51 protein-coding genes and 1 pseudogene (2 of these 52 only partly in view) are annotated in these 57,671 nt (G+C 39.3%); 32 read left to right on the top strand and 20 right to left on the bottom strand.

From position 1 onward, the window contains the following. From HYX58_04080 to HYX58_04065, 4 genes are all read right to left on the bottom strand, one after another. Positions 1-59, bottom strand: the beginning of a protein-coding gene (locus HYX58_04080) for a hypothetical protein (GenBank protein ID MBI2775155.1). Its footprint begins 397 nt before the window's first position; the window shows 59 of its 456 coding nt (coding positions 1-59); the start codon lies at positions 57-59; its stop codon lies beyond the left edge, outside the window. Positions 60-622: 563 nt separating this feature from the next. Further along, positions 623-1,021, bottom strand: a complete 399-nt coding sequence (locus HYX58_04075; GenBank protein MBI2775154.1) for a hypothetical protein — start codon at positions 1,019-1,021, stop codon at positions 623-625. Beyond that, positions 1,012-3,978: an EndoU domain-containing protein gene (locus HYX58_04070; protein ID MBI2775153.1), complete on the bottom strand. Its 2,967-nt coding sequence runs from the start codon at positions 3,976-3,978 to the stop codon at positions 1,012-1,014. The genes HYX58_04075 and HYX58_04070 overlap by 10 nt, the downstream gene beginning before the upstream one ends. Further along, the gene (locus tag HYX58_04065) at positions 3,975-5,255 is read right to left on the bottom strand and encodes an ATP-binding protein (protein MBI2775152.1); all 1,281 of its coding nucleotides are present in this window, start codon (positions 5,253-5,255) and stop codon (positions 3,975-3,977) included. The genes HYX58_04070 and HYX58_04065 overlap by 4 nt, the downstream gene beginning before the upstream one ends. Positions 5,256-5,461: 206 nt before the next feature. Between HYX58_04065 and HYX58_04060 the strand changes: the two genes are divergently transcribed. From HYX58_04060 to HYX58_04040, 5 genes are all read left to right on the top strand, one after another. Continuing rightward, complete coding sequence (locus HYX58_04060; protein ID MBI2775151.1) at positions 5,462-5,812, top strand: hypothetical protein; 351 nt, start codon at positions 5,462-5,464, stop codon at positions 5,810-5,812. Between the two features lie 120 nt (positions 5,813-5,932). Further along, positions 5,933-8,305 (top strand): hypothetical protein, encoded by a 2,373-nt coding sequence (locus tag HYX58_04055; protein MBI2775150.1) that lies wholly within the window; start codon positions 5,933-5,935, stop codon positions 8,303-8,305. 106 nt (positions 8,306-8,411) lie between these two features. After that, positions 8,412-8,927 carry a hypothetical protein gene (locus HYX58_04050; protein ID MBI2775149.1) on the top strand — a complete coding sequence of 172 codons (516 nt, stop codon included), beginning with the start codon at positions 8,412-8,414 and terminating at the stop codon, positions 8,925-8,927. After that, positions 8,924-9,508, top strand: a complete 585-nt coding sequence (locus tag HYX58_04045; protein MBI2775148.1) for a hypothetical protein — start codon at positions 8,924-8,926, stop codon at positions 9,506-9,508. Before HYX58_04050 ends, HYX58_04045 begins: the two co-directional genes overlap by 4 nt. A 168-nt stretch (positions 9,509-9,676) precedes the next feature. Beyond that, positions 9,677-10,957: a hypothetical protein gene (locus HYX58_04040; protein MBI2775147.1), complete on the top strand. Its 1,281-nt coding sequence runs from the start codon at positions 9,677-9,679 to the stop codon at positions 10,955-10,957. A gap of 2 nt (positions 10,958-10,959) precedes the next feature. On the opposite strand, the gene HYX58_04035 is transcribed toward HYX58_04040, so the two are convergent. From HYX58_04035 to HYX58_04005, 7 genes are all read right to left on the bottom strand, one after another. Further along, positions 10,960-11,922 carry a cysteine synthase family protein gene (locus tag HYX58_04035; protein MBI2775146.1) on the bottom strand — a complete coding sequence of 321 codons (963 nt, stop codon included), beginning with the start codon at positions 11,920-11,922 and terminating at the stop codon, positions 10,960-10,962. A gap of 65 nt (positions 11,923-11,987) precedes the next feature. Then, positions 11,988-13,127 (bottom strand): glycosyltransferase, encoded by a 1,140-nt coding sequence (locus HYX58_04030; GenBank protein ID MBI2775145.1) that lies wholly within the window; start codon positions 13,125-13,127, stop codon positions 11,988-11,990. Between the two features lie 93 nt (positions 13,128-13,220). Beyond that, complete coding sequence (locus tag HYX58_04025; protein ID MBI2775144.1) at positions 13,221-14,171, bottom strand: hypothetical protein; 951 nt, start codon at positions 14,169-14,171, stop codon at positions 13,221-13,223. Then, a complete protein-coding gene (atpB, locus tag HYX58_04020) occupies positions 14,171-14,908 on the bottom strand; it encodes a F0F1 ATP synthase subunit A (GenBank protein MBI2775143.1) in 738 nt (245 codons plus the stop codon). Before atpB ends, HYX58_04025 begins: the two co-directional genes overlap by 1 nt. A 310-nt stretch (positions 14,909-15,218) precedes the next feature. Next, positions 15,219-16,643: a hypothetical protein gene (locus HYX58_04015; protein ID MBI2775142.1), complete on the bottom strand. Its 1,425-nt coding sequence runs from the start codon at positions 16,641-16,643 to the stop codon at positions 15,219-15,221. A gap of 234 nt (positions 16,644-16,877) precedes the next feature. After that, complete coding sequence (locus HYX58_04010; protein MBI2775141.1) at positions 16,878-17,288, bottom strand: hypothetical protein; 411 nt, start codon at positions 17,286-17,288, stop codon at positions 16,878-16,880. A 93-nt stretch (positions 17,289-17,381) separates the two neighbouring features. Continuing rightward, positions 17,382-17,786, bottom strand: a complete 405-nt coding sequence (locus tag HYX58_04005; GenBank protein MBI2775140.1) for a hypothetical protein — start codon at positions 17,784-17,786, stop codon at positions 17,382-17,384. A gap of 231 nt (positions 17,787-18,017) precedes the next feature. Here HYX58_04005 and HYX58_04000 point away from each other — a divergent pair, with 231 nt between their 5' ends. Both HYX58_04000 and HYX58_03995 read left to right on the top strand, forming a co-directional pair. After that, entirely contained in the window at positions 18,018-18,506 is a 489-nt protein-coding gene (locus HYX58_04000; protein MBI2775139.1) for a prepilin-type N-terminal cleavage/methylation domain-containing protein, read from the top strand. Next, positions 18,490-19,032, top strand: a complete 543-nt coding sequence (locus HYX58_03995; protein MBI2775138.1) for a hypothetical protein — start codon at positions 18,490-18,492, stop codon at positions 19,030-19,032. Before HYX58_04000 ends, HYX58_03995 begins: the two co-directional genes overlap by 17 nt. On the opposite strand, the gene HYX58_03990 is transcribed toward HYX58_03995, so the two are convergent. From HYX58_03990 to HYX58_03970, 5 genes and pseudogenes are all read right to left on the bottom strand, one after another. Continuing rightward, positions 19,021-19,524 (bottom strand): prepilin peptidase, encoded by a 504-nt coding sequence (locus HYX58_03990; GenBank protein ID MBI2775137.1) that lies wholly within the window; start codon positions 19,522-19,524, stop codon positions 19,021-19,023. The two genes, HYX58_03995 and HYX58_03990, sit on opposite strands and share 12 nt — an antisense overlap. Continuing rightward, positions 19,516-19,782: pseudogene (locus tag HYX58_03985) on the bottom strand (prepilin peptidase). The gene HYX58_03990 and the pseudogene HYX58_03985 overlap by 9 nt, the downstream one beginning before the upstream one ends. 3 nt (positions 19,783-19,785) lie before the next feature. Continuing rightward, positions 19,786-20,163 carry a 30S ribosome-binding factor RbfA gene (gene rbfA / locus HYX58_03980; GenBank protein MBI2775136.1) on the bottom strand — a complete coding sequence of 126 codons (378 nt, stop codon included), beginning with the start codon at positions 20,161-20,163 and terminating at the stop codon, positions 19,786-19,788. Between the two features lie 11 nt (positions 20,164-20,174). Beyond that, a complete protein-coding gene (gene rpsU / locus HYX58_03975; protein ID MBI2775135.1) occupies positions 20,175-20,387 on the bottom strand; it encodes a 30S ribosomal protein S21 in 213 nt (70 codons plus the stop codon). A gap of 147 nt (positions 20,388-20,534) precedes the next feature. Next, on the bottom strand, positions 20,535-21,935 hold the full coding sequence (locus HYX58_03970) for a hypothetical protein (protein ID MBI2775134.1): 1,401 nt from the start codon (positions 21,933-21,935) through the stop codon (positions 20,535-20,537). 160 nt (positions 21,936-22,095) lie between these two features. Between HYX58_03970 and HYX58_03965 the strand changes: the two genes are divergently transcribed. Continuing rightward, on the top strand, positions 22,096-22,350 hold the full coding sequence (locus tag HYX58_03965) for a hypothetical protein (protein ID MBI2775133.1): 255 nt from the start codon (positions 22,096-22,098) through the stop codon (positions 22,348-22,350). Positions 22,351-22,564: 214 nt separating this feature from the next. Here the strand turns inward: HYX58_03965 and HYX58_03960 are convergent, their stop codons facing one another. Continuing rightward, positions 22,565-23,995 carry a glutamate--tRNA ligase gene (locus HYX58_03960; protein ID MBI2775132.1) on the bottom strand — a complete coding sequence of 477 codons (1,431 nt, stop codon included), beginning with the start codon at positions 23,993-23,995 and terminating at the stop codon, positions 22,565-22,567. A 226-nt stretch (positions 23,996-24,221) separates the two neighbouring features. Between HYX58_03960 and HYX58_03955 the strand changes: the two genes are divergently transcribed. The 13 genes from HYX58_03955 to HYX58_03895 all read left to right on the top strand — a co-directional run bounded on the left by HYX58_03955 (position 24,222) and on the right by HYX58_03895 (position 44,956). After that, a complete protein-coding gene (locus HYX58_03955; protein MBI2775131.1) occupies positions 24,222-24,506 on the top strand; it encodes an acylphosphatase in 285 nt (94 codons plus the stop codon). A 230-nt stretch (positions 24,507-24,736) separates the two neighbouring features. After that, positions 24,737-27,610, top strand: a complete 2,874-nt coding sequence (locus HYX58_03950; GenBank protein MBI2775130.1) for a BamA/TamA family outer membrane protein — start codon at positions 24,737-24,739, stop codon at positions 27,608-27,610. A gap of 126 nt (positions 27,611-27,736) precedes the next feature. Next, a complete protein-coding gene (locus tag HYX58_03945; GenBank protein ID MBI2775129.1) occupies positions 27,737-28,795 on the top strand; it encodes a hypothetical protein in 1,059 nt (352 codons plus the stop codon). Between the two features lie 119 nt (positions 28,796-28,914). After that, a complete protein-coding gene (locus tag HYX58_03940; protein MBI2775128.1) occupies positions 28,915-29,664 on the top strand; it encodes a hypothetical protein in 750 nt (249 codons plus the stop codon). A gap of 153 nt (positions 29,665-29,817) precedes the next feature. Then, positions 29,818-30,495 carry a hypothetical protein gene (locus tag HYX58_03935; protein ID MBI2775127.1) on the top strand — a complete coding sequence of 226 codons (678 nt, stop codon included), beginning with the start codon at positions 29,818-29,820 and terminating at the stop codon, positions 30,493-30,495. Continuing rightward, positions 30,492-31,589 carry an ABC transporter ATP-binding protein gene (locus tag HYX58_03930; protein MBI2775126.1) on the top strand — a complete coding sequence of 366 codons (1,098 nt, stop codon included), beginning with the start codon at positions 30,492-30,494 and terminating at the stop codon, positions 31,587-31,589. Before HYX58_03935 ends, HYX58_03930 begins: the two co-directional genes overlap by 4 nt. Beyond that, complete coding sequence (locus HYX58_03925) at positions 31,586-32,455, top strand: ABC transporter permease (protein MBI2775125.1); 870 nt, start codon at positions 31,586-31,588, stop codon at positions 32,453-32,455. The genes HYX58_03930 and HYX58_03925 overlap by 4 nt, the downstream gene beginning before the upstream one ends. A 9-nt stretch (positions 32,456-32,464) precedes the next feature. Next, positions 32,465-33,247, top strand: a complete 783-nt coding sequence (locus tag HYX58_03920; protein MBI2775124.1) for an ABC transporter permease — start codon at positions 32,465-32,467, stop codon at positions 33,245-33,247. A 15-nt stretch (positions 33,248-33,262) separates the two neighbouring features. Further along, positions 33,263-34,342, top strand: coding sequence for a spermidine/putrescine ABC transporter substrate-binding protein (locus HYX58_03915; protein ID MBI2775123.1), 1,080 nt, complete (start codon positions 33,263-33,265; stop codon positions 34,340-34,342). Between the two features lie 147 nt (positions 34,343-34,489). Continuing rightward, entirely contained in the window at positions 34,490-38,971 is a 4,482-nt protein-coding gene (locus HYX58_03910) for a hypothetical protein (GenBank protein MBI2775122.1), read from the top strand. A 52-nt stretch (positions 38,972-39,023) separates the two neighbouring features. Next, complete coding sequence (locus HYX58_03905) at positions 39,024-40,754, top strand: hypothetical protein (GenBank protein ID MBI2775121.1); 1,731 nt, start codon at positions 39,024-39,026, stop codon at positions 40,752-40,754. Positions 40,755-41,111: 357 nt separating this feature from the next. After that, positions 41,112-43,088, top strand: a complete 1,977-nt coding sequence (gene metG, locus HYX58_03900) for a methionine--tRNA ligase (protein MBI2775120.1) — start codon at positions 41,112-41,114, stop codon at positions 43,086-43,088. Further along, positions 43,085-44,956 carry a heparinase II/III family protein gene (locus HYX58_03895; GenBank protein MBI2775119.1) on the top strand — a complete coding sequence of 624 codons (1,872 nt, stop codon included), beginning with the start codon at positions 43,085-43,087 and terminating at the stop codon, positions 44,954-44,956. The genes metG and HYX58_03895 overlap by 4 nt, the downstream gene beginning before the upstream one ends. Here HYX58_03895 and HYX58_03890 read toward each other — a convergent pair. After that, positions 44,953-46,518 carry a hypothetical protein gene (locus HYX58_03890; GenBank protein MBI2775118.1) on the bottom strand — a complete coding sequence of 522 codons (1,566 nt, stop codon included), beginning with the start codon at positions 46,516-46,518 and terminating at the stop codon, positions 44,953-44,955. The genes HYX58_03895 and HYX58_03890 overlap by 4 nt on opposite strands. Positions 46,519-46,837: 319 nt before the next feature. Between HYX58_03890 and HYX58_03885 the strand changes: the two genes are divergently transcribed. Next, positions 46,838-48,178, top strand: a complete 1,341-nt coding sequence (locus HYX58_03885; protein MBI2775117.1) for a WD40 repeat domain-containing protein — start codon at positions 46,838-46,840, stop codon at positions 48,176-48,178. Between the two features lie 15 nt (positions 48,179-48,193). Here HYX58_03885 and HYX58_03880 read toward each other — a convergent pair whose 3' ends face one another. Both HYX58_03880 and topA read right to left on the bottom strand, forming a co-directional pair. Next, entirely contained in the window at positions 48,194-48,841 is a 648-nt protein-coding gene (locus HYX58_03880; GenBank protein ID MBI2775116.1) for an FkbM family methyltransferase, read from the bottom strand. A gap of 60 nt (positions 48,842-48,901) precedes the next feature. Continuing rightward, positions 48,902-51,139 carry a type I DNA topoisomerase gene (topA, locus tag HYX58_03875; GenBank protein MBI2775115.1) on the bottom strand — a complete coding sequence of 746 codons (2,238 nt, stop codon included), beginning with the start codon at positions 51,137-51,139 and terminating at the stop codon, positions 48,902-48,904. A gap of 176 nt (positions 51,140-51,315) precedes the next feature. Here topA and HYX58_03870 point away from each other — a divergent pair, with 176 nt between their 5' ends. The 10 genes from HYX58_03870 to HYX58_03825 all read left to right on the top strand — a co-directional run. Continuing rightward, positions 51,316-52,032, top strand: a complete 717-nt coding sequence (locus HYX58_03870) for a hypothetical protein (protein MBI2775114.1) — start codon at positions 51,316-51,318, stop codon at positions 52,030-52,032. Positions 52,033-52,043: 11 nt separating this feature from the next. Next, positions 52,044-52,457 (top strand): hypothetical protein, encoded by a 414-nt coding sequence (locus HYX58_03865; protein MBI2775113.1) that lies wholly within the window; start codon positions 52,044-52,046, stop codon positions 52,455-52,457. Positions 52,458-52,476: 19 nt separating this feature from the next. Further along, a complete protein-coding gene (locus HYX58_03860) occupies positions 52,477-52,731 on the top strand; it encodes a hypothetical protein (protein MBI2775112.1) in 255 nt (84 codons plus the stop codon). After that, positions 52,731-53,096 (top strand): 30S ribosomal protein S2, encoded by a 366-nt coding sequence (locus HYX58_03855; GenBank protein ID MBI2775111.1) that lies wholly within the window; start codon positions 52,731-52,733, stop codon positions 53,094-53,096. The genes HYX58_03860 and HYX58_03855 overlap by 1 nt, the downstream gene beginning before the upstream one ends. Before the next feature lie 13 nt (positions 53,097-53,109). After that, a complete protein-coding gene (locus tag HYX58_03850; protein ID MBI2775110.1) occupies positions 53,110-53,463 on the top strand; it encodes a hypothetical protein in 354 nt (117 codons plus the stop codon). A gap of 77 nt (positions 53,464-53,540) precedes the next feature. Beyond that, complete coding sequence (locus HYX58_03845) at positions 53,541-54,275, top strand: 1-acyl-sn-glycerol-3-phosphate acyltransferase (GenBank protein MBI2775109.1); 735 nt, start codon at positions 53,541-53,543, stop codon at positions 54,273-54,275. A gap of 5 nt (positions 54,276-54,280) precedes the next feature. Beyond that, positions 54,281-55,273 carry a VWA domain-containing protein gene (locus HYX58_03840; GenBank protein MBI2775108.1) on the top strand — a complete coding sequence of 331 codons (993 nt, stop codon included), beginning with the start codon at positions 54,281-54,283 and terminating at the stop codon, positions 55,271-55,273. After that, positions 55,270-56,277 (top strand): VWA domain-containing protein, encoded by a 1,008-nt coding sequence (locus HYX58_03835; protein MBI2775107.1) that lies wholly within the window; start codon positions 55,270-55,272, stop codon positions 56,275-56,277. The genes HYX58_03840 and HYX58_03835 overlap by 4 nt, the downstream gene beginning before the upstream one ends. Then, the gene (locus tag HYX58_03830; GenBank protein MBI2775106.1) at positions 56,274-57,413 is read left to right on the top strand and encodes a tetratricopeptide repeat protein; all 1,140 of its coding nucleotides are present in this window, start codon (positions 56,274-56,276) and stop codon (positions 57,411-57,413) included. Before HYX58_03835 ends, HYX58_03830 begins: the two co-directional genes overlap by 4 nt. Then, positions 57,394-57,671: the 5' end (the start) of a BatD family protein gene (locus HYX58_03825; protein ID MBI2775105.1), read on the top strand. Its footprint extends 1,447 nt past the window's final position; 278 of the gene's 1,725 nt are visible here — the first part of the coding sequence; the start codon lies at positions 57,394-57,396; its stop codon lies beyond the right edge, outside the window. Before HYX58_03830 ends, HYX58_03825 begins: the two co-directional genes overlap by 20 nt.

The raw sequence follows: 57,671 nt of genomic DNA, 5'->3' as shown, positions 1-57,671 counted from the left end.
TTCATGCCTTTAAAAAAGATCAACATGATGAAAAATAGTCCTAGAGATTTTAATTTCATAATAATTTCCTTGAATTTATGATTACGGGTTAGAGCGATCAAAAAGTGTAAAAAAAAGAGCTGTTTGCTTTCTCAAAATTCCTTAAATAAAATAACTTCGAGATGAAATTCTTAGCGCCTCAGTAGAATGTCCAAATATATGGATATGAGTATGAATACTGATATGGGTATCTATATTGATATAGATGGGTTGGGGGAATATAGATTGGATTGTAATAAGGATTGTAACTAAAAATAATCGAGTTTAAAATCCACATTACGCAAAGCATTGGCAAAATTATTTTTAAGCGCTTCAGCTGTTGCTCCTCGATCTTTTTCTTGTATAAACGCGAATCTGCGGTTTCTTGAGCTAATTTTTTTTGTGGCTTTGGTGATAGTATTGATTTATAAAGGTAATAGCAGTATGCCAATGCCATCGATCCTAAAAGAGCAGCGCAGCAATTTTTGGAAGTTAGAAAAGAAACGGTATCGTTAGAATGTGCTTTATTTGAATCATTAGAACAGCGTGCCTCATCTGCGGAAAAAAATAACAGAATACTGAGCAGTGCGTAATATTTCATATTTTAGGCCTTATTAAGAGGACAATATAGTATAGTTTCTATCGTTGGATTTTCCATTGAATGATCCAATTTAATAATAATTTCGGCTGGTCGTTTTTTTTCTGCTTCCAAATATAATTTTGTAACCTGAAGCAACGTTTCAGGTGTTATTTCTAACCGTACAGGATCTTTCTTGTCTGGAAATAATATAGTAATACACAAATTTCCATTTTTTAATGTATATAGTGATGTTTTATTGCCCGACGTACAGTCTTGTAATTTATCAATGACAATTGAGCGTAAAATCTCAATTCCAATTTCAGATCCAAAGTCTTCTAAGAAAAAGCCCAGAAGCTTTAATGGCTCAGACGTCGCGTATGCAATATGATAATAAGGGGTAAGTTTTATTTTTACTAAATGCATAAATCCTTAAATGATGGATAGGCCGTTGAAATTAAACCTCCACTTTCAAGATGTAATTCAATATAGATTTGTTCTTGCGTAATTCCTTTTATTATTAATTTACTGCTTATTGTATTTACGTTAATAATATTCTTTAATGCTTCAAAAATTTTATCAACAATCATGAATTCATTCCAGCTATCGGGGAAAAAGGTTGAAGGTTTAGTGATGCAATTGAGCTGAACTTTCCCATGGCTTGTATTGAATTTGCAAGGGCGGACGCTTGCCGTAACTATTCGTTCAGGATTCCAGCGTTTTGAATGTAATCCGACTGGGTTTTTGCCTCTCGATTCTGTAAACATGATGTGTTTCATATTAATATCTTTAACGTGAATCGTTGGTTCATAATTTAAATTATTTTCTTTGAGCTTTTTCTTTATCGCCTCAACGATTTCAGCTTCATATTTCGCAATTTGTTCCCGGAAATAATCATTTGCTTTTCTTGCTAATTCTATTTGTTCTAAAAGTGATAATTTTGTCGGCGCTTCATTGCAATCGTCTTCTTTTGCCTTTTGAGCAGCATCAGCCTGTCCGCCAGAAATGGCAACAGGTTGGCCGCCTTGATTTAAATAGTCAAAATACTCATGAATTGCGTCTGCATCGTTTGCACATTGCGGGCACGCACTAGCGGCATCTGTTTGCGTCTGTGAATAATTAGCTGAAGGTGCTGGCGCGAAAGAATTTCCAGAAAAAGCCTGCTGCAATGCTCGAGCTCCCACGGCGGCCGCAAAACCGTTTGCAAAACTATTTTTAGAAGGGGCAGCTTCTTGAGTTTTGGGAGATTGAATATTGAAAAATGATGTTTTTAAATCAGCGGATATCGGTTTTATAAAGCTCGTTTTTTCTTGCTGCCAAAAACTGCTTGATTCAATATCGAGCGATCCTAAGGTTTTGTTGGTTAGGTGTTCTGAAAGATAATAATCTCCATTCAAGCGTGCGATTCCAGCATCGTTTAGTTGCGCCAATGCAGCATTCAGCTCTTGCATGTCAGCAAGCTGAACATTCGTATTATTCTTAGCGGTAATTATTTCGGATCCAAGTTTAAGAAGGCGCATATCATATTTACTAAAATCGCCGCAGGAAATAATTTTTTGGTCGTAATCAGGATTTGAGAGCGCATTGGCAATGTCTTGCGCGAACGTCATATGTTGCGTAGCTAGGGAAGGATTTTTGCATGATTGGTTTAGGTGATTTAGGGCGCTTGAAAAAGCCTCTAACTGTTGCTTGGTTGTACACGGAATCTGTATAAGATCATTTAAGAAGATTCGTGTGTGAGTATTGCGTTCATGGTGAATCGATTCATGAAAAGAAAGATGCGCAAAGTTAGATTTATCATAATTTAAGAGCTTAAAGATCCCGTTGCCATCAAAAAAATGATGATACGCTCCAGAAATTGTTTTGGCTGCGCTATCTTTGCACAGAACAGCTAAATCGCTCACCATCTGCTTTGGAGTTGCGTTATTTCCGCATTGATCAACTAGATGCCACATTAAAGAATTGCTGAACGCGTCAGCGTTGTTAGGGATAGCGCATGTTTGCTTAATGGCATTGAACATATCGTGGCGTGATTTAAAAACATCATTGAGGCCTGCGCTGGGTACGCTACTATATTTAAGTTGGGATGAAATTTGCGCAAAAAAAGGATCATTTTCATAACAGCGCTCGATACCAAGTTGATTATAGCTTTGTTTAAAATATTCCCCATAAACACCCAGCAAACTTTGCTTGCTTTCCCCTGACGATTGCTGAATATAAGCATGAGCTAAATGGAATTTTTGGTTTTCGCATAATGTTCGTACGTGCGTTATCTTTTGATTAAAGCTATTTTCAAGAATATGATGCGGATTAAATTCATTTGAACGGAATCCAGTTTTACATCCTGCAAACCATCGACGCGCTCGAGAAAAAATATTTCCATATTTTACTTGCCCGCTGAGTTCAAGGTACCCAGGAATTTTTTGTTCGCATCCCATTTTTACAAAATCGGCTGCTGCTTGAGCGCCGAAGCTTCGTTGTATAAATGATTGACAATGAGCTGCTATATAAAATGAATCAACTTTCGAAAGGTTTTGTTTTATGGTATCTGCTTTATCAAAAGCAAACATTTTTATGCATGTTTTAAAATCATTAAGATAATGCTGGGCGAGTGGCAAAGGTGCTTGCAATTCAGAAAATTTATTGCGCGCGATAACGCCTTGAGGATCTGATCGCGAGAGATCCAATAAGATTGATTGAAATTTTGCAACGTTCTGTTCTAGCACATGGAACATGCCATTTTGCTGGTATTGGTTGATGAGGGATTGCTGTTCGACGGTAGCTCGATGCAGATCGGAGACTGCGCCATATGTGCGATAATCAATATCATGTGGAACGACTGTTATTGTTAATTTATCGATAAAAGATTCCCAAGCGCTTTTAGGTTTTACATACTGCAAATCTGGCCTGACTTGAGGCAATTTTAGGAGCGATGATGCAGTTTTCGTTTTATAAATTTCGCTTTTGCCACGAGCTGAGGGCAGGTGACCCAATCGTAGTTTTGGCGTTGCGGTCGAAGCGGGGTTTTTGAGAAGCGCTGTAGGTAAATTCTGTTGCAATTTACAATGAAGCGCTCTGCTGTAGGTTTCGATTGGCGATTTTATGCATAATGATCTAATTGGGGCGATCGAGGATTGCCTAACGCTTAAAATTAGAGGCGCGCGAGTAATTGGTATTTGTTGAGCTGGAGATGGAATGCTATGGCGCTGTGTGTTTAAGAGTTTATTAACTAAAGCTCCGCATCCGTAGCTTAAATTTGCAAGAGTCGGTGCAATGGTTTGCCACGGTATTGCCATAGATTGCAATGTTGAAAAGCTGAATGAAACGAATGCAGCGAATAAGATTTTCTTAGAGAGTTTTTTTCGTGCTTTGGAAAAAATCACATCTTGCTCCAATTCTGATCAAATGCATCAGCAGCCATCAATGCTCCACTACCACCAATTACGTAAGCTACTGGCCAAAGGGGTGGGAATGATGCAGCTAATGTAAATGCTCCTGTAACTATACCCGCGCCGGCACCAGTTTTTTGTATGAACGCAGACTGGTTTGCTTTTTTTTCTTTGTTTCCCTGTTCGATAGTAAATTGCTCATTTTGCACTTTTACTTGATGATCGAGAAATTTTTTATTTTGGTCTATTTGCGCGTTTTGCGCAACTAACTGAAGGGAAATTTGTCGCTGCATCGACCAGTATTGCATTGCGAGCCCAACAAGGCTTACACCTATACCAATAATCGTGGCGATAGTTGTGGCGTTATCTTTTAAAAATTGCTTATGTTTTTCCCAGCCCAACAATGCCAATGAACTTTGATTTTCATTCATATCCTTCAAAGCGCGCTCAAAATCTTTTTTTCTAATCATCGGAATTTCTTCTCGATCTAAAGCGTACGTAATCGCATCAGAAACTAGTTGCTCAAGATTGCGACCCGAAAGTTGATTCGTTTGTTTTGCCAGAGTTGTAAAATATGATCTGTCGAATGTGTAAGAGATGTTGTGTAAATAATATTTAATAATATTAGTTCGCTGTTCAAGATTTGGCAGTGGTATTTCAATGATCCCGTTTGCAAATCTTGTTTTGAGCGGTTCTGGAAGTTTTACAGCATCATTGGTGGTACCAATAAAAAGAACTTGTGGATTTTTGGCGCATTCATCGAGAATCGACCATAATGCTTCTGCAGTTCCTGGATCTGCATTGTGGTCTTTTTTATAATTTTCAGTGAGCGCATGCAGTTCATCCACGATGATTACATAAGGTTGCCCGCTTTGTAAAATAGGTATTATTTCGCGCGCTAAATTTTGCGGCCCAGAATTTTTATATTCATTTGTGAGTAACGATGCTCGAAGAAATATATAGGGGCGATTAATGAGTGAAGCAATTCCTTTTGCAATAGTAGTTTTGCCAACTCCAGGAGGGCCAACGAGCAAAAGTTTAGTAGGGATTGTTCTGCCATAGCGGAGAGGATTTTGTAAACGGAAAACCAATTGCTTCAGTTTGGGGCACGTAGCAAGCAATTGCTCAAGAAGCTCTGGGCGAATCTCATCCTGCGCGAATTCTTGAGCATAGGAAACAATTTCTGGTGCAGGTTGCGGTTCCATTGCCGATATACAGTAAAATTTCGTCACTACTATTATTGAGAGGATATGTTTTTTGAGGCCGTGCATTAGTTGTCTCCCTAAAATAAAATTTCACTTTAGTGTATAGAAAATAGATGAGAATGCTAAAAATAATCTAAAATGAGAACGTTTTTTCTAATTTTTTGAACCAAAAATTATTTGGTGAATGTTTTTCTTGGTTTGCGCTCAGCCGTAAAACAGGTAGGATAGTTAACGAAGCTCATATTTTCTACTCTTGGAACAAAGGAAGAGTTATGAAATTGCAGTATGTCGCTGTATTAATATTTTTAAATAGTGAAGCAACGCAATATTTGCCGCTACCAAAGCCAATCGTTGTTAAAGTTGAGGTTAAAAAAGTTATAGAACAACCTCAAAATGAACAAGTTCTTCCATCCTGCCGTTCATATGATTCTGAGCAGCCGCAAGCTATGATTATGGAAAAAACAGAAGAGAATGAAGAAACCGGTTTGCGAAACCGCAGAAAGAAATCCCATTTTGAACCGAAACCGCAAGAAATAAGCAAAGTACGCTCGCAGCAAATAAATAGAACTCATTCTTTAGGCCTTTTCTCTTTGTTTTCTTGCTCTAATCAAATAGGCGAGTAATTAGCTTTTTTTATAGGGCGCTATAAAAAAATATCACTTTTCCGCACCTTAATTAATTACTGATTGAAAATTTTGCAAAATCAGTTATACTAATAGTTGAATTAAAAGAGGTTGGAAAAGATGAAAAAATTATTATTCCTTAGTTTATTATCACTTTTAAGCGTAGAAGCTTTTGCAGGAATATTTGGTACTGCTTCTAGCCGTATACAGTTTAAAAAGCCTGCACAGCCAATACGCAAAACGAAGCAATCCCCTACAATTAGGCCGGTGCAAACGAAAACTGTGACGCCTGCATTTTCAGGAGCAAGCATAACTCCAGCGATTGAGCCAGAAAAATCAGCTCAGCCTACCTATCTTCAAAGATTTACCCAAACAATTAAGTCATTCCAATTTACTAAACCCCTTTTTCCTGTCTATTCTGCACCTCTAGAAAAACCCGTAGAGCAAGAGATTGAGCCAGCGCCTTCTCAAAGAACAATATTAACTCCCGCTCAAATGGCACAAAAAATAAAAAGCCAAGCTGAAAAACAGGCAACGATTAAAAAAACTGAGTCGGTAAAAAAAGAATATCCGGCAATTGAATATCCGATGTACCAAGAGCTTTCTCTTATAGAACCGGAGCTGGAGCAAGAAGAATTTGTTCCTGCACTAAGCGAAATAGAAGGGCAAGAGATTGCTCAGCAACGTTTTGAGCAACGAGCACTTACCCGGCCGCAAATAGAACAAAGGAAAATTGAATTGATACTTGCGGGTTTTGATACGATTGCGCAGCACGTTTTAGAGCAATTGCCGCAAGAAGAATCAAAAGAAATGATTCCGTTTGAAGGATATGGATCTCAATCTGTCGCTCAAATTGCAATGCGCATTGGCTCATTGAAAGGGCTAGCAATTCCTCAGGTACAGCAATTGATTAAAAAATTAGTAGTTGATATGGCCCGTTTAAGCGGTTACAACTCAAGGCAAGATGTTATTCAACTTCCGGATGACGCAATACTAAGAAATTTATTTGGCACAACGGTTGAGCGACTTAATGCTCTTGCGATTAATGCAGAGCGTGAACAACAGCGCCCGCAAATTAGTGAGCAAAAATATCGTGCGCTTACCGAACCGGTGAACTTTGGCCAATCAAACTACATTATACCGGTAGTTTCTCCTGCACAAATCATTCCCCCTATTCCGTTCGTAGCTGAACCAATCGTTCAAATCGCGCCGGAACCGGAAACAATTATAGAAAAGAATATTCAAGAGCCAGTTAGCAAGGCAGTAGAAAAAGTGGAACCTCGAGTTCCTGCGCAATCGATTGAGCAAATAGGCAAAGAGTTAGAAATTAGCATGCCAAAATCGCAAGAAAACAAAGAAGAGCAAAATAGTATTGTTAAAGAATCCGCGGCTCTAAAAGAAGGGGCCACTCAAGAAATTGCGCGCGAGAAGGCTTTGATAGAATTAAAACCAGGAACTCTTGAGCTGCAACAAGCGATCGTCTCAGGCGAAAATTTACCGCCCGAAGAGCAAGAGAGTATCATTAAAGAATCTGCCGCTCTCAAAGAAGGGGTTTTTCAAGATGTTGCACGCCAACAAGCTTTGATAGAACTAAAACCAGGAACTCTTCAGTTGCAACAAGCGATTGTAGCAGGCGGGAATTTACCACCGACAATTAAGCGCCCAAGAATTGGTGATGTTGCAGGAGATGATGAAAATGCTTTCAAGAAAATTAAAAAAGCTGATAGTCAAAAAGATGCAAAGAAAGCAATAAGCGAAAAAGAGCAGATAATTCTTTCTCCAGAAATATCAGCAGTTCCGGAAAAAATAGTTGATAAGAAAGATGAAATGCTGCGTATTGAAAAAGATTCAAAATTGCCTAGTTCTGAAAAAAAACAGTTCGAGGGTAAATTACCAGAAATTAAAAAAGCGTACGACAAGATTGAATTTACTCCTTGGTCACGAATACAGCCGGGCAGATCAAGAATAATACCTTCATCAAGCAATCGCGCGAGATCAACTGACAATGCCCCATACGAGTCTACAGGAACTTTGCCAATAAGAGAGTTCAATCAATCGTTTGCGCCCGGAGATCGTTATAGAAATTCATCCGTAACTCGCAATTCCGCAGCTTATCCGTCCATACCCGGTTTCTTTGATACGGGCGAGCGAAATCAACTTCCTTACGGAGGTTATTCAATTCCCGCTACGCCATCAGAAAAAGCGAGCCAAACGCAAGAACAAAAACCTTTAGCTCAGCCATTTGGTTATGCAAAAGAAGGCATGCCAACTGCTCCGTTCTCTCCCTATCGAGAAATCGACCCCTATCAAGGGCCAATGGAAGAAGGAACGAAAGGGAATGTTTCTGGCAAACGAATGCAACCTGAAGAAAAAAAGAATTATGCAGCTTCGCATTCCTTAACGAGCGGAATCTTCATGCTAATATTCTTTATTGCTCTCATCGGCGCTACAATTATCTGGCGCGAATACCAAAAAAGAAAAAAACCTTTTTAAAAGAATAATTATTTTTAAAGGTTGTCGGTTTTGCGCAAGCCTTTATTATTTGCAAAAAATTGGTATCTTTAGTGCGAGAAAAATTTAATTTTTACTTGCAGGCTCTATGATCAAACGTTTTTTTATTTTGCAATTACTTATGGTTTTTTCCATCAATGCAGAAGAGCACCCCAACAAAATTAAGATTTTATTTAGTAAGAATTACAAAGACATAGTATATCAAGACCGGATTCGGAACATTTCGATGGGTGAAATCATTGATATCAGCGGACGATCTAACAGAAGAAGTGAGAAAATCGTTCAAACCATTTGTTTGGATAAGAATGGTAAAAAATTAGTATCCTTTTATGACTCGGTGCCTTTTTTTGATCAATGGTACAAAAAGAAACCATCGGAGCGTCTTGATGCAAATTATCAGTTGAATATCTCTTCTTATGCAGTGTTCAAGAGAAGTGGAACTCATTTAAAAAAAATTTATGAAAGAAAATTGGAGTCTAATAATTCACAAAATAGTTATCACCCATTGATAGATAGTAAGCCGTATCATTTTTTTGGAGCGCAAATAGTTGTAGCATGTGCTTTATGTTGTGTTGATTCTTATGTATTCGGAAGCTGTAAATGAATTTTATAACAACTATTTTTTCGGTGATACTTTTTAATCTAACACTTATTACACATGCTTGCTTACCGCGCTGGGTATTGAGTGTTGAGCAAAAGTATGCTCATCCTGCACGCATTGAAATGGATCCAAAAGACGAACCGGCTCAAACAGGCGAAGTGCGCATTTTTATTAAATCGGATGAATTTGATGATCAAGAAACATTTTCGCAGATTCCGATAAATCAATTTGAGGAAAGAAAAAAAGTTGTTCGCGTTGAGACGCGTAACCCCAGAAATTTATTAAAATATCATTCTTATTATGAAGCGAATTCTTTTGCTCACCATTTTGGAAAAAAAGAAGACGTTGAGCACATTGGAGAATCGTTCATTTTAGGCAAAAAAGACCTTATCAGGCAAGCGGATATTAGGTCATATGCCTTGTACGAAAAACAAGGGACACAGCTTCACCGTTTGAGCGAATGGCCGCGCGTATATGATCCTTTTTCGAGAGCTTATATTGCCCATCTTACTATTTTGGTTGTAACTGGTGCTGTTAGCGCGGGCATCGTGAGGAACTTTACGAAATGTCTCGGGTATTATTAATAAAAATCTTTTGTTAAATACGCTCTTCCCGAATCACCAAAAAACCATCACGTCAATTCAAACTGATGTATATCTGTTAAAATGGCTATAAATTTGGCCAATTTTATTCAACTTGAAAAAAATATCAAATTTGATACTATAATAAAGTAATCAATTATGGGATATTTTATGAATAAAATGAAAATAATTATTTGCCTTTTTTTATACAATTTTGCCTCGGCATCGTATGCCGATTTTCAAGGTTTGCAAAAATTCGCCAATAAACAAACAATTTCTAGGCAAGCTAACACGCCTCAGCCAGCAGCTTTGGGAATTGGTATTGCAGAAAAATTTAATGAAAAAGCATTATTGAACACAGTTTGGCAAAAAGATAACCCAACTACGATCGATAGTTATTTTCGCTCTTATCGAGAGCGCGTCACCCAGAAAGTAAATCCTCAAGAAAGTTTTGTTCGCGCTATTCATGCAAATAATCAGACGGTGACGAAGTTTGTGCACAAATTTTTGGATAAGCGCACTGAGCGAATTTTTGATGAAATACAGCAAAAAGATTTTGGTGATAAATTTAATGCCCCTGGCGAATTATATTCTGCGGTTTCTAAATATTGCCAGGAAAAAAAAGAAAAATTTTGTAAAGAACCTGGGATTATTTATTCAAAATTAGTTAAAATATCGCTTTTTAAACCATTGCGAGAGAAATTAGAAGAAATTGTCTCTTGCGATGATGATCTTAAAAAAATGAAAATTTATGTTGAGGTTAGCAATGACTTTCCCAATAGTTCTTGGATCGGCTACTGTGATTTCCGTTCAAGAAAAGATGGGGTACGTCTTGTTTTTACTCCGCGTTGTGCACTAATGAACACAGATAAGCAAATAGCATTATTGATGCATGAATTAGGGCATGCAAAAAAGTTACATTCATTTCAGTATACGTGGGAAATAGGAGGAAAAACCATACCAGAAGCAGATAGATTGTCTTTATGGAGGCACCAGGAATATCAAGCAGACCAGCATTTTGCATCTCTTAATAGCAAGAATGCCAAGAGTGCCCAGACCGATCTTAGACTGGTTTCCCAACCAGAGGCCTTGTTGTTAACTGGTATTGCAGCAGGGATCCCAAGTGCTTTGTTTGCGAGGGGTTATATCGAATTGAGTAATAAAAAGGATGAAGATAATGTTTTTAAAGTAATAGGTCTCGCTGGTATCATAAGTATTCCTCTAATCTATAAATGTATGCAATTTTGTTTAAAGAAAGCTGTAGAGAATGATGATAAAAAGAGAGATCAGATGACGCGTGTGCAATATGCTGAGAAATTTCGTGAATTTGCTGATAAAGAAGAGCATGCGTTTGCCCCCTATGGCTATGATAATGCACGCCGCATTAGCGAGCTTCTTAAAACAGAAGCAAAATTATTTGGTGCTCAATCTAAACTTGAAGAGCTCGATTAATATTAATAAAAATCTTTCGTCAAATAAGCTCTTCCAGAATCGCCAAAAATCATAACGCCAACATCGGTCGCTTTGAGTTTTTTGCTATATTCGCATGCAGCATAAGCCACTGCACCGCTGCTTGGCCCAATGAGCAAGCCATGATGGCGTGCCATTGTTTTGAGCATACCAAGCCCATCTTCATCGCTTACGCCGACAAATTCATCAATGACTGAATAATCAAGAACAGGCGATGCAAAATCTACGCCGATTCCTTCAATTTTATACGGCTTTGGATTTCCGTTTGTGGAGCGCCATGAATTAATTGAATCGAGCGCAATTACTTTTACGTTCGGATTTTTTTCTTTTAAATATTTGCCTAATCCGCTCATATGGCCACCGGTTCCCACTGCCGCAAAAACGTGAGTTACCATGCCGTCCGTTTGATTCCAGATTTCAGGGCCGAGGGAATAATAATGCGCCCACGCATTTGATTTATTGAAATATTGGTTTGGCATAAATGAGTTGGGTGTATTTTTATGAATTTCTACCGCTTTGCTGTGATAGGAATTGGGATCTTCAAGGTATGAAGTAGCGGGGCACATTACAACCTGCGCGCCGTATGCTTTAATTGTTTGCAATTTTTCTTTGCTGATTTTTTCAGAAACGGTGATGATAACGTTGTATCCTTTAACCGCACCGATCATTGCGCTGGCGATTCCTTGATTTCCAGAAGATGCATCAATAATCGTTCCGCCAGGTTTTAAGAGGCCAAGACGTTCTGCTTCTTCAATCATATAAAGTGCTGATCTATCTTTTATGCTGCCGCCTGGATTGAGATAATCCAGTTTTGCAAGCATCAAGGGTGCCGTTCCAAAATCCACTTTAACTAACGGTGTATTGCCGATCGATTCAATAACGTTTTTATATTCTTTAGGAATTAGTTTTTGAATCGACGTTTTTTTTTCGACTTGATTTTGTGTCATAGTTTTCCCCTCACCTCAAAGCGCAATTACGTATGATAACGTAATGCAACGATCGGAAAAAGTCACTAAAATGAACGATAAAGCTGCAAGTGTTGATTGATCATTACATTCTGATCAAATGATGAAAGATCATCTTTGAATTGCGAAAGTTTTTTATGCAATAATCGATTGCTGCTTACCGAAAGCATACCTTGCGCAAGTTCTTGCCAATATTTTGGTTTGTATAATAATCCATTTTCGCCGTTAAATATCACGTCATGCACACCGCCCGTATCATAAGAAAGCACGGGAAGTTTTAAAAGTCGCGCTTCAACTATTGCACACGGCAATCCTTCCCAGAGGGAACTTAAAAGAAATGCGTTCCATGTTGCCATAATTGGTGCGACGTTCTCTTGCCAGCCATGTAATTTAACAACGTCTTGCAAATTACGCTGAGCAATCCATGCTTCAAGCGAGGGGCGCATTGCGCCGTCTCCGATAATCTCAAGGCGTATTAAATTATTTTTTTCATATCCATAAGAGAATGCTTGAAGCATATCAAAAAGATTTTTTTGTTTTTTAAAACACGATACGGTCCCAAAAGTGAATAAATCATTTTTGGTTTCGAACGTTGTTTTTCGTGAAGCGTGAAAAAACGGTTCGGGATCAACCGCAGCGCGAATAATTGAATGTTTTTTTGCAAAGCGCGGAAATAAGTTAATAGCTTTTCGCACATCGTACGAAGAAACGCAAACATAATGCGTTGTGATAAAACTTGTCAGAAGCTCAAGAACATAGATTAAAAACCAAAGTGGCCATGATTGATGATCATGAAATGCAAAACCATGAATCGTATGAACGCGCCGAGAAGCGCCGGCAAAAAATGCGGCCCATCTTCCTATAATGCCAGCCTTTGTGCTGTGAGTATGCACGATTAAGTTCGGGAAATTAATTCTAATTTTTCTTATGTGTGCGACAAGATCTTTAAATGCTTTCAATTCGGCCCAAATCGATGCGAAATTCGCTTCTCGTTTTAGTGAATTTAATAAAAAAACATTTTTATTGTGTGCAACCGATTGAGATAAAATGCCGCCATCGCCTGCAATTAAAAAACTCGTGTGGCCTTGTTCTTGCGCTCCATTTAAAAGAGCTAAACATACTTTCTGCGCGCCGCCCAATTCCAGTTTTGTAATAATATACAAAACGTGCACTTCTTTTTTTTTCATACTTTCCTTAAATATTTTTTGACAGAAACAAAAACTGTTACGTTTTTCTTCTGGGGTCCCCACAAACGACCGCGCAGCGGTCTGTGGGGCTACTTATTTAAGAAATACTATAAACAGGGCGGTCAGTAAAGCATAGACGGCAGCCGCGTCGATTATTCCTTGAGCAAACATACTCACTTGCGAAACACGCGAATAGCTTGTTTGGTGAAATGCCATTTGCTCGCATGCGGCACTTGCGGTTTTGCTTGAACTTATACCGGGCATGAACGTGCCAACGCCGATGCAAAGCGCTGCACAAATCGAACGGATTCCAATAAAAGCATCGGCGCTTGAAATATTGCCAAGCAAAATGAGAGAAACGAGAAAAGCAAAAATAAGAGGCGTTTCAATAAACGCTCCGCTCATGAGCGTGAACGGCAAAATATAACTATATGCTTTTTTATTGATGCCGACGCTTCTACACGCGGTTTCGGCAAATCTTCCTAAACCAATTGATGGACCGACAGATCCAAGCCCCATACAAATTCCGGCCGACATTAAAATAATTCCCGATTTGAGTGTAAGTTCAGGAGTGCTTTGAAATGTTACAAAAAGTGAAATAAGAAATACAAAAATCAATGGCGTTTGAATAATTGTTTGGGTAATGATCATAAGATTCATCAACTGTTGCGAAAAAAAAGGTTGGCGCGCAATTGCAAAACATGTTTGTACAACAGGGGCCGCTGAAACCAATCCGCTAATAAATCCTGTTATGCCCATTCCTGCAGCAATGCCAAGCTCTGCGTAGGCCATTGCGGGAGTTGGCAATCCTTTAATTTTGAATAATAAAAGTAAAATTAAAATAAGTGCCAAAATTGCAGCAGTTTCGATTAAGGCGAGTCCAACAATCGTAACCTTTGTGATCTCTGCTTTTGATGCTGGTTGGATATTTATTGCTTCAACCGCCGCCTTACTTGCGCGCGCACCGCCCAAACTTGCTCCCAAGCTGGTGAGTGCAATAACGCTTGCTAAGCTCGAGTAATGTATAATTGATGGATTAAGCATTAGTTACTTTCGCCGTGATGATCTTTTTGCACCGCTAAACCAATATAAGTAAGGGTGAGCATTGAGAAAACAAATGCTTGAATGAGCCCTTCAAAGAGCCCAAAGAAAAGAACGACAACGATATTAAGCCCAGAAAGAAGGCCAAGCAGTTCCGTAAGCCAAAATGTAGAAATAACGTGCGTGTACAAATCCATGATAATTGAGCTGCCAAAAATATTGCCAAAAAGACGAAACGAAAGAGAGATGATTTTTGAAAAATGGCCGATTACATTGATGGGCGCCATAATAAAAAACGGTTCTAGAAATTCTTCTAAATAACCCCACCATCCACGAGCGCGTATGCAGGCAATTTCTTTATAGAAAAATGCTATTACAGCGAGCGCAAGTGTTGTATTAATGTCGGTAGTAGGTTCTTTTGTCCATGGTAAAAGAATCACCCAATTGCAGCCAAGAATGAAGAGGAAAAGTGCAGCAACCATCAAAAAGTGGGAATAAATAAATTTTCCCATGTTTTGCTCTATCAAATCGATAAGACTTTGTACCGATTTCTTTATGAGGTGCGCTAAAATTGTACTTTTTGCGATAAAGATACGAGCGAGAATCAAGAGGGTTATAAGAACAAAAAGAACAATCCAGGTATTGATAATAGTCGAACCGTTTAACTTTAACAGTTCGTTTTCTATTCCCAACCAACCAAGTGGATTCCAAAGTGATTGTCCATTTTCAAACGCTTCCATGAGCGCATGCCCTTAGATTGATCCCTCAATAAGCGCGTAGTTCTTAACGCTGCCGGGAGTGCTTAATAATGACGAACCAGAATGCCGAAAAAAAGCTAACTATTAGGAGTATAGAATGAGAAATGGAGCTACGCAATACATAAAATAAAAAAATTGCTAAACCCGTAAGGCGGAGAAAGGTTAAAATGGGGGTAAAATGAGGTTTAATAAGGCAAAGGGCCTTTGCTCGCAAGAACAAAAGCCCATAAATTGCTCCACCAATAATTCCCGCAGCAATTGCAAAAATGCTTTGAGAAAAAGTAATCATTGGTTAGATTTTTTTAATTCCCTTGTGATGCCAATATTCTGCAATAATCGATGGCGAACCGGTAATAACCACGAGACCGTGTCTTTCATCAACCGATTTTTTAGCAGCATCGAATGCTTCTTCAAAGTTTTTTGCAGAACGAGCTTTAATTTTCAAGCTTTTAACATCATTAGTAATTTGCTCGACATCCCATGATTCGGTTTGAATACCAGGAACCGCATGAGATATTGGGCAGAAAATAACGTTTGCTGAGTTTTTCTTTGAAAAATAACGAAGCAAACGCAAGAACTCATCAACATGAAGTCTGTTTTTATCACAGCCAAAAACAAAGGTGAGCCCTTTGAGCGGACGTTGATAATGCAACAAGCGAATACCAAGAAGCAAGTTTTTTAATGCATCGATATTTCGTGCATTATCAAGCAAGATGGTTGGCTTTTCTTTATCAAGCAGTTCAAAGTGAGCAGGAAGTGTTGTATTTGTTTCTTTCCAGAATTGTTCGATAGTACGTTTTGGATTCAATTCATCAAAACGTTTCTTTTCCAATGTTGGACGGCCACGTTGACCTTTTTGCTTAGCTAGTAAGCTATTTTCAGGAATGAGTGAATCTTTATTGGCAAAGTGATCGATATGAATTTGTGCAATGCGTTCAGCAAGTGCTGCGCAGCGACCAAAAAGCTGCTCAAATGGGTAGCGAAGTGGTGCGAGCTTACGAATTGGCATCGACCAGCGGCCGCCAATACGCTTTGTTTCATCAAGCATTAATTGTAGATGAGCTTTGCTTTGATCTGCTGAAACGACGTAGGTTGTTTCTTTAGCAAATTTCATTAAGTTTAAAACTTCTTGTTCAAGCGTTTTTTCATCAACGATTGTTGAGCTATCTTGCGTAACGCGCGTAATCGCAACGACTTGTGGCGTTGTTAGAGAGAGTGGGTGGTTCACAGAACTGTCAGATAACTCGCATAAAGCAAGGTCGACTTTCTGTTGTTTAAAATAAAGAAGTGCCATCATATTGAGGATATCGAGCGAATCAGCTTTGATATCATTGATTGCGGCAGCATTAATAACTTCGTTAGCAACTTCAGTAAAAGCTTTGTTTGAAATTGTTTCGTTATTCAATGAGATGCGTTCGTTATACGTGAGAACGTGCGGGCTATAAAGACCGCCTACTTTTAAACCTTCTTCTTTGAGCAAACTCGTTGCAAAGTTGATCGTGAGCCCTTTACCATTGGTTCCGGCAACAAGAACAGTAGAAACGTTTTTGCTGGGATGTCCTAAAGCTTTATCGAGCGCTTTGACCGCTGCCAGGTTCTTTTCTGTTCGTTGTTCTGACCAACGAGCATCCAAAAACTCCACAACTTCGTTGTAGTTTCTCTGAGACCCAGATATTGCACCCTTAGGCGCCTGCGTCTGCTTATTTTGGTTTATCATAAGATTTCTCCACTCGACGGTAGTTAAATTGCCGCACTCTAGTTTAATACAATTTTACAGACAGATTTTATAGCCTAAAATCTCAAACTGAAATTTCAGGCTTTCCTTATATGCATATAGAATATATTATTCCCGAAAAATGTCAAATTACGAATTAAAGCGGAAATATGGGTATTTTATTTACAAAAAAGTAAAAAAATGGCAAAAGTTACAGTTTTTTAGCTAAAAGAAAGGTTATTTCTTAGAAATATAGAATTTGATGCAGAGAACGCTCAGCGTACCGAACGCGGTGTGTCCTGCTGCTCCATAGAAATAATCTTTAGCGGTAGTAAATCGATGATCAGATAAGCTTTGATAGGCCAATTCGCATCCGATGCCAAATATTGGTAGGCCTGTTGCTAACCGAACAATTTCCTCAGTGGGTGAGTTGTTTTTATTCGTATCAATAAGAAAAGCGGAGATAAGAACCAAGCCTGCCCCGAGAGTAAATTGAGCCATTTGTGATTTGCGTGATATTTTCTCGAATTGTCTTTTGGGCTGTTCAACTGACGTTTTTTCTACCGGTATATTGTTCAATACGCCAGCGTTTGCTGAAAATATGAGAAAGGCCAAGGCGAGAGCCGGGCTCTTTGTAGAAATTTTCATGGCATCCATTTCGCTTAATGACAACTACTTTAGATTATCATAACAGCTTTTTTTAAAATCGCCATTAGCAATAGTCTTTTTCCGGTATGCCGATTATTTATTTAAAAAACGAGCAAGAGGAACAGCAGTTATGAGCATGCTGTATTTCACGGCTTTCTTAAAATGATCTTCCCAATGATGGATTATTGAACGCGGCTCAAGAGCAACGTTTGTTTCTTGATGGTAGTTACTCAGGCCACTTTCAAAAAGCGTAAAACCGGTGCCTGCTAAAATTCCACTTCTTACAAGAGTAGAAAATGATTCAAATCGATTCGCAGAAAAAAAAGGAACCGGTATGCCAAACTGTGCGCCGCCGTAAAACATAATCAATGAACCGATCGACATTTTAATAAGGCCGGTTTGTTTAAGACTAAATTTTGGAATGTTATCTAGATAGTTTTGGCAGAGAAGCGAGTTCGTTATTATTGCCGCTATAATGAGCTTAAAAAAAAAATTCATAAATGCACCTCACATTTTCATTTTATACCAACTATACGCAAACGACAGATTAAATGTAAATTATTCAAATTGGATTAGCACGGGTATTTTTCTAAAAATGGTGCAGTTATTAATGGTGGCAGCCCCACGCTCATTCGACCCAAAAATTTATCTGACAATCATTGACTTAATAGTTCGTTCCCTGCGTAAAATGTAACAGATGAATGAGGGGCTAGGGGGGAGAACAAGTCTATGAAAAAGATCACGCAAAAGTGTCGCGGATTTACTTTAATTGAATTAATGATCGTTGTGGCGATCGTCGCGTTTCTATCGATGGTTTCTATGCCAAGCTTTTTTAGATTTTTAGCAAAAGCAAAACGGACCGAAGCATATATGAATTTAGGAACGCTTTATTTAGCAGAAAAAGCGTATTGGGCAGAAAACGGAAAATATACAACGCAACTTATTGGCAAAGACGGCGCAGGATGGCAGCCGGAGGGATATTCAGGCGGCGGCGCAAACGAACGGTTTTATTATACCTATGGATTTAGTGGCCAAGAAGGTCATTGTTGTTTTACTGGAAAATTGGGCGCGAGTGGTTCAAGCCTTGGCGACACCAAAGCTGATGCCAATACTTTTCTAGCTGCAGCAATTGGTGATATTGATGGGGATGGTACCGACGATCGACTCACCGTTGATCATCGCAATGAAATAAAAATTACGCATGACGATTTGGCGTGAAAATTATTTCGTTTGCATTTTTATCGTAGTTGTTTATCTACTCTCGATTATTTTGAATGTCTTATTGCAAGAATCCAAATTGGGCAACGGGCATTCAATCTCTCATTATGAATATGCCCAATTTTTAGGATCTTGGAGATTAATGGCTTCCGATTTTTATTGGTTTCAGTTTTTGCAAAAAGATTTTGCTCGCTGCGGTGCAAACGAAATTGTAAATGGAATGATGCTTATGAAAAAACTCGATCCGCATTTTACCAGTGCGTTTCGCCTTGCAGCGATGAGTTTACTTACGTATCACAAGAAGCCATTGGAAGCATTAGATCTTATAGCCAATGCACTCACATCTGAAGTTAATCGTACAGATTGGCGACTCTATGGATATTCGTTAATTGCTAAGAATATGCTGACAATCCAAGAAAAATCAAAACATTTTTTTAAATATGAACGAGTTCTTGCCGCACCAAAGCTGCTTGCATTAGAAATACCGCCGATTCCAAATTACTTACTAAGAAAATTAGAAGCCTAGAAATAGTTTCATTAAAGAGTGTGCATAGAATACATAGCACAATGCGCCCAGAGCAAGAAACGGTCCGAAGGGAAGCTTGATTTTTTCAGTTTTACTTGCAGAAATCGCAAAGAGAATGATTGCACCGGAAAATGAACCGACAAGAGATGCGAGCATAAGCGAAGCCCACCAGCCTTGAGCGCCTAAGAAAGCGCCAATCATACCGATGAGTTCGACATCGCCTTGCCCCATGCCAACGCGGTGAGTAAATTTATAATAGAGCCAGCCAATCCCGTATAAAAAAACATACGCTGAGATTGCCCCAATACAACTTTGCACAAAAGTTATGGGCAATAGATCGAAAATACTTAACAAAAATCCTACCGGAATGAGAAATGCGCTTACAAATCTTGATATAAGCATTGTTTCAATATCGGTACGAATAGTAATAATTAATGCAGAAAAGAAAATCGAATACGCGATCCAATAAGTGGATGATAATTGAGTTACCATTCTATAAAATATAAAGGCTGTCAGCAATTCAATGAATGGATAAAGCCAAGAAATCGGTTTTTTGCAATGTAAGCATTTTCCGCGCAGCGCAAACCACGAAACAACAGGAATGAGTTCTGGCCAAGAAAGAATGTGATGGCAATGTGGGCATGAAGAGCGGCCAAAAATGATTGATCCGCCGTGAATGAGTCTATAAGCGGCAACGTTAAGGAATGAACCCCAGCATAAAAAAATTGGCAGAAGAAGTAATGGCTCGATGAGCTATTCCTCAGTTTTTTTTATCTCGTCAAAAAGCCGTTCTATTTTTTCTTGTTTTTCGTAGTGTTCATCGAACATAAAAACAAGATCTGGCGTATAACGAGCTTTAATTTTTGCTGCTATAGCTTTACGCAAAGATGGTTTGTAGAGCTTCAAAATATCAAGCTTCTCTTTAAAGCCCTCAATGCCCTTTGGCGTGTAAAAGTAAATGTAACACATACTTTTATCAGCTGAAAGCTCGACACGGTTTACGTGAATATCTCTGATGCGATTATCATCAAGCGTCATTTGCAAAAAAAGTTGCGATATTTCACGAAAAAACAATTTTTCTTTTTGTGCTTTTTTTATATCGCGTACACGTTTGGATTCAAAGTTGGCCATGACTTATGAGATCAAATCAACTTTTGAGAGGCCATGCGGATATAGTTTTGCTTAATAGCGCGCAATAAGCGTTTACGTCTTTTTTGGCTTAGCGGCTCAAAGTAACCTAATCGCTTCATATCTCGGACAACACCTTCGCGCTCAATTTTCTTTTTAAGCTGCTTAAGTGATTTTTCTACGTTTGCATTTACGTTGATAACGATATTTGCTTTTCTCTTACTCATAGAGAAACACAATCCTTTCAAGCTGCAGCGCAGCCGGGGTAAATAATAGGTTTATAGAACTGCCTTTAACTATATCCCTTTTTGCCAGGCGTGTCTAGTAAGGCCGGCTCTTTTGCAGGCAGCCACAGGTATTATTTAAACATCACATCAGAAGGTTGCAATGAGCGAACCGGCAAGAGTAGTTGATCGGTACGCGTTTCTTTGTGTGATTGGCCATTGCGCCGCAAGGCCAAGCGTTAAATTAGGTGAAATTTCATAATTAAACGCTGTATTGAGCACTTGAACTCGCCATTTTGAAAGGCATTCTTGCTGCCGCGGAATAAACGGGTTATTAGCCGGCGGATTTTCGATTGTTATTTTATCCTCAGTATGATGAATGGTGTCGTATTCGACCCAGCACGAGAGGCGTTCAAGGAAACGATATGCATGGAAAAGTACGCCAAATATGCTGTTGTGCCCCGGTTGTACCTTCGCGGTGGTAGAAAAAGGAAAGACGCCAGATTGTACGGGGCTCGTTGGTAATCTGTAAAGATCAATGGTTCTGGATGAAAAAGCTGTGTAACCGCCAAAAAACCCAATCTCGATTGTTTCTTTAAAGTCTAGATGGAAGCCTGCGGTAAACCCAACCGAAGAGTGGCCATCGTTACCAAAAGGTAGCGCGAACGCTTTTCGTCGATTTTGTGTTTTGGCTATAGGAGCAGTTGCTTCAATCTGAACAAACGGAATAAACAGAAAATAAGGATAAGTACAGTTGTTCGCATTTACTTCAAATACATGGCGCCACCAAACAAAGAACCGCATATCTTCGACAGAGTCTTCTTCAAAGTCGCATGTTTCAAGCCCGATTTGGCTGAAGGTGAGAGTCGCGGCGGTGCAAGACATTAAAAGCGATTCAATAACAGGCACAGCTGCAGCAGGGAAAATACTATCATCTAAACTTACCGTGGGGGTAAGATCGATAAAGCCACAGCATGGGCAGGTTTGTGTTTGTTTTATATCCGCGAGTCCCGCTTGAATGGTGAATCCAAAGTCTTCAAAAGGTTGGACGTCAAGTTCAAAGCGAACACCGGTTTTTCGATATTTGAGTGGTACTGCAAAATAGCCAATATGACAACCTGTATCGGTCAATACGTTTTCTACTGGGACGGTATCATTAGGCCCTAGTGGAGGAAAAATTTGTTGTTTTGCAAATCCGATTTGAGTGCCTGCTAAACTTTGGCCAGTTGGCACTGCGCCATAAAGAAGCCCGAGCATGTTCCAGCGGCCTTCAAGATCTCCTAGAAATCTTATGCAACCTTCAAAATCTCTGCCCCTGCTAGCTTTTTGATGAAAGGGGGTAACATGGAATGAGACGCGATCAATTTTAACGCAGTCGGTGATATCTTTAAAGTAATTAGTTACACCAAAAAGGAGATAGTGGTACGGATAGGCTGTAGTATAAAGTGGGTAAGGATCGTTTTTGGTGAGCATCGTGATGCCCATACTGGTGCGATGCCATACAGCTAAGGCGAGGGCAGCCAAAAGCACCGGTATAAATTTTTTCTTCATCACTATCCTTTCAATCAAAGCTTCTTTTTCCTTTATAGCACCTTTAGATAACGTTCGTCAATCAGCTGGATGATGTGTGCATGAGCGGTGCATTTATGCTATACTAAACGATCATTAGGAAACAAGGTTGTGATTTTTTTTCTCCTAAACAGGTGTTTGCATGGCGTACTGTTTTTACTATCAAGCTCATATAGAGCGCTCGCGAGTTTGGATGTTTGCCGCGATTTTGCGCAGTTACGAACATTTGGTTTTTGAACGCACGATTGATAAACAAGAAAGTATTTTTGAATTTTTTGTTCCAGTGGCGAACGAAGTACCATTTCTCGAGTTGATGGAATTATTTAAAGAAAAAGAGATCGTACGTAATTTAAAAAAATTACCTAATCGATTGATGCAAGCAGATGCTGTTGTTTGAAATCATCGCGTCGCGCATCCTTCGATACAATTTCTCGCTACGCTCGAAACCACTCAGGACGAGCGCGAGAGAAATTTTTCAAATTTTGAAGGGAACAATTTTTATTTTATCAACGATTCTGGAGCTAATTTAAAACTGAGACCTACTGCGCTCGCCCTGAGTGATTTTTAACTACGTTAAAAATTGTATCGAAGGGTGCGCAATTTTTAATGCACTATATTTTTACCGACAACCGTTTCGTAATTTCATCGGCGCCAAGAAGTGTAATCATATCGTGAAGCGATGCGCCATGCGCCGATCCAGCGATCAGTAAACGCAAGGTAGCAAAGAGCGCTTTAGTTGGCACATTTTTAGTTGCAGCAGCTTGCTTTACTTCCTTGATAAAATCTTCCGGTTTGCTCAGCAACTTTTTTTTCTCTTGAATTATTGTTAAACAAATTTCTAAATTTTCTGGCGAAATATGTTCAAGCAATTTTTCTTTTGTGATTAAAGGTGATTCAAAGAAATAGTGGAGAGCAGTAGATGCATCTTTGAGTGTGTGAATTTCTTTACTAATTGATGAAACTAGCTTTTCAATAGTTATACGATCAAGATTTGCAGCCTGCGGATAAGAGGCAATCAAAAAAGGCAAAATTGCATCGGTGAGCGTTGGGATATCCATGCGCATAATCCATTGATGATTCATCCAGCGAAGTTTTTCAAGATCATATTTTATCGTGCTTGCCGTATGAATATGTTTAAAATCAATCGCCTTTGAAAGCTCTTGAAGAGTCATTACTTCTTGCTCAAATGAACCGCCGATGATTGCTAAATAATTGCATACTGCTTCAGGCAAAAATCCTGCTTGCCGTAAATCGCGCAAGGAAAATCCAAAATCTCTTTTTGAAAGTTTCTTTCCTTCAGGATTGCAAATAATCGGCATATGCCAAAAAAGTGGCACTTCTTTATCAAATGCACGATAGAGTACAACTTGATTTGCAGTATTTGAAAGATGATCCTCGCCGCGAATGACGTGAGAAATTTTCATTAAAATATCGTCAACGCAGTTAACAAACAAAAAAGTGAAACTGCCATCTTCTCGTGTAAGCGGAAAATCTGAAAAGTTAGACAGATCAAATGAAACGTTTCCGCGAGAAAGATCAGTAATTTGTATAGTGCCGGCGGGTATTTGATAGCGCCAAATAAAAGGGACGTTATTTAAAAGATTTTCATCTAGTTGCTTTTGCGTCAATTTTAAGCACGTTCTATCGTAGCGTGGTGGCTGCTTGCTTGCTATTTGCCGAGTTCTTTTGCGATCTAATTCTTCAACGGTGCAAAAACAACGATAGACCGAATTTTTCTGAATAAGTTCTGTTAATTTTTCTTGATAAAGGGCGCCGCGTTTTGATTGTTCATACGGTGCATCGGGCCCGCCAACAATAGGGCCTTCTTGATAAGAAAGTCCAAGCCATCCCAGATCTTCCATAATGATCGCGCCACCTGGATCAAAATTCCGCTCAAGATCGGTATCTTCGATACGCAAAATAAAGGTACCGTTATAATGGCGAGCAAACAGAAAATTAAAAAGTGCAATGCGAACGCTTCCAAGATGCATAAGGCCGGTAGGAGAAGGTGCAAAACGCACTCGCACTGTTGATGGTTTCATTGATATTCCTTGAGTATACGTATCTTTGTCAATAGTGTACCGTTCTTGGTGTTTCGAGTCCAGTATTGCTACTTAGCAGCAATTTACTTTGACATTCGAAATTCTCTTTTGTTAGGTTCCTCTCAAATTTATTGCCCTCAAGGCTTGCGAGTTCTGGGTGCCGACGAGATGCGAAAAAAATAGACCGAGCATTAGCGGTTGATTGCTCTGGAAAAAGGAGACGATAATGAAGCAATGTTTACATATTACGTTTGTCTTAAAAGTCCCCAAGGGATTTTTGCAGGCAACAGTGGCGCATCGAGCTCGAGAATTGTCGATCGAGGGAACTGCGCATTTAGTGGGCGCTACGGAGCCTACGATCACGGTCATCGCGTGCGGGCAAAAAGATGATTTGCAAGATTTAATAGACACCTTGCACAAAGAAGCGGCAAATAAAAGTATCGATCGAATTCAAATTGAGCCGTTCATTAAGTCGAAGGATTATCGAGGAGTTTTCAGGATCATCGAATAAATTTAAATGGCAGGCTTTCCTAGCCTGCCAAATCCAATGCTTTTCTAATAACAAGAGTTCTCTTTTTTTCAGTTCGGCGATGAGCGAACCTCTTTTTTTATCTACATTCTCAGAAAATTCGTTTTCAAATTGTTTTTCGTAAGCTAGCAAATAGTATCGCAGAGAGTTACCTACCAATCGTAGCCCATTATGATAAGCTAATTGCATCAAGGAAAAGCTCTAGGAAAGCTGTGTTATACTGCCGCGTTTTGTTTTTTAATTCTATTATCTTTTTATTAATATCATTTTCTGCTCAATCGGATTTTGATGTTACCGTCGTTCGATCTGGGGATTTAGTAATTCAAGAACTCGAAGAAAAATTTCCTGAAGAATTAAAAATAGAATCGGTCTCATACGAATCTGATGTTTTCTTTAGTCAGAACGAGTTCAATTATTTAGTTGATATTAAACCTGGAGTGAAACTTTCCTTCGCGCAGCTTGAGTGCGCACTTTCCTATCTAAAGAAAAAAAATAAATTCGAAACAATCCAACTTTTTTTTAGTAATAGTAATCAAACGAGCTATCGAATCCATTTCAAACTTGTTGGGTTCTGGACGTTTCACAAAGTTAAATTCGATGGTGTTTTTTTTGGAAAAGAAGCATATCGCCATCTTTATAGCATGGAGCAAGGTGAACAATTTGATATTGAGCGCCATTATCATTTTATAAAGATTATTAAAGAAGCGTTAGTCGCTGAAGGTTTTATTAATGCAAGTGTCAGCAGTTATAATACTTATGATCACCGATCAAAATTAGTGACACCAACCGTATCGATTGTGCCCGGCGCACCATTTACGATCGATGCAGTATCGATCAAGTTTGATCAAGAAGTGGTAGATGATGAGCATCGAATGATGGCTCACAAGATTGAAGAACGCTGTTCAAAAAAACTTTTACGTTCGGTGTGCAGCCAGCATCTTCTTAATAATGAAACACAAAAGATCAGAGAATATTTAGCAAAAAAAGGATATTTAAATCCGCGCATTGAATTACGCAAAACTATCGAAAGTGATCGATGCACGGTCAATTTGGCGTTTCATTTAAATGTGGCGCACCAGCGGAGATTTATTTTTTTTGGAAATCAGTTTTTTTCAAAAAAAGAGTTGATAGATCATTGCGTTAGTTTTGGTAGGGCAGCTGATATGGTGCCGCTTTCGATTATATCTGAGGAAATAATTGAGCGATATCATTCAAAAGGCTTTTGGGAAGTTCGCATAGAAATTGAGCAGGAAAAAAACAACCATTTTTTTTTAGTTAATGAGGGGCTTCGGGCTCACGCATGCTCAATTACTCTGCGAGGCTTAAAATCAATGGATGAAAAATGGCTTTGTAAAAAATTTTTCAAAGCTTATAAAAAAAAGAAGCCTATTGATCTAGATGTTTTGAAAAATCAGATTGCTCAATTAATAAAATGGTATCACCAACAAGGATTTGTGGATGCAAAAATCGAGAAAGAGCTATTTGTACCCACAATAAATCCACACGAATATATGTTGGAGCTGACAATATATGAAGGAAGTCGTAAAACAATTGAAAAAATATCGGTTGAGGGCGCATGCAGCGATGATGAAAAATGCGCTGCGATTCTTTTGCGTAAAGAGAGAACGGATGATCTTTTTACATTCGATACATTAAATAACCATAAAAAAACTCTTCTCAATTATTTTCAATCGCGCGGTTACCTTTATGCTCAATTGAAAGCAGAAATTGTGCATCGAGATCAATGTGTCGAGATTATTTGGCATGTTACTCCAGGAAAGCGATTCAAGTTTGGCAAAACTATTTTGCAAGGGGCGACACGATTACCATTTTCGCTCATAGAAAAAAATCTGAGCTATCGCGAGGGAGATTGGTGGAACAAAGAACTTGTGCGGGAATCTTTTTTAAAATTACGAGATTTAGATGTTTTCGAGACCATTTATGCGCATGGCGATAGTTCGCAAGAATTTGATAGCCAAAAAGCGGTACTCTTAAAATTAGTACACGATGATCCTTATGAAGTTCGTGTTCGTGCAGGATTTCAGCAGGTCAGCAGAAATTTCGCATTTCGCAACGGCACCACTTATAAACTTGGCGGATCGTTGTTGATTAAAAATCCGTTTAATTATGCAGATAGTATGCGGTTGGATATTGATGTTACTCGTTTCTATCGAAATGTTTCGGGCATTTATAAGCGGCCATGGTTTTTAGGATTTCCGATCAATTTGATTTTGAAGGGATACAATAGCACCTATATGCAGCCGATTATTTTGGGATCTGCAAAACCACTTTACCAAGCACGCCAACAAGGCGGATTACTTGGGTTAAGTTATAAAGCTGATAAAAGGGAATGGGGCATAAATGCTGGCATTGAGCTTCTTGAAACAAATCATTTATCGGTAGAATTAGCTCGCGCCATTAATTTTGAGCCTGTTTTAATTGATAAAAAAGCTCCGTATGCCTATATCGAACCAAATCTTTTTATTGATAAGCTCGATAATAAAGCAAATCCACGTTTTGGATCGCTCACCGTTATTTCGTGCAAGAGCATGGCCCCCTTCAATAAAAATGGCGTACCGTTTTTAAAAATATTGCTGGATCAATCGCTCTTCTTTCCGGTGTGGCGCACGATTTTTGGTTTGCATGTTCGCGTGGGAAATATTTTTGCTCATCATTTTGCAACGATCATGCCGATCGACCGTTTTTATTTGGGTGGCGAAATGTCCCTCAGGGGCTATTTGCCAGATTTTGCGCCGCCCCTTGGCGTTTTTATTGATGAAAAAGGAAAAGAGTGTTTAGTGCCGCAGGGGGGGCGTTTTGTTTTTAACGCAAATCTGGAAATACGATTTCCAATCCCGATTATGGATCGGCTTTGGGGCGCGGTTTTTGAAGATATTGGCATTTTAGTATCTGATGCACCGCTAACGGCGATCGATAGCAATTCTCTTTTGGGATCAACCGGTTTTGGCTTGCGGTATTTAACCCCTATGGGCCCCTTGCGTTTTGATATTGGCTGGAAATGGCGCAAGCAAGACCCTGAAGAAAACTCTTACGCGGCTTGGTTTACACTGGGCCATGCTTTTTGAGATTTAGTTTTTCTTTCTAGGGGGCTATAAGAATGGCCTATTTGTAATAATTTCTATTTGACAAGTTATTTAATTTTGGGCATTCTATAAGTGATTATTGAATCTATGAAACTATGGATGTGATTTATGAAGAAAATACAAAAATTGTTATTAGCAATGGCACTTATACCATTCGGTTCCGCATTTGGGATGAATGAAAATAAGAGTACTGAATTAGCAGAGAAACTAAAAAAAGAAAATATAGAGCGACTGGAATACGTTAATGGCGTTAACGGAGGGCTAAACGTAATAAATGGGGGCCTACTTAGGTTTTCCCAAGCCATTAGCGAAGGTCGAAAACTAAATGAAAAATATAATACCCTACCCGCGCACCTAAGCATGCCGTTTGAGAGATCGCCACACAATAAGCATGTATATATTCGTCTAGAATATAATAAAGATGGCATAATTGGTGATGCAGCGCTCATGAATGCGATTGTGGACGCAGGCAGAACTTTCGAAAGTAGATTTGCCAAAGATGGAGCAATAAAACTTTTTCACTCCGAATCTGATAAGTACGGGTATCTAAAATTAGATCGCTTAGATTTCGAAGCTTGCGATCAAGATATTCAAAAAATTAAAAAGCTAGTTCGCGATAGCCTAAGTGATTCTGAGAAAGAAACCGTTGAAAAACTTTCTGAAGAAAATGAAAAACTTGCTAAACTCTATTCGCAAATTTCAAAAGAAAAAGCCGAACTTGAACATTCAGTGAAAAATGGCAATTCTAATGGAAATGAGCTTCAGGAAGAGGTAAAACGACTGAAGCAAAATATTGAATTTTATAAAAAGACAATAGATTGCGGCAATGAAGCATTAGAGCAAAAAGAAGGGGATATTAAAGCCCTCTTGCGCGCAGAGAAAACTAATTCTGCCCATCAACAATGTCAAAAGGATGCTCTTGCTAAATCGCAACAATATCAGCAGGTTGTAAACCAGCTGGAAGAGCAAATAGATTCTCAAAAAACTTTAATTGAGCAAATGGGTAACCAGCCAGTTGGAAACGAAGCCGCAACGATTCAAAATCTTCAATCCCAACTAAAAGCCGAAAAAAACTCTTGGCGAAAATATTTTGTAGGCGGTGCCGTTACGCTTGCTAGCTACGCAGGTTTACAAAAAGCTTATAACTGGTACATGAATAAAGCATAAAAATATAAACCTAATTTAGTAAAAATAAAAAGAGCTCGATGCAATTCGGGCTCTTTTTATTTTAAACCGATCTCCTTTAGAGCTATTCTAAAAATGAATGCTTTCAAAAGGAGTGGGGTATGAAAAAGTTTGGGTTTATCAGTTTGATAATAATAAGTATTTGTTCAAAAGTGCTCTTGGGGATGGAATCCCCTCTTGTGCCTCGAAAAGAAGCACCGTCGGCAGCACGACAATTTATAACAATGATTGAAAAGCTTAAAAGCTCAAAGGAAAGCGTTGATGCGATGCCGCTTTCTCCAAAAAGTATGGGTGAAACTATGAAAAAATACCCAAATCATAAGCTCTTACGCGTTGATGAAAACGGTGGGTTTATCGATTTGCTTGTGAAGGTCGCGTGCGCCTTTGAATCGCTTATGCCGCTCAATTCTGTAAGTGTGGTGCCATTTAATTCGGGTATGTACTTACTCGCCCCAAGAGAAGAACATCGCTTGTTGGTCGATGCAATGATCGTATTGGAGAAAACAGTTTTAGATTACAATAATATAGAAACTTTAAATACACCGTATATGCCCCTTTATAAAGAAAACATATTTAATCAGAGTTTGCGCCGTCACTCTGCAAATAAGAACGAGCAATGTGAAAAGCAGCTTCAGGAATTCATCAAAATCAACGATGAACTTAAGAAACAACATGCTGAAAAGCAAAAAAGCCAGGAAGAGCAGATTAAAAAACTGCAAGTGCAACTTGCATATCAAAACAAGATGGGCGAGCGCTTATTTACCAAAAAAACAGTAATCGCTGCAGGAATCGGTGCAATTGTTAGCGCCTGTGGATTTGCCGCATATCTCAAAAGGTGGCAGAAAAAATAGCCTTATTTTAATACAAAAACTATAAAAAGGGCCTGGTTGAATCTGGGCTCTTTTTTATTATCCAATTTTTGATTAATTCCCAAAAAAGATTTATAGTGTAAGACACAGGCTTTTTATGGCTTTTTTAATTGAAAAATAAAGGTTTAAAATAAAATGGAAGATCATTCAAAAGGATGCGATCTACACGAGCATCATAACGGGACGTTAATGGACGAATTGATGTGCCATTTTCCGTACGCTATTTTTTCGGTAGCGGTGGGGATCTTGGTACTCAGCTTAGTTGAGTTTTTTGGTATTATGCGCGGCGATCCAGCATCGGCTTCGCGTGGGACGCACATGCTTTTTCACAGTTTTCATTTTGTGCACTTAGCGTTTGCTGCATCTGGTGCATTGATTACATTTTCGCGCTATTCAACTAATATGATGCGTGGCTTTGTGGTTGCAATGTGCTCAGCGATCGTTTTCTGTACACTTTCAGATATTTTGCTGCCGTACGTAGCGGGAAGATTATTGGGCGTTTCGATGAGGCTGCATATTTGTTGGGGCTCAGAGCTGCGCAATGTTATTCCTTTTTTGTCGATCGGCCTTATCAACGGTTTAGTGATTAGCAAAAACGGCTCTTCAAAAAAAATCTATTCTTTGATCACGCATATCGGGCACATCTTTTGCAGTTCGTTAGCGGCACTTTTTTATATGGTTTCCGAAGGGTTTACTAATTGGTATCCGTTTATGGGTCCTCTTTTTGTGTTGTTAATTATGGCAGTTGTGATACCATGCACGCTTGCAGATATTATTATCCCAGTCGTGATTGCGCGGTCGGAGAAAGCATGACAAAGAGCATTAAGCTCGAAAATATAAAGAAAACGTATGATGGACAGGCGATTCTTGAGGATTTGAATTTAACAATTCCTTCAGGCCAATTTTTTGCTCTTCTGGGCCCAAGCGGTTGCGGAAAAACAACTATTTTGCGCCTTATTGCCGGCTTTGAATCGGTTGATAACGGGCACATTTTTTTGGGCGATCAAGAAATCACTCACGCTCCGATCAATAAACGCCGCATAAATACCGTATTTCAAAACTATGCTCTTTTCCCCCATTTAAATGTTTTTGATAACGTCGCTTATAGCCAGCGAATAAAAGGTGTTTCGCCAGAAATTATCGAGCAACGCGTTATTAAAATGCTCAATAGCGTGCATCTTGAACAACACATGTTCAAATCTATTCATCAATTGTCGGGTGGGCAAAAACAACGCGTGGCACTTGCCCGCGCCGTGATTAATCAGCCCGACGTTCTGTTGCTAGATGAACCACTTGCAGCTTTGGATTTGAAGTTACGAGAAAAAATGCTTCTTGAATTGATTGATCTTCAAAGTAATTTGCAAACGACGTTTGTGTACGTGACCCATGATCAATTTGAAGCGCTCACCGTAGCAGATCAAATGGCAATTATGAATCACGATGGCGCAATAGAACAAATTGGAACGCCAAAAGAAATTTATGAGTTTCCTGTTTCTACATTTGTTGCAAAATTCGTGGGTACTACAAATCTTTTGCAGGGTAAACTTCAAGAAATTAATGGGCAAGAAATACTTATGGATGTTGATCAATTGGCAACCGTTCGTATGTTTGTTCCTGAAAAAAGAGATTGGATGGTGCCGGGCAAAAAAGTATATATGAGCGTTCGCCCTGAAAAAATTTTAATCGCAAAGCAATTGGTTCAAGGATTTGCAAATCAAGTTAAAGGAATCGTAGAATCGATTGTTTATCATGGCCGCTCAACGCAGTATAACGTTCGCTTAGCAAATGATTATTTGATGCAAGTATTTGAGCAAAACGAAGAGCATTTCGCGCGGGAAGTTATTGATTACGGCCACGAAGTGTTTCTTTATTGGCAAAAAGAAAATGCGGTGCTGCTAGAACGATGAATAAAGCACAAAAAATCAAACAAGCAATTTTGCAAGAGCTACCTTTCTTTTTTTGCCTTCCCGCTTTTATTTGGCAATTATTTTTTTTATGCATTCCACTAGTTGTTATGATTTTAATGAGCGTTGTCGATCGCGCAGGCGTCGCTTCTGCACTCATCGTAACTACCAAAAATTATGTAGCGGTCCTCGATTTTTTGCATTTCAAAATTATCTTAAATTCACTTTTTTTAGCATTATTGGTTGCGTTCAGTTGCTTACTTGTCGCTTATCCAGTTGCTTATTTTTTAGCATTCAAAGCGGGTAGATTTAAACAGCTTTTTCTTTTTTTCTTGCTTGTGCCATTTTGGACTAACCTCCTTATTTTAATTTATGCATGGTTTTTTATTCTTGAGCGCGATGGTTTACTGAATAGGTTTTTAACTTCTTTAGGTTTGATTCACGAGCCGCTTGCACTTTTGCATAATCTTTTTGCTATTTCAATCGTTATGTTTTATTGCTATATGCCTTTTATGATTATGCCGCTCGTGAGCGCTTTAGAAAAAGTGGATGAGAATTTGCTTGAAGCTTCCCAGGATTTGGGTGCAACATACTGGCAAACATTCTTGCGCGTAATTTTGCCTCTCAGTTGGCCAGGTATTAGAACCGGTTTTTTTCTGGTGTATGTTCTGGCATTTGGTGAATTTGCAATTCCACTTTTAATGGGCGGGGATAAATATGTTTTTGTGGGAAATGCGATTTCGCACTATGTACTGAACGCATTGGAAATTGAGCGGGGTGCAGCATTTACATGTATGAGCGGCATATGTTTGCTTCTTTCTATTCTGCTGCTTAATTGGTTACTAAAAAAAATTATCTACCGGGTGTGAGGTTAAGCAATGTGGACTAATGAAGGTTTCTCTCGCTATGTTTTGCCGATCATACTTGCGCTTGTGTATGTCTTTCTCTATTTGCCTATTATTATTTTAATTGTTTTTTCTTTTAATAGCGTAAGTTTTCCGTATACCTGGCATTCGTTCTCATTAAGATGGTACGCGGAGCTTTTTCAATCGCCAGTTATTTGGGATGCGTTTAAAAATTCCCTCATAGTTGCATGCGGCTCAGTTTTTTTGAGTTTAGTACTTGGGCTTTTAGTGGTTTTTTATAGTGTGCAAGCGAAAATGAAAAAATTCCTTGCATCGTTTTATGCAAACTTGATGGTTCCCGAAATTGTTTTATCGGTTGGATTACTAACTTTTTTTACTTTTTTTGGTGTTCCACTTGGTTTGACTACCTTAATCGTCGGCCATACGATCCTCGGGCTTGGCTATGTAGTGCCGCTTCTTTCAAGCAGGTTTGCAGAAATTGATTATAGTCTTATTGAAGCATCGCTTGATCTGGGCGCTACGCTTAACCAGACTTTTATGAAAGTGATTTTTCCTTTGGTAGCTCCAACGCTCGTATCGGCAGGGTTACTAGTTTTTATTATCTCGCTCGATGATTTTTTATTGTCTTTTTTTTGTGCAGGCAGTTCTGCGCAAACATTATCGTTGTATATTTTTGCGACGATTCGCACCGGTATGTCGCCAGTGCTTAATGCATTATCAACCATTCTATTTCTATTGAGCAGCGCCATTATTTTAATACTTGCGACCAGTAGATTTCGTACCAAACTTTTTTAATTCAAGGGGCACTTGATGAGCAATAGGGCATCTTTCAGGTTGTTGGTACGTAGTGGCATGATTATTTTTTGGTGTGCGCTGATTATTATTTTTCTTTATTCACCCCTTATGCGTTGGTTTCAGCCAAAAAAAATTATTACGGTGCTGACCTGGACCGATATGATCGATGCTGAACTGCTTACCAAGTTTGAGAAAAAAACTGGCGTTAAAGTTCGGCTTTCATATTTTGAAAACAATGAAGAACTATTTATTAAATTGCTAGCAGGCAGAGCGCAAGGCTTCGATTTAATTATTCCTTCCGATTATATTATGGAAAAACTCATTGATACTCAGCTCATAATGCCTCTTGATCGCTCGAAGCTGAATTTCTGGAATAGATTAAATCCTGAATTGTTGGGTGTTTATTTCGATCGAAATAATGATTATTCGATTCCGTATCATTGGGCTGTGTATGGGCTTGGTGTTCGCAGTGATGTTTTAGCCGATCGTGAACCGGTATCTTGGAAACTTCTTTTTGATCAAACGCTGCCAGGAAAGATTGCGATGCTTAATAGTGGCAGAGAAGCGGTAGCTATAGCAGCCTATTATTTGTACGGCGCAATCGAAAAACTTACAGTGGCTCAGCAACAAGAAATTTATAAACTTTTAGTTGCGCAGCGTCCGCATGTGCAAGCGTATGTAGATGCTGATATGCGTGCCGATTATTTGCTTCGCTCAGAACAATGTAGCGTTGCGGTTGTTGCGAGCCCTTTTATTATGAATACGCTCAAGCAGAATAATATGATTAATTTTGAGATTCCAAAAGAAGGCGGTTTTCTTGTGCTTGATAGTTTGGTGATTTCACGAACCACCGAAAATGCAGATGCTGTTTATGATTTCATTAATTTTCTTTTTGAACCAGAAATTTTAAAACATCATTTTCACAAATATCCTTTTATTCCGGCAACGATAGAACTTAACGAATGGTTGGAAAGCGCCGGCGCGCCATCTTCTTTAATTGAGGCACATCGACTAGCTATCAACTCTCTTCATTTTTTTAGATTATTGACTTCTGAGCAGCAGCTTAACCATCTTTGGATGGCAATCAAAGTATAATTCATTGATTTTACTTGTTAGAAATGTTTTATTCTCAACTAATAAAAAATCAAAATTATAGCTATTAATTTTAGTAGTATGTTAGAAGATTGATTGTATTTTCAGGAGCAAGAAAAGTAGTAGTATTTTAAAAAAGGCGAGGAGTTTATGAAGAATTCTGCCAATTATTTGGCGAAACGATTATTAATCGTTGCATTGATTTTTACTTCAAAACTATTAGTTGCAGCGCCATGCGCCACAACAGTCAACTGGCATAATCTGAGTGATGGTCCTGGAGGATTTAGCCCAGGCGTTACATCAGATGTTATTGACCAAAATATTGATGTCATAGGAACCAATGCGCTTGTTGATGGTATTCATGTTCAGGCCATAAATTGCGATATCGCAATTACGGTAACGAATGGCGATGCAGTTATTACGGGCTCAGGAAATCGAGCTGATGGTGTTCCAACTAATCCAGCTCGCTTATATTTATATGCTGCAACGGGACATTCGATTACGTTCTCGTTAACCAATGATCTTCTTTTTAGAGGAACGGCAAACGGTTCAACACTTCTTGATCTTCTCGTTACCGTATCAGGCGGTGGTAATGTTAACTTCTTTATTGAAGGCACTAAACATGTCGCATTCAGTTCGATTCCAACAAGTGGTGGAACGAAGTTCTTTGTTGCGATGCAAAATGGTGCAAGCCCAATAGTTCTCTTTAGTAGATTCCAACCACTTGGTTCATTAGGTGCTGGAGATCTTGCAGGTAATGTAGAAGTTCAGGTTGGCCCGCGCTCAATTATGAGCTATATGGCAGTAACGCCCGTTGCTTCAGGTGGCGCCACAGAAACTGCGCTCATTAAGTTTGATCCATCTAATACAGGCGCTGGATTAATGATACTTCGTTTGCTCAATGGTGCAAACGTGGATATCATGGGCCATCAATTAACAGCAGCAGGCGGATTAAATAATCCAAACATTCTCATATCAGATATTAATTTAGCTGTTCCTGCTGGCGGCAATGCACACTTCATTATACAAAATGCAAATAGTGGTGCTGGAACACCTGCTTGTTTAACAGTCATTAACGAAAATAATGTTCTCACGAATTATATGGAAGATCCATTCTGTGATGGCCAGTTCTTTATAACTGGAACACAAACAGGATTTATTCTTGGAACAAATGCAGAGATGGAGTTACAAAACATAACCTATTTGAATTACATAGGTACCACTACGAACGCGGTTCCGTTTGTAACAACACCATTTAGTAATTTACAGCCATTAATACAGGCGGCGATCTTAAACGGTGAAGCATCAAGCGCGCAAGATTTTATTAAATTCCGTAATCCATCAGCATTTGTTGTAGATGGATTCCAAAATGCTAATGCGATTCCTGCGCATATTGTTATGGAAGGCGCATCGGCAATTTATTTCCGTTCGGGTGCCGATAATCTGGGAAGTTTTACCGAATTTGTAACCGTAAACGGCTCGCTCGTTCTTTCATTTACCATTAGCCCATTGGAACGAACACCGGGCGTTGGTAATTTAGTATTTGATGTTGAAGGAATTTTAAATGTCGATGGCGATCCATTAGGAAGCAATGGACTTAATGTCCTTTCATTGGCTGTTACAAAATCTGGATGCCCAGTATTTGTAGAGGGCACTGAAACACAATTTCCAATGCGTACGTTTGCGTTAAACGCAGATGGTTCATACCAACATTATAACAGTGCTGGATGGATTATTAATAACCGTATGAATATTGAAAATGCTTCAATAATGCATACGGACGTAAATCATATTGTGCTCGAGCGTGACAATCTCGGACGTTGTGATTTAAATTCTGAGCCAACCTACATTGGTGGTGAAACATTCGTTCTTTGCAATCCTGTTGGTCAACAGCGTCCAACGATTGCATTATACGATGCGTTCATTCGTTTTAATACAAGCGCAGGATTTACTGGCGTTGATATTCGTGTGCCAAACGATTCGATAAACCCGGGTGGCAACGTAAGTGAATTCCTCTTTTATGCAAACGGACGTGCGATTGATAACGCATATGGTCGCTACGTAATTTTAGGAACCAATCTAGGTTCTTTATCTGCAGCAGGTCAACTCATTGATAAAGATTCACATCTTGATATTTTCCAAGAAAATGCACAGGCTGTAACATCTTTGCAAAAATTGCTTTTAGACGTTAGCTACAACTCATCATGCATTACGCAAGGAATTACGGGAAACATAACTGGTCAGTTCTCTGTTCACACTATTTTCTTGGGCAACAACAGTAATATCTCAATCGGTACCGATGCTGCCGTGGGAACCAGTACGCAAGGAATTCCGTTTGCCTTGGTAACGACTCCATCGCTTGTAATAGTTGGTGATTATCTATCGTTTGAAACGCATGGCGGATCTCTTGGTCTTCCTGAAACAAGTGGTACAACGGGCCAAGGGGCAATATTTGTTGATGCAAATGGAACGATTACGATCGACCGTTTGGCTATCGCTAACTTCTCAACGATGGTTGTCCGCAGTAGAAACGGCGTGATTGATCTTCCCGAAAATCAAGTGAATTTCCGGAACCGTGTCGGCATTACACAGTGGAATATTAATCTCACACCACCTAACTCGCCGATCTTAGTTCCAGCCGGCCAATTCTTATCAGATTTCACCATGGATTGGGGTGCGGTAACAAAGGATTATACAGGCACACCAAGCTTTGTTCCTTATGAACCAGTATTTACACCAAGTGCATGTTTCTGCCCGCCGGTAACCGCGGCAAACTTGCAATCGTTACCAACGGTTCAAGGTACGGTTGATCAGTTCCAAATCAAACGCTCACGTATTGGTGATCAGGCTCATCTATTGGTTGATGGTGGTAATATTCGTGAATTAGTATTCTTGCTTGGCTGCAATACGGCAGAAGCTCCCGTTGCATTCATCGTAGTTCAAAATGAAGGCGTGGTTGGACTTAATACGGTTCACCGTAATCTTGATTCCGATTCTGCTCAGATAGTTCTTGGTATCAACGGCGTAGAATTATGCGCAAATGGCAGCGGCACATTTGAGATTAATGAAGATGTTATCATTAATAACGTATGTCATATAATGCCAGGGCCAAATTTTGGTATAGGATCGCCGCAAACCTTACGCTTCCATTCGCAAGATCCTAAAGAGATTCATGTTCTTAATACTGGTGTGCTTGATCTTTCGCAATTCACACTTCCTACGCAAAATATAGAATTTGCGGGTAACTTAAGCTTGGTATTTGAGCCAGGCGCGCGCATGATTTTAGGCGGCGGTACCGTTGTATTTACCGATAACGCATCGCTTTCGTTAGAGCGCGTGTTCAACCTGGGCGAAGAAGCCGGATTGTCGGTTTCTGATCTTGATCCAATTCGCGTAAAGTTAATCGGTAATGGCACGATCGTCTTTAATGATGCATCAAGCTTCGTCGTGCCAAACGATACATTCTTTGGTGTGGAAACCGATCCAACCTGCACGAACTTCACAAACATTAGTTTGATTTTACAAGATAGATCCCGTTTTGAAATTGGTAACGATAGTATTCAAGGTGGCGCATTCCAAATTGGTAATACACTTAATACTCCAGGTGCACTCGTTAACTTCAACTTAACAATTAATGGCATAGGTGCCGTATTCCAGATCAATCGCCAAGGATTCTTTGGCATGGGCGTCGGCATGGTTGATAAAACGAGCACCTTCCCAAATAACTGGGTTGTGGGTTGCTTGGCAAACGTGGGCAATATCAGCATTACCAACTCTGAAGGGATTTTCCGTCATAATCAAATATTTTCAGGAAACTTCAATCTTGCTTCTCTGTTAGCAATTGGGCCTGCTAATTCCTATACATTCAACTTCGATCCAATAGTTGCCAATATTCTTGGCGGCGGAAACATGATTCTTATGCAGAATTGTTTGACCGCTCCAGAGAGAGTGCAGTTTAATGATGCATTCGTCGGGAAAGCTCATGAGTTCTTCGATAAGTTGATGACAACTGAGCGTGAATCGTTTATGGTGCCTACCGATCAGGTTCGCCCATTAATTATGAAATTAATGGATATCTTGATGCAAGGCGAAACGATTCCAACCGATCATGAATTCTTCAAAACAGGTCGCGCTCTTTTTGACGCATATTCTCCAAAGCGCTCAGGATCATTTGATACGCCAGCCGAACCCTTCATGACCGATTTGCGTACTATTTTGCGCGGGCCAAGTTTGGGTATTACTTTAAATCCAACAGTGACAACATTTAACGGCGTCGTAAATAGCAGCTTAACGGTTGGTATTTTCTCTTCAAAAGATATTCTGAATGATGCTACTCAACCTCCGCAACCTACAGCCGTTACTCCGTTAGCGTTGTATACCTATTTGGCGACAAGAGAAATAGACTCATATGCGTCGCCAAAAGCAAACTGCGCAATGACAAATCTCAATGTATTTACTGTTGCGTATGTTCATAATAATGTTATCAACCGTACACCGTATACGCGCGTTTTAGGCGGTACTTCTGCAGATCCAAGGAGCTATGACTACTCATTAGCACGTGGCGCTGTCCATCTGAACGTTGATGATGCGACAGGTGATATAAACATAGTCACTGAAATACGTGGATCGTAATGACGCTATTTAAGATTGCAAGGTTAGATGATTATATGTTTAAAGGAGTAGAATGAAGAGAAACCAGATGACAAAGCACCTCCTTGCGGGGGTGCTTATTGGGGTGTCAGTATTTGCGGAGATCGGTGCCCGGGAAATTAGAAATCCTTTGCCACTATGGTGGGGATACTGGCATTATCCGCAGCCTCGTCCTAAAGATGTCGAAACCTGCTGGAATATAGATACCTGGGGTGCGGGCTATTATCGATCCGCAAAAAATATGTTCCGCAATAACGAAACGATTAAAACAGAAAATCTTGATGCGGTCATTTTTGGCCTCGAGGATTTTTTAGGAGTTAATGCATTTCCGGCTGGTGAGATCGACCCTTTAAATCCCTTCCTGCAATTCTCAACGTTTAGCCCTCGTATTTCTTATAACGAACGCGGCGCATTTTTTGGCATAACTGTCGATACTGTTTTTGGGTGTGATTGTGAATGGCACATTGGTTTACGCGCTACTATTCCATATCGCGATATTGAAATGGAACTTGATAGTTGCTGTGCAGATTTAGAAGATGGCTCACTTGATAAAGTGTGTAGAATGGAACGCGAGCAAGTGCTTTCAGAAGGAGGTATTTCTCCTCTGGTGCAGGTGATAGAAGATGCTTTTGCGTATCGTTTGGATTTTTTGGCAAGTTTGCGTTTAACCGTAAACGCTCCCCAAGAGCCTCTTATCAAATTTCAGCAGCCTATTCTGATGAACCAGAATAATGTTACGCAAATTAATATGGTTCCGTATCCAGTCAACGTTATAGCAAAAGATGTTGGTACTGTTCCAACTGCTCCTTTTACTATTAACAAAGTAGTAGCTGCAGGGTTGCCGAATCTGGCTGCCGATGGATCAGGCTTGGCGACTAATTCGCGTGCCCACTTTGATAATGGCACAAACTATGCTCCACTCGGTGCTAATCTCGCGAATCAAAGACGTTTGTGGGTATTGCCGACTGCTGCCGTGACTGGAGGGGTCTTTGATATAGCTGATGACGCGAGAAATATTCAAACCGCGATAAAAGCTATTATTAAAGGATTACCAAATAGTTCGGCACTTCAATTCTTCCAAGGATTTGGTTTTGATTTTAATACGCAGCGCACGATAGGCCCAGGCGATCTCAATCTTGAGCTTTATTTTCAGCGCTATTGGTGCGATTTCTTTGGCGAAGGTTTGTTAGGCGTACGTGCACCAACTGGCAAAAAAATTAAAAATCCAAAATTGCTTCTGCAGCAGTCAACTGGAAATAATGGGCACTGGGAGCCCTATCTTGGATTTATCGCAGGATGGGAAGGGCTTGATTGGCTTCATATTAAAGCGGATGGCCGTTACTATTATGTTGCTCCTGCTCGCGAGGAAATTGCAGCGACGTTTAAAGGTTCAACCGTTAAGGGTCTCGGGCCTACAACTGAAGCAGATATTTCATGGCAATATTTTGTCGGCGATATAGATTTTACGTTCTTGCCAGTTTGCAATCCGCGTGTTGGGCTTGATTTAGGCTACCAAGTATATGTAAAAGGTCATGATCACGTTAATTTCGTCATGGGCCAACTTATTGATTTCCTAGGAAATCCTGCATTGCTCGATCCAGCGGTTGCAGAAAATCGTACGAACGTGACAGCGCATAGGATCAGAGCTGAAATTTTCCACCAAAGTGATTATGCAGAAATATTTGGCGGTTGGATGCATACGTTTGCTGGCAAAAATTCTATGAAAGATACCGATTGGTATCTTGGTATGATGATTTATTTCTAAACACTTAGAAAAACTTAACAAACGCCCCGCGATGAAAAGTCGCGGGGTTTTTTTATTGCGCATGGTTCGATACAATTTCTCACTGCGTTCAAAATCACTCACCACGAGCGCAATTAATCAATTTTTTTTCTGAAGCGCTCGTCCCGCGTGAATGCGACCTGCACTGCGAAGCTCGAAGAACGAAGATGGATAGCATTTGTATCGAAGGATGAGCGCAACTGAAACATTTCCTCCCCCCGCTCGCCCTGAGTGATTTTGAGCGTTGCGAAAAATTGTATCGAAGGGTCTTTTTGCCTAAATATTCTTTTTCCATTACGATGATCATAAAAAGAATACTTTTGTTATTAGGTGTTTCTCATGGCGCATCGCGATCGTTTTTATGTTACTACTCCCATTTATTATGTTACTGCAAAGCCTCATTTGGGCTCCCTTTATTCTACCTTGATTGCGGATGTCGCTGCGCGCTGGCAAAAACTGCAAGGTAAAAAAACATTTTTTTTAACCGGCACCGATGAGCACGGGCAAAAAATTGCTCAAGCTGCAGAGGCTGCTGGCAAAGACCCAAAAACATTTGTTGATCATTTTGTACCAGCATATAAAACCGTTTGGGATGAATACGAAATTGCGTACGATTATTTTGTGCGCACAACCGATCATAATCATGTTCTTGCTGTACAAAAATGGATTAGAAAACTGCGTGAGCAGGGAGATATTTATAAATCGGTTTATACCGGTTGGTATTGCACTTCAGATGAAGCGTTTGTTACGGTTGAAGAGAACGAAATTCATACAGGTAGCCCGCTCTGCCCTTCGTGCGGCAGGGAAACAAGTTATATTTCTGAAGAAAGTTACTTTTTTAAGTTATCCGCTTATCAAGATAGATTGCTTGAATATTATAAATCGCACCCTCATTTTATTACGCCCAAAGAACGTTTAAATGAAGTTATTAGTTTTGTGCAATCTGGTTTAAAAGATTTAAGTATTTCGCGCACCACCGTTAAATGGGGCATTCCATTTCCGGATGACGAAAAGCATGTTGTCTATGTTTGGGCCGACGCGCTGAACAATTATATAACCGCTATCGGATGGGGCCAAGGTGAGCAACGCGAAGAACAATTTAATCAATGGTGGCCTGCCGATCTTCAAGTAATGGGAAAAGATATTATTCGTTTCCATGCGGTCTATTGGCCTGCATTTTTAATGGCAAGCGGTTTGCCATTGCCAAAAACATTGCTCGTTCATGGATGGATAAAAGTTGGCGACCAAAAAATGTCCAAATCGCTTGGCAATGTGGTCGACCCCCAAGTGCTTTACCAAAAATATGGAGCGGATCCGGTGCGCTACTATTTGATGCGCCATTTGGCGGTAACGCAAGATTCTCCATTTCATATTGAAGATTTGGAAAAAGCAATCGGAAGTGAACTTGCTAACGATTTGGGAAATTTACTCAATCGCGTTATTGTTCTTGCGCACAAATATCAATTAACTGAAGTTGGCCCGCACGAAGTGCTTGCTGAACAGGCGCTTGCGCTGCGCAATGATTGTTGGGATATGGTTGAAGAATATGGGCAACATATGAACGAATATATGATGCATATTGCGCTGGGCCGTTTATGGCGCTATATCAATCAAGTAAATAGTTATTTCCATGCAAATGAACCTTGGAAATTAGCAAAAACAGACCCTAAATTATTTGAGCAGGTAATTTCTTCAACGTGCCATAGTTTGCATACGATTGCTCTTTTGCTGTGGCCCGTAATGCCAAAAAAAATGGAAGAACTTTTGAGCGCACTCAGCGTTCAATGGCAATTAGCACCGCAGCATAATATTGTTGAGCAGCTCAAAACAAGCCGCTGGAATCATACTTTTATATTGCAACCATCTACAAAAAGTTTATTTGAAAAACCGGAGATTATTGTGAAAGAAGAACCAGCTGAAGAAACGGTGAATAGCCCCGAAAACGGCAAAGAAGCCATTGTTGCGGGGACCCCGAATAATAATATGAATTACATAGCAATTGATGATTTTACAAAAGTTGAGTTAATTGTCGGAACAGTCGTCGAATGTGTGACGGTTGATAAATCTGATAAATTATACCGCTTACAAATTGATTTTGGTGATAAGGGAACGCGCCAGATTTTATCGGGTGTGCGCCAATCATTTTCTCAGGATGAACTTATCGGCAAACAAGGAATTTTTGTATTTAATTTAAAGCCACGCGCAATGGTGGGTTTTGAGTCGAATGGCATGATGCTTTTCGCAAAAGATGAGAACGGTAGAGCGATAATGGCGACCGTTGGCCATCATGTACCGAATGGAACCAAGATTACATGATCGAAAAAATTGGGCGGTACGTAAAGAAAGCATATAAACTCGGCCCAAGAAAATCGGCAGAGCTTCTCGCCGCTCGCGTTGCGCACGGAATATATCAGCGGTCGCAGAAAAAAAAAGCGCTGAATCGTGAGCTTTCTCATTCATGGCAATCGATTGCAAAAAAAAATAATTATGCAGAAACGTTCGAGATTTTTTTTGCACACGCCGCAGCGCACTTGCAATTAGACGATACACAAATCTTTTTAGAGCCGATCCAATTAGAAAATCTAAAAAATTGCGCAAGCAATTTTTCTCATAATTGTTTCGATCTTTTAGGATCTGGAAAACAATGCTTTCCCAAAATTCCGTGGCACAGCGATTTTAGGTGCGCATCTCAAAATCCCAAAGAAGAAAATAGTTTCCCGTTAATTTATTACAAAGACATTTCAATTAAAACTGGCGGGCAACGCCAGTTTATAAAAGATATTAAAGTTCCTTGGGAACTATCGCGCTTTCAGCATTTAGCAACCATCGGAAAAACATACGAATTAACGCGCGATGAAAAGTACGCGCAATCTTTTTGCGATCAAATAAACGATTGGTTGGAAAATAATCCTGTCTTACTTGGCCCCAATTGGGCGTGCCCAATGGATGTTGCTATTCGCGCAATTAATTGGATATGGGCATTTCATTATTTTAAAGATTCAACAACTATTTCGCCAGCGTTTTGGGGAAAATTCATTTGTTCTCTCTATGATCATTTTAATTATCTGGAGCATCATTGGGAAGTGTATGATTCTCGCACTTCGAATCATTATTTTTCAGATTTAGTTGGTTATTTATACCTTTGCTATTTTTTTAAGCCACTTGGCAAAACTGTTCAAAAGAAAGCTGAATGGTGTTTTCAAGAATGTTTGCGCGAATTTGATAAACAAGTTTTTGATGAAGGAACCGATTATGAAGGGTCCACTTTCTATCACAAATTAATTACCGAAATTGTGCATCATATTTTTTTTATTGCGCAAAATTATGGTTTTGAAATTTCAAATGCGCATCAAGAAAAATTTCAACGAATGCTTGAGTTCATCGATTGGTGCAGTTTTGCGCCAAGTCGGTTAATTCAAATTGGTGATAACGACTCAGGAAAAATTGTAACTGGTGAATTACCAAAAATTCACATAAAAAATAATGAGCACATTGCTCATTACAAAAATTTTGGCATTTCGATTTTTAAAAATGAGCGCATTCATCTTTCATTGCGGCATCATGCTTACCAAAATCGGCAACCATCTGGCCATCATCATAATGATGTTGGAAGTTTCACGCTTGCGATCGATGGGATTCCTATTTTTGTCGATCCAGGAAGCTACATCTATACGCCCTCCGCGTATTGGAGAAACAAATTTCGCTCTGCACAGATGCACAACACATTTGGCATCGTAGGAAAAGAGTCTGTTGAGCTTGATAATCGTTTGTTTACGCTCGATTTACCTGAAAATGCGATGCATTTTCACGAAAATGAATTATACACATTTCATGATCTGTATGCGCCGCTGCGTGCGCACAGAAAAATTAGCGTAAATGAAAATGAAATTTTCATAACTGACTGGTGGGAATCACTCAGTGATGCAAGCGGCGAACTAATCCCAACGATATGGAATTTTATCGTGGCTCCAGAAATTGAAATAATGCAGGAACAAAATTCGTTAGTCCTTTACTCCCATAATAAAACTCTTGGGCGTTTTGTGCTCCCCAATTCTTTTACACTACATGATGATTTTTATTCGCCATCATATGGGGCAAAGATTGCTACCAAGCGCATTATGATGCAATCAAATAAAAAAATTAATGAGATTTCTTTATTTACTTTTAGCCTTTCAAGAAATTAATTTTTTTTATCTTCCAATTGTTTTGCATAAAGTTCTAATAACTTTTTTGGATCGTGTGGAATGGTAGATATATTAATCGCGCCATCGAGCCCATTGGTGAAAACACGCATCTGCTTTGAATCAAACGCTAGCAATTCATGGTTTTGTTTCTCAATTTTTTGAAAACATTTTGCTGTTTCCAGATTCCAAATGCGGACTGTTTTATCGTAACTACTGGAAATTAAGCATTGTGCTTCAGGGCATATGATAAGAGAATAAGCATTTCCCGTATGGCCCTCGAAAGTGCTTATAACTGCCTTTTTTCTTTTATCCATAATCATAATTTTCCTGCCAGCAGTGCCAATTATAAAATTTTCATTCGGATGATTTGTTAAGCATTTAAAAGGTGTTGGGATATTCTTAGATTTTGTTCCCCAATAGCTAGTTAGTGTTCCTTCTTTGCTATCCCAAAAATGTAGACCGAGATCATGTGCTATATATATTCCATTGTCTTCAAAGATAAAGGAATTGGGAAAGCCGGCAAGCACGGGAACAGTAGCTTTTTTTTGCCACGTTGTCTGATCCCAAAGGTGAACGAATTTATCGTGGCCACCTGCAGCAAGGGTTTCGCTCGTGCTGTCAATTCCCAATGAAGAAACGCAGCGTCTGGTAGAGTGTTGAACGCTTTTCGCTTTAGAGCCATTTACATTCCAGATATTAATGAGTCCATGATAGCCGGCAGTTATAATCTGTTTCTTTTTTTCATCAAAGAGTGCTGTCTTAACGATCGATTGGTTGTTGATTGGTATATCAGCTTTTCCAGTTTTTGCGTCATGCAACGTTATTTGATCATTGCTACATAAAATTAATTTATCCGTTGAACTGTCGTATGCAAGACTTTTCAAGGTATTATCGTTAATGGTGGGAACTTTATTTAATTCAAACGGTGTTTTTCCAAAAATCTTTGGCATTAAATCGCTGGTTATTTGATCCCGCAATTCAGGGATATGCAGCGGAAATTCTTTTTGCGAAAGAACACCAGAAGGATTTTTTAAGTGTTTTTTTTCTCTGATGATATCTGTCGCGTTTTGCAATAGTTTTTGAGTATTGCCCCTCGAATGCTCGATTGCTTCAGCTGCGTCTACTTCCTGTTTCACTAAGCAAATACTTGCCCGTAATAATGCTTTGTATAGAGCATGTACTTCCCATTGATCAGCTTTATGCAAAATACCCATAATATTTTCATGAATCTGGGGAATGGCGAGGATTTCCTTAAGTAGAGATTCTTCTCTTGAGGCTTCTGGAAATTCACAGAATTTCGCCAAAAGTTCAGCAAACATACGCGCGCTTGCAGGTTCTATATCATCGCAAACTATTTTATCTTCATACGTTTCTTTCATCCCATTTTCTGAGGCTGCACGCAAATATTTAAATTTATCGACGACCGATCTTCTCAGCTCGATTTTAGTGCCATCTTGTAAAATAAGCCAAAATGGCTTACCTAGGATTTGTTGATTTTCCATTGAGTAAGAGAAAGATGCTAACATGCCGGTAATTATCAGTAGAATCACCCTAATTTTCATTGCCGCTCCTTTATGGGTTTCCTCCATTCAGCGGCGAGCATAACAAAGAAAAGTATGGTTAATAAATTAAAAACCATGGCAATAACTATAGCTCATTATAAATAAGTCATAAGTTTATTCAAATTGACAATTTTGATCAATTTGCTATTGTAATTAATAGATTATAATACTCTCTTATTAATACATTTATTAATGTGAAAAAATTATGAAATTAAAAAATTTATTATTGGCACTTCTATACTTTTCTGTTCTCACTCAAGTTGCAAGTGCAATGGAGGGGATCAGGCCCTTTTCTGCGTTCTCCTCGAAGATTCAAAAAGTGGCACAAAATAGTAAACATGTAGTTCCTGCATTTGGAAATTCGCTCTTAAAAAACAAGCCTCTAGATTATTTTACAATTGAGTGTTCTGACAAAAAATTAGCTATTCCATTAACTTTTAAAAATGATAGGCGAATAAAGCGTCTTAAAAAGCAATCCGGAGTAATACAATGTATGATTTCGGATGGTATTGCTGCTGATAAAGAATTAAGTCTACCTTCCATTTCATCGCTGGAGTTGAGCATCATTTTTGCATTATTACTAAGAATCGATCATCGGATAGAATTTGAAGGCAAGCTCAATGATTTATCTAAGATGGATCTTTCAAGCGTCGTAAAAAATGCTAACGCTCTTAATATTCCAATATTATTTGAAAAAGCTTCTATTGCTCTCGCCGCGAAAATAGATAAAAAAATCGAATCAATCGGCAGCCTTTCTGATCTTGAAGTGGCCCTTGGAAAATGGAATGCTTTGGAATTGCCATACGATGTGGACGAAAAAATTGTACCCCACCTTAATTTGATATATCCGCAAAGACAGATCACGGCATGGAAAAATCTTAAAGGGCACACTGATGGGGTAAGAGATGTAGCGCTCAGTGCCGATGGAAAGATCTGTGCTGCGCTCAGTGCCGATGGAAAGATCTGTGCTTCAGCAAGCGATGATAAAACGGTGCGTATTTGGAATACAGAAACTGAATCATCCATTGCAACGTTTGCGCATAATGATTATGTAAAGGGTGTGGCACTTAGTGCTGATGGAAAGACCTGTGCTTCGGCAAGCGATGATAAAACGGTGCGCATTTGGAATACAGAAACCCAAGCGCAAATTACAGTTTTAGATTGGCATACTGATAGGGTAAGGCGTGTTGCGCTTAGTGCTGATGGAAAAACCTGTGCTTCAGTAAGCGATGATATGACTGTGCGTATTTGGAATAAAACACCTAAAGCATACGTTCCAACTTTTGTTGGGGTAAAGGATGTGCAGCTCAGTGCTAACGGAAAGATCTGCGTATCAGTAATTGATAATCAATTGGGTATTTGGAAAACAGAAACCGAAAAAGCCGTTGGATTTTTTGACGCGCATTATAATTGCGTGCGTGCTTTGGCACTCACAGCTGATGGAAAGATCTGCGCCTCGGCAAGTGATGATGGGACGGTACGTATTTGGAACCTGCAATCTCTATTAGAAACTCCCCGAATTGCAGTGGACCAAGCAATGCTTCTTTCTTTTTTATTGAAGCATAGCCAAAAAAATAAACTGATTGACTTGAAAAACTATTCAAAACTTGATGATTTATTTAAATCGTTGCCTGAAGATATTAAGAAAAAATTAGAGTAGATTTTTTTGTGGCTTTTATTGATACGTTTTATTTCTAAAGAGTACATTTCCCCAGCTGCCGTGATAAAAACTTTCTGCAACTACTTCAAATCCATAACTCTCTAACCATTCTTTTAATTCACCATAAAGCGGAGAACCCTTATAGCGCTCAATTAAATTTGCTTCGGTGTGAATTACTTTTATGGTGTGCAAAAGAGAGGTTGCAGCTTTGAGCGCATTTAACTCTCCGCCTTGCAGATCGAGCCACAAGCAATCGATTTTTTGCACATTGTTTTCTTGTGCCCAACTATCTATCGTCGTCGTTGCTACTTCTATTTGGGTAAACTGAATTGGTTTATCATCAAAATAATCGTGCGGCGCCAAAAGTGAACTTGCAGCATCAATTTTTCCGGTGCTTTCATAAAATGTAGAAATTCCAATCTGATCACTCAGTGCTACTTGGTAACAGTGGATTGAAGGAATAGCGCAAACGGCGCTATGCAGTTTTTCATAAAGATGCGGCACCGGCTCAAAAGCGTAAATTGTGCTTAGTGGCCATTGCGCATGGAGAGCGAGTGTGTCTTTTCCTTTATGCGCTCCTGCTTCTAGGATTACAGGATCTTCAGGCAGGAATTGTGCAATAAATTCTTTGGTGATGTACCGAAGTTGGATTGGTTTTTGCATGCTTATCAGCATTTTGGTTAAATGGTATTTAGTTTCCCACGACAGGGTGAATGGGGTAATTTATTCTTTATAGCCGCAATTTTTATCTGAGCAAATAAGGGTTACATTTCCTTGCTTATCTACTTTTTTTACCAAGAACGGCAATTTACATTTCGGGCATGGCGTTTCTTCAATATCGCCAAATACCACGAATTTGCATTTAGGATAGTTGCCGCATCCCCAGAACGGTTTTCCTTGCCAGATTTTTTTAACCACATCGCCTTTATCAAGCGGGCATTTAAAGTTAGCCTTCGTTTGCTTAATATATTTGCATTCAGGATATCCTGAGCATGCGACGAACGGGCCAAATTTTCCGCTCATTTGGCGCAGTGGTTTTCCGCAGTTTGGGCACATTTCATCAAGAAGTTTTGGTGCTTCTTGTTCCATAATTTGAATCGTGCCATCTTCGGTGCGCTTAAAGTTTGCGGTATATTTACATTCCGGATATCCCATACATCCCAAGAACGAGCCGGTTTTACCAACACGTATTGAAAGCTTATGTTTTTTGCATTCTGGGCAAGTGATATCGGTAGGTTCCGCATGCCGTTTCCCGGCGGTTTGCTCTTTAAAGAGTGCCAAATCTTTTTCAAAACTTTTATAGAATTCACGCAATAAGAGATCGCGCTCTAATTTCCCTTTTGCGATACGATCAAGATCTTCCTCCATTAAGGCGGTGAACTTCGTATCCATAATATTGGGCAAATTTTCGGTGAGTAATTTAGTAACAGTCATGCCAAGTTCTGTCGGCAGGAAACGTTTTTTTGTATCAAGCTCTGTGTATTCGCGCGCACGAATTGTATTTAAAATGGTGGCATATGTACTCGGGCGGCCAATGCCTTCTTTTTCAAGGCCCTTAACGAGCGATGCTTCAGTATAGCGCGCCGGTGGCTGAGTAAAATGCTGCTTTGGTAAAATCTTTTTGAGATCGACCGGATCTTTTTCTTTTAATTCTTTAGGGATGAACACTTTCTTTTGATCATCCTCTTCCTCTTCTTCCATATAGACTTTTAAAAATCCATCGAATATGAGGGTAGATCCTGTAACTTTGAAAGTGAAATCTTTGCCTTGAACAACCACTTGGCGTTGTGCATAAATCGCTGGCTTCATTTGGCAGGCAATAAAACGCTTCCAAATAAGTTCATAAAGCGCTGCTTGATCTGCGCTTGCAAATTTACGAACATAATCGGGCGTTACATTTACATCAATAGGGCGAACCGCTTCATGGGCATCCTGCGCTTTACCTTTAACAAACACATTTGATTTTGAAGGCAAATAAGTACCGCCAAACGTGTCGTCGATATAGGTGCGCGCTTGCTTGAGCGCCGTATCTGAAATTCTGAGCGAGTCGGTTCTCATGTAGGTAATAAGTGCAACGGGGGTTGAAGCATCTTCAAGTGCGATACCTTCATAAAGGTTTTGCGCAACTTGCATTGTTTTTTTAACCGAGAAACCGAGTCTATTATACGCAGCTTGCTGCAAGGTACTCGTCATAAATGGAGCGAGTGGTTGGCGCGTGCGCTCTTTATCGGTAATCGATTCGACGATATAAGAATCTTTTTCTACTTGCTCAACTATTTTTTTAGATTCTTTTTCACTCTTTATATCAATTTTTTTCTTATTTTTATGCGTTAAGCTCGCATTAAATTGGCCGCCTTTATGGCCAAACGTGCCATCGATGGTCCAATATTCTTCAGGCTTGAACGCTCGTATCTCAAGTTCGCGATCGCAAATTAAACGAAGCGCTACCGATTGCACGCGGCCAGCAGAAAGGCCCTTGGCAATTTTCGACCATAGAATTGGAGATACTTCGTATCCCACCCAGCGATCAAGAACGCGGCGCGCTTGCTGCGCAGCAACTTTTTGCATATCAATAGTAGATGGGTGATCGATAGCATCAGTAATTGCGGGTTTGGTAATTTCGTTAAAGGTGATGCGATAAATTGCAGCGCCTTTTTTTGCGACTTTTGCAATTTCTTGGCCAATGTGCCATGCAATAATTTCACCCTCACGATCAGGGTCAGGCGCAAGATAGATTTCGTCGCATTTTGCAGCTTCTTTGCAAATGTCTGCAATAACCTTATCTTTATCTTCGATTACTTCATAATCGATTTCGATCGAACCATTAATTGTTACACCGGTTCTTTTTGGAGGAAGATCCTTAATATGCCCAATAGTGGACATGATCCTAAACTCTTTTCCCAAGAACTTAGAAATCGTTTTGATTTTAGCCGGTGATTCTACAATTAATAGTTTCTTCATGCCTACTTACGCGGTTTGAGGTTCACTAGTCACCTAAAATAGGGTATTTTAAACAAAAGTACAAATAATTGCCGCTTGCATTATTCAATCTGTTCTTTATTTATAGTAAATTAATTATTAAATAAAAGTCAAACGTAATAAAAATTGCACTTTAGAATTATTTTTAGGAGTATAACATGAAAAACGGTATTTTGCACTCATGGAAAGAATCGATGCTAATTTTTATACCGCGAAACCTAAAAATATTCTTTTTAGCTACCATAAATGTCTTTCTTAAGGCACTTAAGCCATTCTTTCTCTATTTCTTTCCATTCATTATTCTATGGATAGGGTATGATAGCGTGTGTCGTGTACAAAGTCCAGCATGGTGCTTTCGGCTCTATTATCCGGCATTTTTTATATTCGCTCTCATTAATGCTGGCATGATTGCAGCAATTCGGCCTTCGGTTGCCAAGAAAGATGGCGCCTATTATAAAGGATTATGGTTCCAGTTGATTTGCGCAACTATTTTGGATTTTTTATATACGCTTTCTATGGGAACGCTTGCGCCTTCATTGTATTCTTTTTTGATTTTGCCATTCATTATAATGCCACTGGTTACGATAGCCCTCTTTTTTATACTTGATGCACCTAAGAATATGTTTTCTATCGTAAAATCTTTAAAACGTGCAGCTCTTTTTGTTTTTTATAATTATCCATTTTTCTTCATTTCGATAGTCGGTTACTTTTTATTGTTTGGCTTACTATTCTTGCTGCTTGGATTATTGCTTCAATTTATGAAAGCAGCATTTTTAATGCCGATCATTCAGCTCATTGGTATGTTTATTCTTATGTGTTGGTTCTCAATTATGTATACTAAGCGCGTGTACGAGCAATATGAAATTTATAAGTAATGAACCATGCAATGAATAAATTCTATTTTTTACTGATGCCTTTAATAATAATCAATTTTTTAGCTGTAGCGGTGCAACAAGAAGTAAGTACCGATAAAGCATGCGAGAGCCCCTGCATTTCTCTTTCTCTTAGAGGTCTCTTAAAAGGTCATAGCGGATGGGTTACGAAATTGCCAACTATCAAAGAAAATGAGGAACTTTCTTCAGAAGAAGCTTATGACCAGTTCCTAACTGGAACGCGATTGCAAAAAAAAATCCAAGTAAAATATCTGCAATCTTATTTATTGATAGATGAAGAAAACAGAGGACGCACCCTAAATAGGGATTATTCAAAGAAAAACCGAAACTCCAGAAGTTCTTCGCCAAAATTAGAAAAACGTAGCCCATCGCCTCGTCGTTCTGGTATGGAAAATAGTGGTTATTGAAATCACTAAGGAGAATAGAATGATAAGGAGATCAATGTTGGTAGCAATCTTCATAATTGCGAATATAAACATACAGCTTAATGCGGTGCGCGTTGGTGCGGATTCATCTAGTGCAAAAACTATTGAGCAAGAACAACCGGCGGGAGAGGATATTAAAGGTAAGCTAGAAACGCATGTTCTCAAACATGTATCAACAAAGGTTTTCTTTTCTGCTCCCCAGGCTTCAACTTCTAATATAGAGAAGAAAATCATAATAAAAGAAGAAAAAAAATAGTGAACGCTTCTAAAGGAAATGCAGCTATGGGCGCAAAATCACTTTTCTTATCGATATTTCTCTTAATATTTTCATCCCTCGGAGCGATGGAAAAAGCAAAAACAGAAGACAAAAGCACCAAAAGCAATATGGAGGATTCTTTGATACCTCAAGCGCGAACTATGGATCCATCAATGTCCCGCTATATATTTAAACGAAGAGCTGAAGGTGTTCATATTATTGATCTTCAAAAAACATGGGAAAAATTAGTATTAAATGCAAAACTATTATTACGTGTGGGGGATCCATCTTCGGTTGTCATCGTTGGCCAAAAGATCCGGCCAGTGGTGGATTTAAAAGAAAAGAAACGGTCACAATCATTTTAAGCGTGGGAAAAAATTGAAAAAAACTTTGATTTTAATTTTTTTATTCGCAACTTTTTCTCTTTCCGCTCTTTTTAAACTTACTCCTCAGGAAAACGAAACTATTCATTCAAAAATCGTTGCTGTCAACGGAGGGCAAGTAAATAATTTTTTTGTGTCCGAAAAAGAATGGCAAGGACTTGCAACTTCTTACGTTGGAAAACTCAATCAAGAATTTGTTCAAAAAATGAAAAAGGACAAGCAAAAGGAGCTTGAAATATTACTGAGTCCCGTTTCAACAGAAAAAAAAGTAGAAATAACGCCTAAAGAAAAAATATCTCCCAAAAAAATCAAAAATAACAAGATTCAGCCGCGTCGCTATTTTCAGTAATAATTTTCACTTTGGTGGTTTTGCATAATCGGCCATATCGCGGTACAATCAGAAAAAATAGTTGCGCAAGGAGTCTGATGGGTACTGTTTTTCTCGTGATTCGAGCACTTTTTGGCTATTTTGTGATAGCTCTTATGGGTATTGTATGTTTTATTCCCTGCATTTTTGTTGCTTGCTTGCCTGAAAAATATAGATTCAACAACAAAGTTTATTATTTTTTTTCATGGCTTTTTTATCGCATCATTGTTTGGGGATCATTTTTGCCGTTTACCGTTGAGGGCAAGCATCATATTCCTGAAGAACCAGCAATTTTGATCGCAAATCATCAATCAGCATTAGATATTCCGTTTCTGGGAATGCTTGTTAATTGCCATCCGCATATTTGGCTTTTTTTATCGCGCTACGCAAAAGTGCCGTTTTTTGGATTTGTCACTCGGCGCATGAACGTGGTTGTTGATTATAGCGGTTTGCGAAAATTAACCGGAGCAATTACTGATGCGGCCCGATTAATTAAAGGGCAGAAGCGGCATGTTCTTATGTTTCCCGAAGGTGGGCGTGCGACAGATGGAACAGTACATCGGTTTTATTATGGTTTTGTGATTCTTGCAAAAGAAACAAAGCGGCCGGTAGTTCCAGTAATGATGTTTAATTTAAATAAAGCGTATCCGCCGGGAAGTTTTTTCATTCATCAATATCCAATAAAAATAGTTATTGGAGAACCGTTTCGCTTGGGCGACGATGAAACGGATGAAGCATTTTTGCAGCGTGTCCATAGTTGGTTTGTGCAACAAGTAGAACAAAATAAGTCGTAACTCCTATGAATTTTGCATTTCGATTTGCGTATCCACTAGTTATGTATGCCGGCATTGGCATTATTATTGCTGCGATGTTGCTCCGTCGTTATTGGCCACAATCAACGAGATATCGTTATTCACTCGCCTCTACATTTTCTATGCTCGGCTACCAAGCATCATCGTGGCCAATTTCACTTCAGAATCTTTTGCGCTCCGCTCTTTTGCTTTTTTTGGCAGCACTTGCTGCTCGCCCACAATTAGTTGATGTTCAATCGAAAATCCCTGTTGAAGGGATCGATATTATGATGGTACTTGATGCATCGGGCAGTATGCAGTGTTTTGATGATTTGCAGGATCAACGTTCTCGTTTTGAGGTTGCAAAAACTGAAGCGATTAATTTTATCCAACAGCGCGAGAACGATCAAATTGGATTAGTTATTTTTGGGCGTGATGCGGTTTCGCGCATTCCGCTCACTTTTGATAAAAAAATTAGTACCGAAATTATAAAAAATTTAGAATTGGGGGCGGTGAATCCTGATGGTACGGCGCTTGGCGTTGCAATGGCGATGGCTGCGCGCCGCTTGCAGCAATCGAAAGCAAAGAGCAAAGTAATGATTGTGCTCACCGATGGGGAACCAACTCCGGAGATCGATATTGATCCGCAAACGGCGGTTGATCTAGCAAAAAAATTCGGCATAAAAATTTATACTATTGGTATTGGCGGCGAACACGGCGGCCTCTTTCACGATCCACTTTTTGGCATTCGCTCGATGGGATTTAGATTGAATAGTACACTTTTGCGATCAATTGCTGAGCAAACTTGTGGCTCATATTTTGAGGCACATCGCCCGCATGAACTGCATCAAATTTATGCGCATATCGATGCGCTTGAAAAAACTGCAATTGAGGCAACTATTTTCTCAACGTATCACGAACTATTGATTCCTATAGGATGTGCAGCGGTAGTTGCTGCAGTGCTCGAACTTCTTGCGCGTTTGATTTGGGTGGTGTTATGAAAACTTTTTTTGGCGAAGTTACTTTTGCATTGCTCCGCTACCGTTATTTTTTTCCGTTTGTTGTATTCGCGTGCATTCTGGTTTTTTTTATTGCCTATCGGCGGTACCGAGGCATTTCAAAATTATCGTCAGTTAAACGAAGAAGCTATTTGGTAACTCATTTTTCAATTGCCAAATTATTTTTAAAAACGTTTTTACTCATGGTAGGGTGCGCGAGCCTCTTTATTGTTTTTTTGAGACCGCAATGGGGTGCGATCGAGCAAACGATTGAACAAGAAGGGCGAGATCTTTTTATCGCACTTGATGTTTCGCGCAGTATGCTTGCGCAAGATAAAAAGCCGGATCGTCTGACCTTTGCAAAGCAAAAAATTAAACAATTAGTGGGTACTTTAAAATCTGAACGGGTAGGGTTGGTGATTTTTTCAGGATCGGCATTGGTGCAATGCCCGTTAACAGTTGATTATGGTGCATTTTATCTCTTTTTAAATCAAATCGATGCAGAAACGATCTCTTCTGGAACTACCGCTCTCGATCAAGTAATTAAGAAAATTATCGATATTTTTGCGCGAGCACCGGCTCGAAAAAATAAATTATTGGTTATTCTGACCGACGGCGAAGATTTTTCGAGCAATCTCACCAAAGTTCGAGAACAAGCGCGTGAAGTGGGCGTGCATATATTTACGATGGGTATTGGAACGCCAGAAGGCGCACCGGTTCCTGTAGTGGATGATGAAGGCCGTCAGCACGGGCATCAAAAAAATGAACAAGGAGAAATTGTAATTTCTCGACTGAATGAAGGAATTTTGCGATCATTATCGGCCGAATCTGGCGGCACCTATGTTCGCGCTTCAGAAGGTGATGCGGATATTAATGAGCTTGTGCGGATGGTGCAGCAGTTTGAAAAAGAAAAATTTGAAGACAAAACGGTGCCAACTCTTCAGGAGCGTTACCCGATTTTTGCGGTGATTGCTTTTATTTGTTTTTTACTTGAATGGCTATTATGAAAAAAAACATTTTTCTTTTTGTATCGATTTTTTGCGCGCATTTGGAGGCGTTCGATTATAATCCCTGGGTACTTTTAAAAAAGTTCCAAGCTGCTCGCGCTGATGAGCATCAGAATTATGAAAATGCAAAAAAATTGACGCATGAATTAATTACGCATAATCCACATGACACCGAATCGATTTATAATGCAGGAAAAGCTGCATACGCATTAAATGATTTCAAACAAGCAGAAAATTATTTTGATGCTGTTGCAAAAGAGCATGACGTTTTACCCGATCTGAAAAAACGTGCACTCTTTGATCTTGGTAATAGCCAGGTGCGTCAGCAAGAATTAGAACGCGCTCTTGAAAGTTATAAACAACTTGTGGAAATTGATCCAGCACATGAAAAAGCTGCGGAAATGATTAAGCAAATCGAGGATGAGCTCGAAAAACGAAAGCAACAGCAGCAGCAAGAGAACCAAGATCAGAAAAATAATAACGGTAATAATCAAAAGAAATCGAACGATAAACAAAACGATAAGCAAGAAAAAGATCAGCAGAATCCCGATTCAAAAAAGAACGACGAACAAAATAAACAATCACCTGATCAAAAAAATAATGATGAAAAGAACGATCAGCAATCTGATAAAAAAAATGAGCCAAAACCAAACGACAGTTCATCTGATAAACAAAAAAAAGGTGATCAATCAAAAGAAGAAAAAAAAGATGGAAAGCAAGGATCCGATGAGGGAAATAAGAGTCCCGAAAAAAAGAGCGAAAAAGGCCAAGAGCGCGCTGATGGCAAAGAAAAACAAGAAAGAAACACTGGCAATAATACTCAGCAAAAGGGTGAGCGCGGTGGCGATGAACGACCCGAAAAGCCAGAAGCCGGTGATGGGCAACATAATGAAAAGCAAGAACAAAAAACACCTCCTGAACTAAACAAAAATAAGCCTACACAAGAACCGAAAAATGAACAAGGAGCGCCATCACAGCACGATGCGCAAGCTCCTTTACAAGATGATCGTTTATCTCAAGACGAGCAATTGTTTTTAAAACGTTTGGACGAGCATGATGCGCAAGCGCTCAAAAGAATGTTAAAAGTTGATGTTAAAAAAGGGATGCCGGTGCACCATGGGCAAAAGAATTGGTAAATTATTCGCGATCTATTTAATTGCGTTTCCGGTTTATGCAGGAGAAACAACGCTTTCTTTAGCTATAACCGATCACAATGGAAGGCCAATGCAGCAAGCGCAAGTTGGTATTCCATTTTTCGTTGAAGCGGTAATTGGCGGCCAGGAAATAAATGTTGGAACTCCCAGCATTGAAGGCCTAAAATCGTTTCATATTCAGGATCAAGGTATGGTGAGTACGATGCGAACGACCGTTAACGGCGTCACGACGAATAAAAA

It is taken from the genome of Candidatus Dependentiae bacterium (genome assembly GCA_016191325.1).
In the GTDB taxonomy this organism is placed as follows: domain Bacteria; phylum Babelota; class Babeliae; order Babelales; family JACPOV01; genus JACPOV01.
The sequence above is the reverse complement of the archived record's forward strand: the minus strand, read 5'-3'. Positions and strand labels throughout refer to the sequence as shown.

Coding starts and splice junctions, on each gene's coding strand:
- HYX58_04075 (MBI2775154.1), bottom strand. CDS start 1,021: ATGCATTTAGTAAAAATAAAACTTACCCCTTATTATCATATTGCATAC.
- HYX58_04065 (MBI2775152.1), bottom strand. CDS start 5,255: ATGCACGGCCTCAAAAAACATATCCTCTCAATAATAGTAGTGACGAAA.
- HYX58_04060 (MBI2775151.1), top strand. CDS start 5,462: ATGAAATTGCAGTATGTCGCTGTATTAATATTTTTAAATAGTGAAGCA.
- HYX58_04055 (MBI2775150.1), top strand. CDS start 5,933: ATGAAAAAATTATTATTCCTTAGTTTATTATCACTTTTAAGCGTAGAA.
- HYX58_04050 (MBI2775149.1), top strand. CDS start 8,412: ATGATCAAACGTTTTTTTATTTTGCAATTACTTATGGTTTTTTCCATC.
- HYX58_04045 (MBI2775148.1), top strand. CDS start 8,924: ATGAATTTTATAACAACTATTTTTTCGGTGATACTTTTTAATCTAACA.
- HYX58_04040 (MBI2775147.1), top strand. CDS start 9,677: ATGAATAAAATGAAAATAATTATTTGCCTTTTTTTATACAATTTTGCC.
- HYX58_04035 (MBI2775146.1), bottom strand. CDS start 11,922: ATGACACAAAATCAAGTCGAAAAAAAAACGTCGATTCAAAAACTAATT.
- HYX58_04030 (MBI2775145.1), bottom strand. CDS start 13,127: ATGAAAAAAAAAGAAGTGCACGTTTTGTATATTATTACAAAACTGGAA.
- HYX58_04025 (MBI2775144.1), bottom strand. CDS start 14,171: ATGCTTAATCCATCAATTATACATTACTCGAGCTTAGCAAGCGTTATT.
- atpB (MBI2775143.1), bottom strand. CDS start 14,908: ATGGAAGCGTTTGAAAATGGACAATCACTTTGGAATCCACTTGGTTGG.
- HYX58_04015 (MBI2775142.1), bottom strand. CDS start 16,643: ATGATAAACCAAAATAAGCAGACGCAGGCGCCTAAGGGTGCAATATCT.
- HYX58_04010 (MBI2775141.1), bottom strand. CDS start 17,288: ATGAAAATTTCTACAAAGAGCCCGGCTCTCGCCTTGGCCTTTCTCATA.
- HYX58_04005 (MBI2775140.1), bottom strand. CDS start 17,786: ATGAATTTTTTTTTTAAGCTCATTATAGCGGCAATAATAACGAACTCG.
- HYX58_04000 (MBI2775139.1), top strand. CDS start 18,018: ATGAAAAAGATCACGCAAAAGTGTCGCGGATTTACTTTAATTGAATTA.
- HYX58_03995 (MBI2775138.1), top strand. CDS start 18,490: ATGACGATTTGGCGTGAAAATTATTTCGTTTGCATTTTTATCGTAGTT.
- HYX58_03990 (MBI2775137.1), bottom strand. CDS start 19,524: ATGGTAACTCAATTATCATCCACTTATTGGATCGCGTATTCGATTTTC.
- rbfA (MBI2775136.1), bottom strand. CDS start 20,163: ATGGCCAACTTTGAATCCAAACGTGTACGCGATATAAAAAAAGCACAA.
- rpsU (MBI2775135.1), bottom strand. CDS start 20,387: ATGAGTAAGAGAAAAGCAAATATCGTTATCAACGTAAATGCAAACGTA.
- HYX58_03970 (MBI2775134.1), bottom strand. CDS start 21,935: ATGAAGAAAAAATTTATACCGGTGCTTTTGGCTGCCCTCGCCTTAGCT.
- HYX58_03965 (MBI2775133.1), top strand. CDS start 22,096: ATGGCGTACTGTTTTTACTATCAAGCTCATATAGAGCGCTCGCGAGTT.
- HYX58_03960 (MBI2775132.1), bottom strand. CDS start 23,995: ATGAAACCATCAACAGTGCGAGTGCGTTTTGCACCTTCTCCTACCGGC.
- HYX58_03955 (MBI2775131.1), top strand. CDS start 24,222: ATGAAGCAATGTTTACATATTACGTTTGTCTTAAAAGTCCCCAAGGGA.
- HYX58_03945 (MBI2775129.1), top strand. CDS start 27,737: ATGAAGAAAATACAAAAATTGTTATTAGCAATGGCACTTATACCATTC.
- HYX58_03940 (MBI2775128.1), top strand. CDS start 28,915: ATGAAAAAGTTTGGGTTTATCAGTTTGATAATAATAAGTATTTGTTCA.
- HYX58_03935 (MBI2775127.1), top strand. CDS start 29,818: ATGGAAGATCATTCAAAAGGATGCGATCTACACGAGCATCATAACGGG.
- HYX58_03930 (MBI2775126.1), top strand. CDS start 30,492: ATGACAAAGAGCATTAAGCTCGAAAATATAAAGAAAACGTATGATGGA.
- HYX58_03925 (MBI2775125.1), top strand. CDS start 31,586: ATGAATAAAGCACAAAAAATCAAACAAGCAATTTTGCAAGAGCTACCT.
- HYX58_03920 (MBI2775124.1), top strand. CDS start 32,465: ATGTGGACTAATGAAGGTTTCTCTCGCTATGTTTTGCCGATCATACTT.
- HYX58_03915 (MBI2775123.1), top strand. CDS start 33,263: ATGAGCAATAGGGCATCTTTCAGGTTGTTGGTACGTAGTGGCATGATT.
- HYX58_03910 (MBI2775122.1), top strand. CDS start 34,490: ATGAAGAATTCTGCCAATTATTTGGCGAAACGATTATTAATCGTTGCA.
- HYX58_03905 (MBI2775121.1), top strand. CDS start 39,024: ATGAAGAGAAACCAGATGACAAAGCACCTCCTTGCGGGGGTGCTTATT.
- metG (MBI2775120.1), top strand. CDS start 41,112: ATGGCGCATCGCGATCGTTTTTATGTTACTACTCCCATTTATTATGTT.
- HYX58_03895 (MBI2775119.1), top strand. CDS start 43,085: ATGATCGAAAAAATTGGGCGGTACGTAAAGAAAGCATATAAACTCGGC.
- HYX58_03890 (MBI2775118.1), bottom strand. CDS start 46,518: ATGAAAATTAGGGTGATTCTACTGATAATTACCGGCATGTTAGCATCT.
- HYX58_03880 (MBI2775116.1), bottom strand. CDS start 48,841: ATGCAAAAACCAATCCAACTTCGGTACATCACCAAAGAATTTATTGCA.
- topA (MBI2775115.1), bottom strand. CDS start 51,139: ATGAAGAAACTATTAATTGTAGAATCACCGGCTAAAATCAAAACGATT.
- HYX58_03870 (MBI2775114.1), top strand. CDS start 51,316: ATGAAAAACGGTATTTTGCACTCATGGAAAGAATCGATGCTAATTTTT.
- HYX58_03865 (MBI2775113.1), top strand. CDS start 52,044: ATGAATAAATTCTATTTTTTACTGATGCCTTTAATAATAATCAATTTT.
- HYX58_03860 (MBI2775112.1), top strand. CDS start 52,477: ATGATAAGGAGATCAATGTTGGTAGCAATCTTCATAATTGCGAATATA.
- HYX58_03845 (MBI2775109.1), top strand. CDS start 53,541: ATGGGTACTGTTTTTCTCGTGATTCGAGCACTTTTTGGCTATTTTGTG.
- HYX58_03840 (MBI2775108.1), top strand. CDS start 54,281: ATGAATTTTGCATTTCGATTTGCGTATCCACTAGTTATGTATGCCGGC.
- HYX58_03835 (MBI2775107.1), top strand. CDS start 55,270: ATGAAAACTTTTTTTGGCGAAGTTACTTTTGCATTGCTCCGCTACCGT.
- HYX58_03830 (MBI2775106.1), top strand. CDS start 56,274: ATGAAAAAAAACATTTTTCTTTTTGTATCGATTTTTTGCGCGCATTTG.